Origin of the sequence: Sporosarcina sp. SAFN-015 (assembly GCF_051966875.1) — a bacterium.
Lineage (GTDB): Bacteria > Bacillota > Bacilli > Bacillales_A > Planococcaceae > Sporosarcina.
This window is the reverse complement of sequence record NZ_JBQCKP010000009.1, coordinates 115,344-173,014: the sequence shown is the minus strand read 5'-3', so window position 1 is coordinate 173,014 and position 57,671 is coordinate 115,344. Positions and strand designations below refer to the sequence as shown.

Annotated in this window: 55 protein-coding genes and 1 other annotated feature (2 of these 56 cut by a window edge); of the genes, 37 read left to right on the top strand and 18 right to left on the bottom strand. The window is 43.2% G+C overall.

What is annotated here, in order from left to right; genetic code table 11:
• The 3 genes from ACTHPA_RS15625 to ACTHPA_RS15615 all read left to right on the top strand — a co-directional run.
• Nucleotides 1–383, top strand: the 3' portion of a protein-coding gene (locus tag ACTHPA_RS15625; RefSeq protein WP_440501495.1) for a MarR family winged helix-turn-helix transcriptional regulator. 19 nt of this gene lie to the left of the window's left edge; the window shows 383 of its 402 coding nt (coding positions 20–402); its start codon lies beyond the left edge, outside the window; it ends in the stop codon at nucleotides 381–383.
• An 18-nt stretch (nucleotides 384–401) separates the two neighbouring features.
• The gene (locus ACTHPA_RS15620) at nucleotides 402–1,565 is read left to right on the top strand and encodes an MFS transporter (RefSeq protein ID WP_440501494.1); all 1,164 of its coding nucleotides are present in this window, start codon (nucleotides 402–404) and stop codon (nucleotides 1,563–1,565) included.
• A gap of 84 nt (nucleotides 1,566–1,649) precedes the next feature.
• Nucleotides 1,650–3,215 (top strand): BCCT family transporter, encoded by a 1,566-nt coding sequence (locus ACTHPA_RS15615; protein WP_440501493.1) that lies wholly within the window; start codon nucleotides 1,650–1,652, stop codon nucleotides 3,213–3,215.
• A 40-nt stretch (nucleotides 3,216–3,255) separates the two neighbouring features.
• Here the strand turns inward: ACTHPA_RS15615 and ACTHPA_RS15610 are convergent, their stop codons facing one another.
• Nucleotides 3,256–3,678: a protein-tyrosine phosphatase family protein gene (locus tag ACTHPA_RS15610; RefSeq protein ID WP_440501491.1), complete on the bottom strand. Its 423-nt coding sequence runs from the start codon at nucleotides 3,676–3,678 to the stop codon at nucleotides 3,256–3,258.
• On the bottom strand, nucleotides 3,659–4,420 hold the full coding sequence (locus ACTHPA_RS15605; RefSeq protein WP_440501489.1) for a metallophosphoesterase family protein: 762 nt from the start codon (nucleotides 4,418–4,420) through the stop codon (nucleotides 3,659–3,661). The genes ACTHPA_RS15610 and ACTHPA_RS15605 overlap by 20 nt, the downstream gene beginning before the upstream one ends.
• 93 nt (nucleotides 4,421–4,513) lie before the next feature.
• Here ACTHPA_RS15605 and ACTHPA_RS15600 point away from each other — a divergent pair, with 93 nt between their 5' ends.
• The 6 genes from ACTHPA_RS15600 to brnQ all read left to right on the top strand — a co-directional run bounded on the left by ACTHPA_RS15600 (nucleotide 4,514) and on the right by brnQ (nucleotide 12,397).
• On the top strand, nucleotides 4,514–5,188 hold the full coding sequence (locus tag ACTHPA_RS15600; protein ID WP_440501487.1) for an SOS response-associated peptidase: 675 nt from the start codon (nucleotides 4,514–4,516) through the stop codon (nucleotides 5,186–5,188).
• Between the two features lie 67 nt (nucleotides 5,189–5,255).
• Nucleotides 5,256–5,831, top strand: a complete 576-nt coding sequence (locus tag ACTHPA_RS15595; protein WP_440501485.1) for a hypothetical protein — start codon at nucleotides 5,256–5,258, stop codon at nucleotides 5,829–5,831.
• Nucleotides 5,832–6,039: 208 nt separating this feature from the next.
• Nucleotides 6,040–6,414, top strand: coding sequence for a nucleotide excision repair endonuclease (locus ACTHPA_RS15590; RefSeq protein ID WP_440501483.1), 375 nt, complete (start codon nucleotides 6,040–6,042; stop codon nucleotides 6,412–6,414).
• Between the two features lie 194 nt (nucleotides 6,415–6,608).
• The gene (locus tag ACTHPA_RS15585) at nucleotides 6,609–7,760 is read left to right on the top strand and encodes an exonuclease SbcCD subunit D (RefSeq protein WP_440501482.1); all 1,152 of its coding nucleotides are present in this window, start codon (nucleotides 6,609–6,611) and stop codon (nucleotides 7,758–7,760) included.
• A complete protein-coding gene (locus ACTHPA_RS15580) occupies nucleotides 7,757–10,834 on the top strand; it encodes an AAA family ATPase (RefSeq protein WP_440501481.1) in 3,078 nt (1,025 codons plus the stop codon). Before ACTHPA_RS15585 ends, ACTHPA_RS15580 begins: the two co-directional genes overlap by 4 nt.
• Before the next feature lie 195 nt (nucleotides 10,835–11,029).
• The gene (brnQ, locus tag ACTHPA_RS15575) at nucleotides 11,030–12,397 is read left to right on the top strand and encodes a branched-chain amino acid transport system II carrier protein (protein WP_440501479.1); all 1,368 of its coding nucleotides are present in this window, start codon (nucleotides 11,030–11,032) and stop codon (nucleotides 12,395–12,397) included.
• A gap of 30 nt (nucleotides 12,398–12,427) precedes the next feature.
• On the opposite strand, the gene ACTHPA_RS15570 is transcribed toward brnQ, so the two are convergent.
• Nucleotides 12,428–13,090: a GntR family transcriptional regulator gene (locus tag ACTHPA_RS15570; protein ID WP_440501478.1), complete on the bottom strand. Its 663-nt coding sequence runs from the start codon at nucleotides 13,088–13,090 to the stop codon at nucleotides 12,428–12,430.
• A gap of 114 nt (nucleotides 13,091–13,204) precedes the next feature.
• Nucleotides 13,205–13,720, bottom strand: coding sequence for a GNAT family N-acetyltransferase (locus ACTHPA_RS15565; protein ID WP_440501476.1), 516 nt, complete (start codon nucleotides 13,718–13,720; stop codon nucleotides 13,205–13,207).
• Nucleotides 13,721–13,846: 126 nt separating this feature from the next.
• Between ACTHPA_RS15565 and ACTHPA_RS15560 the strand changes: the two genes are divergently transcribed.
• The 3 genes from ACTHPA_RS15560 to ACTHPA_RS15550 all read left to right on the top strand — a co-directional run bounded on the left by ACTHPA_RS15560 (nucleotide 13,847) and on the right by ACTHPA_RS15550 (nucleotide 15,432).
• Nucleotides 13,847–14,431, top strand: a complete 585-nt coding sequence (locus ACTHPA_RS15560; RefSeq protein ID WP_440501474.1) for a 3D domain-containing protein — start codon at nucleotides 13,847–13,849, stop codon at nucleotides 14,429–14,431.
• A 102-nt stretch (nucleotides 14,432–14,533) separates the two neighbouring features.
• Nucleotides 14,534–14,710 (top strand): hypothetical protein, encoded by a 177-nt coding sequence (locus ACTHPA_RS15555; protein ID WP_440501472.1) that lies wholly within the window; start codon nucleotides 14,534–14,536, stop codon nucleotides 14,708–14,710.
• On the top strand, nucleotides 14,707–15,432 hold the full coding sequence (locus ACTHPA_RS15550; protein WP_440501470.1) for an SDR family NAD(P)-dependent oxidoreductase: 726 nt from the start codon (nucleotides 14,707–14,709) through the stop codon (nucleotides 15,430–15,432). Before ACTHPA_RS15555 ends, ACTHPA_RS15550 begins: the two co-directional genes overlap by 4 nt.
• A 38-nt stretch (nucleotides 15,433–15,470) precedes the next feature.
• On the opposite strand, the gene ACTHPA_RS15545 is transcribed toward ACTHPA_RS15550, so the two are convergent.
• Nucleotides 15,471–16,070 carry a class I SAM-dependent methyltransferase gene (locus ACTHPA_RS15545; RefSeq protein WP_440501469.1) on the bottom strand — a complete coding sequence of 200 codons (600 nt, stop codon included), beginning with the start codon at nucleotides 16,068–16,070 and terminating at the stop codon, nucleotides 15,471–15,473.
• Complete coding sequence (locus ACTHPA_RS15540; RefSeq protein ID WP_440501468.1) at nucleotides 16,067–17,026, bottom strand: TIGR01212 family radical SAM protein; 960 nt, start codon at nucleotides 17,024–17,026, stop codon at nucleotides 16,067–16,069. Before ACTHPA_RS15540 ends, ACTHPA_RS15545 begins: the two co-directional genes overlap by 4 nt.
• A gap of 155 nt (nucleotides 17,027–17,181) precedes the next feature.
• On the opposite strand from ACTHPA_RS15540, the gene ACTHPA_RS15535 reads away from it, so the two are divergent.
• The 4 genes from ACTHPA_RS15535 (at nucleotide 17,182) to leuS (ending at nucleotide 22,718) form a co-directional block, all read left to right on the top strand.
• The gene (locus tag ACTHPA_RS15535; protein ID WP_440501467.1) at nucleotides 17,182–18,363 is read left to right on the top strand and encodes an MDR family MFS transporter; all 1,182 of its coding nucleotides are present in this window, start codon (nucleotides 17,182–17,184) and stop codon (nucleotides 18,361–18,363) included.
• 109 nt (nucleotides 18,364–18,472) lie between these two features.
• A complete protein-coding gene (locus ACTHPA_RS15530) occupies nucleotides 18,473–19,159 on the top strand; it encodes a CoA transferase subunit A (protein ID WP_440501465.1) in 687 nt (228 codons plus the stop codon).
• Between the two features lie 9 nt (nucleotides 19,160–19,168).
• Nucleotides 19,169–19,813: a 3-oxoacid CoA-transferase subunit B gene (locus tag ACTHPA_RS15525; RefSeq protein WP_440501463.1), complete on the top strand. Its 645-nt coding sequence runs from the start codon at nucleotides 19,169–19,171 to the stop codon at nucleotides 19,811–19,813.
• A 201-nt stretch (nucleotides 19,814–20,014) separates the two neighbouring features.
• Nucleotides 20,015–20,230, top strand: a binding site (T-box leader).
• A gap of 73 nt (nucleotides 20,231–20,303) precedes the next feature.
• The gene (gene leuS / locus ACTHPA_RS15520; protein ID WP_440501461.1) at nucleotides 20,304–22,718 is read left to right on the top strand and encodes a leucine--tRNA ligase; all 2,415 of its coding nucleotides are present in this window, start codon (nucleotides 20,304–20,306) and stop codon (nucleotides 22,716–22,718) included.
• Between the two features lie 2 nt (nucleotides 22,719–22,720).
• Here leuS and ACTHPA_RS15515 read toward each other — a convergent pair whose 3' ends face one another.
• The 4 genes from ACTHPA_RS15515 to ACTHPA_RS15500 all read right to left on the bottom strand — a co-directional run bounded on the left by ACTHPA_RS15515 (nucleotide 22,721) and on the right by ACTHPA_RS15500 (nucleotide 24,677).
• The gene (locus ACTHPA_RS15515) at nucleotides 22,721–22,849 is read right to left on the bottom strand and encodes a hypothetical protein (protein WP_440501459.1); all 129 of its coding nucleotides are present in this window, start codon (nucleotides 22,847–22,849) and stop codon (nucleotides 22,721–22,723) included.
• 48 nt (nucleotides 22,850–22,897) lie between these two features.
• Complete coding sequence (locus ACTHPA_RS15510; RefSeq protein ID WP_440501458.1) at nucleotides 22,898–23,038, bottom strand: hypothetical protein; 141 nt, start codon at nucleotides 23,036–23,038, stop codon at nucleotides 22,898–22,900.
• Between the two features lie 111 nt (nucleotides 23,039–23,149).
• Nucleotides 23,150–23,311 (bottom strand): hypothetical protein, encoded by a 162-nt coding sequence (locus tag ACTHPA_RS15505; RefSeq protein WP_440501457.1) that lies wholly within the window; start codon nucleotides 23,309–23,311, stop codon nucleotides 23,150–23,152.
• Nucleotides 23,312–23,408: 97 nt separating this feature from the next.
• Entirely contained in the window at nucleotides 23,409–24,677 is a 1,269-nt protein-coding gene (locus tag ACTHPA_RS15500; protein WP_440501456.1) for an NAD(P)/FAD-dependent oxidoreductase, read from the bottom strand.
• Between the two features lie 131 nt (nucleotides 24,678–24,808).
• Between ACTHPA_RS15500 and ACTHPA_RS15495 the strand changes: the two genes are divergently transcribed.
• Together ACTHPA_RS15495 and ACTHPA_RS15490 are read left to right on the top strand one after the other, a co-directional pair.
• Nucleotides 24,809–26,425 (top strand): putative polysaccharide biosynthesis protein, encoded by a 1,617-nt coding sequence (locus ACTHPA_RS15495; protein ID WP_440501455.1) that lies wholly within the window; start codon nucleotides 24,809–24,811, stop codon nucleotides 26,423–26,425.
• Between the two features lie 3 nt (nucleotides 26,426–26,428).
• Nucleotides 26,429–27,145, top strand: coding sequence for a pseudouridine synthase (locus tag ACTHPA_RS15490; protein WP_440501453.1), 717 nt, complete (start codon nucleotides 26,429–26,431; stop codon nucleotides 27,143–27,145).
• Nucleotides 27,146–27,318: 173 nt separating this feature from the next.
• Here the strand turns inward: ACTHPA_RS15490 and ACTHPA_RS15485 are convergent, their stop codons facing one another.
• Nucleotides 27,319–27,540: a DeoR family transcriptional regulator gene (locus tag ACTHPA_RS15485; RefSeq protein ID WP_239431539.1), complete on the bottom strand. Its 222-nt coding sequence runs from the start codon at nucleotides 27,538–27,540 to the stop codon at nucleotides 27,319–27,321.
• Nucleotides 27,541–27,809: 269 nt separating this feature from the next.
• On the opposite strand from ACTHPA_RS15485, the gene pepV reads away from it, so the two are divergent.
• The 5 genes from pepV to ACTHPA_RS15460 are packed head-to-tail and all read left to right on the top strand — an operon-like array spanning nucleotide 27,810 to nucleotide 32,626.
• Complete coding sequence (gene pepV, locus ACTHPA_RS15480) at nucleotides 27,810–29,222, top strand: dipeptidase PepV (protein ID WP_440501521.1); 1,413 nt, start codon at nucleotides 27,810–27,812, stop codon at nucleotides 29,220–29,222.
• Entirely contained in the window at nucleotides 29,219–30,073 is an 855-nt protein-coding gene (gene dat / locus ACTHPA_RS15475; protein WP_440501451.1) for a D-amino-acid transaminase, read from the top strand. Before pepV ends, dat begins: the two co-directional genes overlap by 4 nt.
• A 32-nt stretch (nucleotides 30,074–30,105) precedes the next feature.
• The gene (locus ACTHPA_RS15470; protein WP_440501449.1) at nucleotides 30,106–31,092 is read left to right on the top strand and encodes a nuclease-related domain-containing protein; all 987 of its coding nucleotides are present in this window, start codon (nucleotides 30,106–30,108) and stop codon (nucleotides 31,090–31,092) included.
• Nucleotides 31,093–31,110: 18 nt separating this feature from the next.
• Nucleotides 31,111–31,755, top strand: a complete 645-nt coding sequence (gene trmB, locus ACTHPA_RS15465) for a tRNA (guanosine(46)-N7)-methyltransferase TrmB (RefSeq protein WP_440501447.1) — start codon at nucleotides 31,111–31,113, stop codon at nucleotides 31,753–31,755.
• Between the two features lie 25 nt (nucleotides 31,756–31,780).
• On the top strand, nucleotides 31,781–32,626 hold the full coding sequence (locus tag ACTHPA_RS15460; protein ID WP_440501446.1) for a YtnP family quorum-quenching lactonase: 846 nt from the start codon (nucleotides 31,781–31,783) through the stop codon (nucleotides 32,624–32,626).
• 67 nt (nucleotides 32,627–32,693) lie between these two features.
• On the opposite strand, the gene ACTHPA_RS15455 is transcribed toward ACTHPA_RS15460, so the two are convergent.
• Nucleotides 32,694–33,008: a hypothetical protein gene (locus ACTHPA_RS15455; protein WP_440501445.1), complete on the bottom strand. Its 315-nt coding sequence runs from the start codon at nucleotides 33,006–33,008 to the stop codon at nucleotides 32,694–32,696.
• 162 nt (nucleotides 33,009–33,170) lie between these two features.
• Here ACTHPA_RS15455 and ACTHPA_RS15450 point away from each other — a divergent pair, with 162 nt between their 5' ends.
• The 9 genes from ACTHPA_RS15450 (at nucleotide 33,171) to ACTHPA_RS15410 (ending at nucleotide 42,555) form a co-directional block, all read left to right on the top strand.
• Nucleotides 33,171–34,244, top strand: a complete 1,074-nt coding sequence (locus ACTHPA_RS15450) for a M42 family metallopeptidase (protein ID WP_440501444.1) — start codon at nucleotides 33,171–33,173, stop codon at nucleotides 34,242–34,244.
• Nucleotides 34,245–34,252: 8 nt separating this feature from the next.
• Nucleotides 34,253–34,846 (top strand): DUF84 family protein, encoded by a 594-nt coding sequence (locus ACTHPA_RS15445; RefSeq protein WP_440501442.1) that lies wholly within the window; start codon nucleotides 34,253–34,255, stop codon nucleotides 34,844–34,846.
• Nucleotides 34,847–34,929: 83 nt separating this feature from the next.
• Entirely contained in the window at nucleotides 34,930–35,445 is a 516-nt protein-coding gene (locus tag ACTHPA_RS15440) for a hypothetical protein (RefSeq protein ID WP_440501441.1), read from the top strand.
• Nucleotides 35,446–35,508: 63 nt separating this feature from the next.
• A complete protein-coding gene (locus ACTHPA_RS15435; protein ID WP_440501439.1) occupies nucleotides 35,509–36,336 on the top strand; it encodes a DUF1444 domain-containing protein in 828 nt (275 codons plus the stop codon).
• Nucleotides 36,333–36,938, top strand: coding sequence for a YtpR family tRNA-binding protein (gene ytpR / locus ACTHPA_RS15430; RefSeq protein WP_440501438.1), 606 nt, complete (start codon nucleotides 36,333–36,335; stop codon nucleotides 36,936–36,938). Before ACTHPA_RS15435 ends, ytpR begins: the two co-directional genes overlap by 4 nt.
• A 157-nt stretch (nucleotides 36,939–37,095) precedes the next feature.
• The gene (locus tag ACTHPA_RS15425) at nucleotides 37,096–39,750 is read left to right on the top strand and encodes a DNA translocase FtsK (RefSeq protein ID WP_440501436.1); all 2,655 of its coding nucleotides are present in this window, start codon (nucleotides 37,096–37,098) and stop codon (nucleotides 39,748–39,750) included.
• A gap of 146 nt (nucleotides 39,751–39,896) precedes the next feature.
• Nucleotides 39,897–41,210 (top strand): UDP-N-acetylmuramate--L-alanine ligase, encoded by a 1,314-nt coding sequence (murC, locus tag ACTHPA_RS15420; protein ID WP_440501434.1) that lies wholly within the window; start codon nucleotides 39,897–39,899, stop codon nucleotides 41,208–41,210.
• Between the two features lie 189 nt (nucleotides 41,211–41,399).
• On the top strand, nucleotides 41,400–41,885 hold the full coding sequence (locus tag ACTHPA_RS15415; RefSeq protein ID WP_440501433.1) for a DUF948 domain-containing protein: 486 nt from the start codon (nucleotides 41,400–41,402) through the stop codon (nucleotides 41,883–41,885).
• A 31-nt stretch (nucleotides 41,886–41,916) separates the two neighbouring features.
• A complete protein-coding gene (locus ACTHPA_RS15410) occupies nucleotides 41,917–42,555 on the top strand; it encodes a YtxH domain-containing protein (protein ID WP_440501432.1) in 639 nt (212 codons plus the stop codon).
• Nucleotides 42,556–42,618: 63 nt separating this feature from the next.
• Here the strand turns inward: ACTHPA_RS15410 and ACTHPA_RS15405 are convergent, their stop codons facing one another.
• Entirely contained in the window at nucleotides 42,619–44,766 is a 2,148-nt protein-coding gene (locus ACTHPA_RS15405) for a cell division protein FtsA (protein ID WP_440501430.1), read from the bottom strand.
• Nucleotides 44,767–44,907: 141 nt separating this feature from the next.
• Here ACTHPA_RS15405 and ACTHPA_RS15400 point away from each other — a divergent pair, with 141 nt between their 5' ends.
• Nucleotides 44,908–45,990: a bifunctional 3-deoxy-7-phosphoheptulonate synthase/chorismate mutase gene (locus ACTHPA_RS15400; protein WP_440501519.1), complete on the top strand. Its 1,083-nt coding sequence runs from the start codon at nucleotides 44,908–44,910 to the stop codon at nucleotides 45,988–45,990.
• 112 nt (nucleotides 45,991–46,102) lie between these two features.
• Nucleotides 46,103–47,101, top strand: a complete 999-nt coding sequence (ccpA, locus tag ACTHPA_RS15395; RefSeq protein ID WP_440501429.1) for a catabolite control protein A — start codon at nucleotides 46,103–46,105, stop codon at nucleotides 47,099–47,101.
• 56 nt (nucleotides 47,102–47,157) lie between these two features.
• Here ccpA and ACTHPA_RS15390 read toward each other — a convergent pair whose 3' ends face one another.
• Genes ACTHPA_RS15390 through ACTHPA_RS15380 form a run of 3 tightly spaced genes read right to left on the bottom strand, consistent with a single transcriptional unit; the run spans nucleotide 47,158 to nucleotide 49,607 of the window.
• The gene (locus tag ACTHPA_RS15390) at nucleotides 47,158–48,312 is read right to left on the bottom strand and encodes an acetoin utilization protein AcuC (protein ID WP_440501427.1); all 1,155 of its coding nucleotides are present in this window, start codon (nucleotides 48,310–48,312) and stop codon (nucleotides 47,158–47,160) included.
• Nucleotides 48,312–48,959 carry an acetoin utilization AcuB family protein gene (locus ACTHPA_RS15385; protein WP_440501425.1) on the bottom strand — a complete coding sequence of 216 codons (648 nt, stop codon included), beginning with the start codon at nucleotides 48,957–48,959 and terminating at the stop codon, nucleotides 48,312–48,314. Before ACTHPA_RS15385 ends, ACTHPA_RS15390 begins: the two co-directional genes overlap by 1 nt.
• A gap of 15 nt (nucleotides 48,960–48,974) precedes the next feature.
• The gene (locus ACTHPA_RS15380; RefSeq protein ID WP_440501423.1) at nucleotides 48,975–49,607 is read right to left on the bottom strand and encodes a GNAT family N-acetyltransferase; all 633 of its coding nucleotides are present in this window, start codon (nucleotides 49,605–49,607) and stop codon (nucleotides 48,975–48,977) included.
• A gap of 178 nt (nucleotides 49,608–49,785) precedes the next feature.
• On the opposite strand from ACTHPA_RS15380, the gene acsA reads away from it, so the two are divergent.
• Nucleotides 49,786–51,504 carry an acetate--CoA ligase gene (gene acsA / locus ACTHPA_RS15375; protein WP_440501421.1) on the top strand — a complete coding sequence of 573 codons (1,719 nt, stop codon included), beginning with the start codon at nucleotides 49,786–49,788 and terminating at the stop codon, nucleotides 51,502–51,504.
• A 46-nt stretch (nucleotides 51,505–51,550) separates the two neighbouring features.
• Here acsA and ACTHPA_RS15370 read toward each other — a convergent pair whose 3' ends face one another.
• Nucleotides 51,551–54,544, bottom strand: coding sequence for a transglycosylase domain-containing protein (locus ACTHPA_RS15370; RefSeq protein WP_440501420.1), 2,994 nt, complete (start codon nucleotides 54,542–54,544; stop codon nucleotides 51,551–51,553).
• A 363-nt stretch (nucleotides 54,545–54,907) separates the two neighbouring features.
• Between ACTHPA_RS15370 and tyrS the strand changes: the two genes are divergently transcribed.
• Complete coding sequence (tyrS, locus tag ACTHPA_RS15365; protein WP_440501418.1) at nucleotides 54,908–56,173, top strand: tyrosine--tRNA ligase; 1,266 nt, start codon at nucleotides 54,908–54,910, stop codon at nucleotides 56,171–56,173.
• Between the two features lie 212 nt (nucleotides 56,174–56,385).
• Here tyrS and ku read toward each other — a convergent pair whose 3' ends face one another.
• Nucleotides 56,386–57,213 (bottom strand): non-homologous end joining protein Ku, encoded by an 828-nt coding sequence (gene ku, locus ACTHPA_RS15360; protein ID WP_440501417.1) that lies wholly within the window; start codon nucleotides 57,211–57,213, stop codon nucleotides 56,386–56,388.
• Nucleotides 57,214–57,322: 109 nt separating this feature from the next.
• Between ku and ACTHPA_RS15355 the strand changes: the two genes are divergently transcribed.
• Nucleotides 57,323–57,671, top strand: partial view of a DNA ligase D gene (locus tag ACTHPA_RS15355; protein WP_440501415.1) — the 5' end (the start) only. Its footprint extends 1,493 nt past the window's final position; 349 of the gene's 1,842 nt are visible here — the first part of the coding sequence; its start codon is at nucleotides 57,323–57,325; the stop codon falls past the right edge of the window.

Here is a 57,671-nt window from a genome sequence, read left to right as displayed (position 1 = left end):
TAATTCATGAGCTGTTTCAGCGATCACGATTATTGAGCAAGGAGCTGAACATAGCACTGAAAGAACATGGCCTGTTTGCCGCGCAATGGTCGGTTATTTACTCGGTTTATCAACATGGTGAGATGACATTGACGCAAATATGGAAATACTTAAATGTAGAGGCACCAACGATTACTCGGACTGTCAATCGATTAGAGGAAATGGGCTGGCTAGTGACGCGTGAAGGGAAGGACAGGCGTGAAAAATATGTCAGCTTAACAGAAAATGCGATTCTGCAGCTCTCCGATATTAAAAAGACAATCATTCGGTTTGAAGAACAAAGTTTGAGAGGTCTTTCAGGGGAAGAGGAAAAGCTTCTCATGGAATTATTGAAAAAAATATAAGTTAAGGAGTATGATTCATTGAATAATAAAGAACCTATTTGGACGAAGCCGTTTATTAGTTTGTTCTTGACAAATTTATCTGTTTTTATTGTGTTTTATGGCTTAGTCTCGACTTTACCACTTTACGCAAAAGATGCACTGAGCAGGACAGACGAAGAAGCTGGCCTGTTAATGACAATCTTCTTAATATCCGCTATTATTGTACGTCCATTTACTGGAAAACTGCTTGATATTGTCGGGAAACGAAAAATGCTGCTAGTCAGCTTATTCTTCTACCTCATTTGCACGATTCTCTATTATTTCATTACACCATTCGGAGGCTTGCTTGCCTTGCGATTCTTCCAAGGTGTTTGGTTCAGCATCGTGACAACGGCAGCAGGTTCACTCGCCGCGGATATCGTCCCGCCAACGAGAAGAGGGGCAGGGCTTGGCTACTTTGTTATGTCGACGAATTTGGCGGTCGTTATTGGACCATTCATTGCCCTTTTTGTTATCCAAACATATTCCTACGATGCATTGTTCATTTTAATGAGTGTCCTTATGATTATCGGTGCGGTTGTGGCTCTTCTAATTCCGAAAATGGATATGGTGCCTGTTGCAACGAAGTCAAAAGGTTTTACATGGAATGACTTGTTTGAGAAAAAAGCGTTGCCGATTGCATTTTTGGCGAGCTTAATTGCATTTTCTTATGCCAGTGTCCTTTCCTATTTGTCGATTTATGCGCAAGAGAAAGGCTTATTGCCGCTAGCGAGTTTCTTTTTTGTCGTCTTTGCAGCGGTTATGCTTATAACTCGACCATTCACCGGGAGAATTTTTGATGAAAAAGGACCGGCATTTATTTTGATACCTGGATTCCTATGCTTCTTCTTCGGTTTGTTCATCCTATCCTTCATGGATTCCTCGGGATTATTTTTAATTGCAGGAGCGTTTGTCGGGCTTGGCTATGGAGCACTTGTACCGAGCATGCAGACGCTTGCAATCCAATCGACGTCACATCAAAGAAGCGGGTATGCGACAGCAACATTCTTTACGCTATTCGACTCGGGGCTTGCTGTCGGATCGTATGTGTTAGGAATTATAGCAGTTCAAATGGGATACCGGAATGTATATTTGTTATCCGCCCTTATTGTCCTTGCAGTATTAGCTTTATATGGTTTAATCATCCGAAAACGGCGAAGTTGAAAAACATCGCCGTTTTTTCATGTTATCTTTTGTTAATTTAGGGTACACACTAGGTAACTATGTTTATTGGGAGTCGATTTTGTTTTGGACAGAAAGTTTTGGAAGAATCCGGTGTTTACGATATCAGCAGTCGCTATATTAGTGCTTGTCATCCTAGGAACGGTAGTGCCAGGTCCGTTTGGGGAAGTTGCAGGACAATTATACGGTTTTACGACTGCGAAGTTCGGTTGGTTTTATTTATTAACAGTTTTCATTATCGTTGTTTTTTTAGCTGGCTTAGCAATTAGTAAATTCGGTGCGATACGTTTAGGAGGGGACGAGGAAAGGCCTGACTATCCATTTTTCACTTGGATCGGCATGCTGTTCTCGGCAGGATTTGGAGTCGGACTCGTTTTCTGGGGAGTCGCGGAACCGATGAGCCATTATTTCACTTCTCCTCTTAAAGGTATCGAACCGCAATCTGAGGAGGCGGCACGCATTGCAATGGGCTATTCGTTCTTCCATTGGGGAATCTCGCAATGGGGTATCTTTGGGATTGTCGGGCTCGTTATCGGGTTTCTCCAGTTCCGAAAAAGGAAGGATGGTTTAATTTCAACAGCGCTGGAGCCGTTGGTCGGTTCGAATCGCCATTTAAAGACAGGCATCGATTCATTCGCAGTTATTGCTACCGTCATGGGAATCGCGACATCACTCGGCATGGGAGTGTTGCAGATGAGTGGCGGTTTGGAGTATGTATTTCATACGAAAAACACATTTTGGATACAGCTAATTATTATATTCATTGTTTTCGTCGCTTATATGATTTCAGCTTCAAGCGGTTTGAGTAAGGGGATTGCTTATTTAGGCAACTTTAATTTAGCGATGGCTATTGCATTGCTTATCTTTTTCTTTTTTGTCGGTCCTAAGGTTTTTATTCTCGAAAGCTTCACATTGGCAATAGGGGATTACATTAATAATTTCATTCGATACAGTTTACGGCTGCAGCCGTATCAAGGCGGGACGTGGGTAAGGGAATGGACGATCTTTTACTGGGCTTGGACAATAGCATGGTCTCCTTTCGTCGGCGCTTTCGTCGCCCGCGTTTCTAAAGGGCGCACAATCCGAGAGTTTATTGCCGGAGTTATGATTATTCCTCCGGTCTTCGCTTGTATGTGGATTGCAACATTAGGCGGGACGGCATTATATAGCGATTTGAACAATGGGACGAAGATCGCCGAGGCAGTAGATGCGGACGTCACTTCCGCCATATTTGAAACGCTCAACCATTTACCGTTTACAGGCGTTGTTTCATTTTTATCCATTGTACTCATTTTTACATTCTTAATAACATCTGCAGATTCTGCGACTTATATATTAGCAAGTATGACGACCAAGGGGAGCTTGCTTCCTCCTCTTATCGTCAAAATGATTTGGGGCTTCCTCATGTCGGCGATTGCGGCAGTATTGCTTTATGCGGGCGGGCTGGAGGCTTTGCAATCTGCATCTCTCGTTTCTGCGTTGCCATTTACTCTATTTCTCATTTTACTCATCTTTTCTTTAGGTAAGTTGTTGAGGAAAGAGCCGATTACGGTAAGGCCAACTGATATCAGACGTTTTGAGAAGATTGAGCGGGAAGTGAAAAAGAAAGCGAAGCGCAAGGAGAGGAAATGAAAAAAGTGGAGGTGGGGGTATCCCTGCCTCCGCTTTTTCATTATCCGTATAGACGATTCAGTGCCTCTTTAAAGGCCGGTTTGATGTTTGTTTCGGGACGGATCGCTTGTGTCATTAGCTCCGCTTCCTCCACATTTTCCGCTTTGCCTAATTCAATAAGCGTGGCTGCCGCAAGGGTGCCCCCGCGTCCTCTACCAGTATTACAATGGAAATATACATTTTTGCCTTCTTTGTAAGCTTCCATCACTTTGTTCACCGCTTCACGGATAGAGTTGTCCTGTTCATCAGCACCGTCCAACAACGGTTGATGGATGCTTACGTTGCTCGGCAATGAACCTTCCACTTCTGCACGCAAATCAAAAATAACGTCAATCTTTTCATTAGCCATCAATTCTTCAATTGCATCGACACCGCCGAAGAAGATACGATCGGTCACTAATGCTTTATACGGTTTGTTTGTCATGTACCTCACCTTTTTTCAAATTCTTTTTTTCTTTTGCTGTAACGGAGTAAACAATTTTTTCGGGAAGCTGGAGGCAGTTCAACTGTCCGCCGTATACGGCAGCACCATCGATGCCGATTATTCGATTTTCACCAAAGAACACCGAACAGCCTTGCTTGTCCTTATGTAAGTTCTTTGTCGGGGTATGTCCGAAGATAACCGTCTTCTCTCCATTATATCCGTTGTGGAAGACATCTCGAATCCAAATGAGCTCATAAGGATCTGTTTCTTCTACCGGTTTTTCTGGATGGACGCCTGCGTGGACGAAGATAGTGTCATCCCATTCCAAATAATAATCGAGGGTTTGTATAAACTGAATATGTTCCTCCAATTCAACGGAATGGATTTCTGGTTTGACGAAAGGTTCTTCTTCCCCAACTTTAAATTCTTCTTCGGAAAAACCATAACTTTTCAATGTTGCATCTCCGCCATTGCGGTTAGTCCAGTTCTTCCAAGCCCGTTCCTCATTGGTTCTGAATGCCTTTACCAACATTTCATCGTGATTTCCTTTCAGAACAATAGCTCCTTCGCTTTTCAACTCCATCACCTTGTCAAGCACCTCTTTTGAATGAGGCCCTCTGTCGATATAGTCACCTAGAAGTACGAGCTGATCTTGGGTGGAATCATACCCAGTTCTTTGCAAAAGCTCCTCGAACAGCTCCAGCTCTCCGTGAATATCGCTGATGACAAGTGTTCTCTTCATTGAAATCACCCCTTCTGCCATTTTTCATGAAACTACCCAATAGCAATGGTATCATTAACTAAATAATCGTGAAAGTAAGAGGAGGATTCCTATATGTGTGGCCGCTTCACTTTATTTGCACCGTATTATGAAATTATCGATCGATTTGATATTGAATCGGCATTTGCAGAAAGCGACTATATACCGAGCTACAACATCGCACCGTCGCAACAAGTGGTTGCGATTATTAATGATGGACAGAAAAACCGTTTAGGACATCTTAGATGGGGATTGATTCCACCGTGGGCGAAGGACGAAAAAATCGGTTATAAGATGATCAATGCCCGGGCTGAAACAGTAGCCGAGAAGCCTAGCTATCGGAAAGCTTTTCAAAAGCAGCGCTGCATTCTTCCTGCGGATTCATTTTATGAATGGCAAAGGAGAGACGGAGAGAAGATTCCGATGCGAATCAGGCTTAAAAATGATGAACTATTCGCTATTGCAGGATTGTGGGAATCATGGAAGTCTCCTGAAGGAAAGATCATTCATACTTGTACCGCTATCACGACTGAACCAAATGATTTAATGAAGCCGATTCATGATAGAATGCCGGTTATTTTGAAAAGAGAAGATGAGGCTGCATGGCTTGATCCTCGGAATGCTGATATTGATTTCCTGGGGAATATGTTGATGCCATTCGATGAGGAGCAAATGGAGGCATATAGTGTTTCATCTGCAGTAAACTCACCGAAGAATAATGAAGAGTCGCTGATTGTGCCTATTTGTTAATTGAAATTTGAAACGAATCTCTTGCTCCTTCGTCTACTAGTTAACAAGGGAGAGGGGTTGGAATAGCTTGAGATGTTGTAAGCGTATTATTCCTATTAGCGTATTGTTATTAGTTTTATTATGGTGGAAACCATTAGACGCTTCCGCATGCTCGTGCGTCATGCCACCGCCACCGGAAGATGCACTAGATCAGGCGGACGCTGTATTCAGTGGTGAAGTGGTAAAGGTGATCGAGAATAAGGGGATTAAGCGTGGGTATGGAAATGTCGTTCATTTCAAAGTTGATAAAGCATGGAAGGGAACTGATGAATCTGAAATGGTCATCACTACCGGATATGGCGGCGGTGATTGCGGCATTTCTTTTGAAGAGGGACAGCAATATCTCGTATATGCATCAGCGAGCAATATGTATGAGGCGGGAACTTTATCTACCACGATTTGCCACAGGACAACTGAAATTTCCGGTGCAACAGAAGATTTGAACGCATTGGGTGAAGGCCGGGAAGTAGGCAGTACACATGAAGGTCGAGATGAAAAGGAATCCTCCTTCCCGTGGTGGGCGTTTGCTATATTTATTGTCGGATTGATCTTCATATTCATCGGTTTCCAATACAAAAAAATAAAGAAAAATGCAAGAAGCTAAAGCCGTCATGAAGAACGACTATTGTGAGTAAAAGCGCAGCGCTTTGAGCACATACTGCACGTATTTTTTCTCTGGTATATGAGAAGAGGAATGGCAGATGCCCTTTTTTGATATAAAACTCGGTTAAAGGCGAATGGCATAACATTTCACAATCCGTTCCGAATTATGGTAGGATTTAGATTCACAAAAGAAGAGGACGTGAAAATGAATGATTTCAATTACAATTCCGAATCCGGATGTAACGATTCAGCAACGCAAGCAAGAAATGAGCGCAGACGAAGCGCCAATCAAACCCATCAATGGTTTTATCGATCTTCATGAAATTCCACGCGACAAAGGAGGACTCATTCTTTTTTACAATAAAAGTGATGAATTGTTGTTTGCCGGGAAAGCAAGAAAGCTACGTCAACGTGTGAAAAAGCATCTTGAAGATACTACCTCACCAATTAAAAATCATCGACATGAAATCAATAAGATTTCCGTCATCATAGTCGATGATCCGATGGAACGGGAAATTTATGAAACTTATATCATCAATACATTACGTGCAAAATATAATGTAGATAAAGTGTTTTTCGAATAATTGACGACGGACCGACTATTGCGCAATCCTACGGGGCACCCATTTAAAGGGTGTTCCGTTTTTTCATTGTCTGATGTAAATCACGTTGCACTTACTGTAAAATGAATGGTAGATTGTATTATTTCTGAGGAGTACGGAGAAGTTTATACGTCATTTAGAGAATGAAAATATAAATTAAGTAGGGGGTAATGGTAATGAAGTTTTTCCACACTGCCGATTGGCATCTTGGCAAATTAGTGCAAGGCGTTTATATGACAGATGGGCAGCGGTACGTCCTTCGTCAGTTCGTAGATGCTGTTCGTGAAGAGAAGCCCGATGCTGTCATCATTGCGGGTGATTTGTATGATCGGGCGGTACCACCACCGGAAGCGGTTGCCTTATTGGATGATATACTTTGGGAAATTGTTATGGAGCTGAAAACACCGGTCATTGCGGTCGCGGGCAATCATGATAGCCCAGGACGCCTGCAATTCGGAAGCAGACTGATGCAATCGAACGGCTTCCATATTGTCGGTCAAATGTCTGCGCAACTTGAACCAGTTGTTCTGGCGGATCAATTTGGAGAAGTTCATTTCCACTTGGTGCCATTTTGTGACCCGTCGATTGTAAAGCATTTATATGAAGAACATAATGTTGTAGACCATCATACAGCGATGGAAAAAGTGGTCGGAAGAATTCTAGAATCGATGGATAACACTGCTCGTCATGTATTCGTCGGACATGCCTTTGTCACGCCTTTAGGTGAGGAAGAAGAAAATACGAGCGATTCGGAGCGTCCGCTTGCAATTGGCGGAGCGGAATACGTGGCGGCCCACTTGTTTACACCGTTTCACTATACAGCGCTCGGTCATTTACATCAGGCACATCATGTCCTCGAAGAAAAAATTCGCTATGCAGGTTCTCCGATGAAATATTCCATTTCAGAAGAAAGGCATGCAAAAGGGTTTTTTATTGTAGAAATGGATGGCGAAGGCAATGTGGAGGTGGAAAAGAGAGGACTCAATCCTTTACATGACATGCGTAGAGTGGAAGGCACGATAGACGAAATTCTAGATCATCCGACTAGTTTGGATTATGTATTTGTTACGCTGCAAGATGAGACACCTGTTTTATTTCCAATGGAAAAAGTCAAGTCCGTTTATCCGAATGCGATGCATATTGAAAGAAAACTAGTAAGGACTTCAGCCGCACTCGAGCATGAATCGGTTGTTATGAAGGAACAGCCAGATGATCTGACCCTTTTCCGGTTCTTTTATGCCGAGATGAACGATATTGAACCTGACGCTGAAACAGAGAAGATATTTGCGGAAGTGCTGCACGAAGTTAAAGGGGGCAGCGAAAAATGAAGCCGATTCAACTGACGATGACCGCTTTCGGACCTTATAAAGGAACAGAGACAATCGATTTTCGGAAACTCGAAGAGCATAGGTTATTCGTAGTTTCCGGTGCAACTGGCGCAGGGAAGACGACGATCTTTGACGGAATCTGCTTCGCTTTATATGGACAGGCAAGCGGGGAAGACAGAACAGAATATAGATCGATGAGAAGTGATTTTGCGGATGATGCCGTTCAGACAGCTGTTGAGTTGATTTTTGAAATAAACGGCCGCACTTTTCGTATCATGAGGCAAATACCTTATACGAAAAGCGGAAATAAAACAGAGACAAATGCGAGATGCGAGTTTTTTGAGATGATCGATGATGGAGAAGTTCCTTTTGTCGATCGTCAAATCGTTTCAGAGATCAATCGGAAAGTTGAGGAGCTTGTCGGTTTTACACAAGCTCAATTCAGTCAAATTGTTATGCTTCCGCAAGGCGAGTTCCGTAAATTCCTAACTTCGGATACTGAAAATAAAGAAACGATCATGCGAAAGATTTTTAAAACAGAAGAGTATCGGGAAATCGTCAATCGTTTAAAGATGAAAAGAGACGAAGCGAATCAACAATTAATGGTAGAGAAAAGGAAAGTGGATGGGTATATCCACCAAATTAAGAATCTCGTCCCGCCTCGGGAGTCACCCATTTTTGATGTTTTATCTCAAGAATATATGAACATATCACAAGTGATAGCTGGCCTTGAACAGGAAATCGAGTATTACACCGAGAAATGCGCTAAAGATGAAGTGAATTATACATCTGCCTATCAAAAGCATGCTGACGTTTTGGAAACATACCATGTGGCCAAAAATTGCAATGAGCAATTTGAACAGCTGGAGCAACGTAAAGCCGTCTTTGAAAAGTTAAAGGAAGAAATCCCATCTGTTGATCAAAAGCAAAAGCGAATAGAGAACGCCGAACGGGCATCTTTCATATATGAAATTGAAGGTCAGTTTCTCATATTAGATGAGGAATCAAAATTGAAGAGAATCGAATTGCAAAATGCGATTACAGCTGTACAAAAGGCGACGAAATGGGTGGAAGAGAAAGAGCTGGCGTATAAGGTGGAAGAAGGAAGAGAGCAGGAAAGAGGGGCGGCGACAGAAAGAATCATCCGCCTGAGGGATCACCTTCCTGCCGTCACTGACTTGGCAGAAAAAGAAGCAAATGTACGGAATTTAAAAGTGAAGATTGGAAAGCTCGAAAGCGAGTTATCTACAACATCCGAAAAGGTTGAGGCAGTAAAAAAACAAGTAGCCGACCTGAATGTACAGATTGAGAAATCTGAACATGCGATTATTCCTTATGACAAGCTGTTCGAACAATTAAATACGATCAGATTGCATTACAAAGTCGTTCGGGATTATGAAAACTTGAAAAAAGACTATGCTGTTTCGATGCAAATGAAAGAGGCATCATTCACCAAATTCAAGCAGTCAAAAACTGAGTTTGAGAATATGCAAAATGCGTGGTTGAATGATCAAGCTTCATTTTTGGCACAAACGTTAAAGGAAGGGGAACCTTGTCCGGTATGCGGAAGTGATCACCATCCGTCAAAAAAACATAAAAATGATACCGAGGCAGTCTCCCGTGAGAAACTCGATTTGAAGAGGTCGAATTTGACAGATGTTGAAAGTGAATTTAGGTCTGCTGAGGCGAAAGCGGAAAGTGTCCTCGCACAAGTTACCGCTAAAGAAAAAGAAATGGAAGAACTTCACATTCAGGATAGTTTGGAAGCATTGTTTAACAGAGGACAGGAAACTGCTGAGAAAGTTGAACAATTAAAACGTATTCGCGAAGAACTCGTTTCGTTAAAAGAACGGCAAAAAGTAAAAGATCGGGAACAGACTGAATGGATTACACGAAAGTCGGGACATGAGCAAGCATTGTTTGAACAAAAAACGCTTTTTGCGCAGCAATCTGCTTTATTAGAAAGAGAGCTTTCATCCATTCCGGAAGGGCTTAGGGATTTAGCGCGCCTTCAAGTAGAAATAAAAGAAACGGAGTTACGGAAGCATCAACTGGATGAAGCGTGGCAATCGGTGCGAAAAAATCTGGAAGAGGCAAGAGAAAGACTTGCGACGAGCGTAAACTCAGAACAACATTTGAAGAAATCATTTGATGAAAGTATTGATAAAAGAGAGAAAGCGGAACTCCGTTTCAGAAATGCTTTACAAGCTTCCGAATTTAAGACAGAAGCAGAATATCGGCAAGCAAAAATGTCAGATGAAGAGAAGCTTCATTTGAAGGAATATATAACGGATTTCAATCAGCGTCTTCATACTACGAAAGAAGCGATAAAAGATCTTGAAACGAGCTTAATGGGCAAAGAGAAAACCGATTTGGAAGGACTTATAAGTACAATTCAATCATTGAAGTCTGCTTATGAAAAAGCGTTCGCGGATTGGAATCATTCAATCGAATATGAAAAATCTTTACTTTGTTTGAAAGCCGATATAGAAAAGACATCACAAGGCGTAGATGATTTGGAACGGAAAGTCGGAAAGCTAACCGGCTTATACGATGTCATACGCGGTCAAAACGATTATAAGCTATCATTTGAACGTTTTATTCAAATTGATTATTTAGAGAGGATTATTCAATCTGCGAATGAAAGGCTGAGAAATCTATCGAACGGTCAGTATGAATTGATGCGCAGCGACCGTCAGGAAGTGCGCGGAAAACAAAGCGGATTAGGCTTGGATGTGTATGATGCATATACAGGACAAAACAGAGATGTGAAGACGTTATCGGGCGGAGAGAAATTCAATGCATCACTTAGTTTGGCTTTGGGCATGGCGGATGTCATCCAAAGTTATCAAGGTGCAGTGTCTATCGAAACGATGTTCATCGATGAAGGATTCGGTACATTGGATGAGGAAGCTTTACAAAAAGCGGTTGATACACTCGTTGATTTGCAAAAGTCCGGCAGAATGATCGGCGTCATATCGCATGTGGAAGAGTTGAAAGCCGCATTCCCGGCAATACTAGAAGTTCAGAAATCAAGGGAAGGACATAGTGTCACTCGATTTGTTTTAAAATGATAGTAAGGGCAGGCGGTGTTATCCAACCGCTTGCTCTTTTTGTTATTATGCATATAAATGAGTTGACTGATAAAATATTATATTCAAAGAATATTTTACTATTGCATTTTACAGTATGAGAGCTTATTATTAGACAACAGCGATATATTGCATACGTTATAAATTAAATCTACAACATGAAGGGACTCATATACCATGCAAAATAAACTGTCTTTTTCCTCATATTTATTTATTGGCATCATGCTGTTTGCCTTATTCTTCGGTGCTGGAAACCTTATTTTCCCTGCTCAATTGGGACAAAATGCAGGAACCAATCTTTGGCCAGCGGTCATCGGCTTTCTGATTACTGGAGTAGGATTGCCTTTCCTCGGCATACTTGCAATGGGCTTTTCAGGCAGTCGGAACTTGCAAGATTTGGCGAGTCGGGTTCACCCAGTCTATGCGGTACTTTTTACATCTTTATTATATTTGACGATTGGACCGTTCTTTGCAGCTCCACGGACCGGGGCAGTCGCCTATGATATCGGCATCTCAACATTCATTCCTGAAGATTTTGCGCGCATCGGTTTGTTTGTTTTTACACTTATCTTTTTTGGATTAACATTGTGGTTATCGCTTAATCCGGCAAAGATTGTTGATCGTGTCGGTAAGATCATGTCACCGGCTATCATTGTGTTATTGCTTGTATTGCTATCTATGGCATTCCTTAATCCAATCGGTGCGATTCAAAACCCTGTGGATGCTTATACAGGCGGGGCGTTCATGAAAGGCTTTATGGAAGGTTATAATACAATGGATGCATTGGCATCACTCGTATTTGGAATTATCGTTATTAATGTCATCCGTTCTTTAGGAATTACGAATAAAGTGCAAATTTTTACGACTACAGCTAAAACAGGCGTCGTAGCAGCGGGATTCCTTGCACTTCTCTATGTTGGAATTGCTTATCTAGGGGCAACGACTACAGAGAAGTTCGGCCTCTTTGAAACAGGTGGTCCTGTTTTAAGCGGCGCATCCGCTTATTATTTCGGTACTTTCGGCTCCGTCATGCTTGCAGTCATCATCATATTGGCTTGCTTGACGACAAGCATCGGATTAGTTACTGCTTGTGGAGAATATTTCCACACGATAATACCTAAAGTGAGCTATAAGGCGTTTGTTGTCATTTTCACAACATTTTGCTTCATCGTATCGAACTTCGGACTATCCAATATTATTACGTATTCGATTCCGGTATTGATGTTTTTATATCCGCTAGCGGTCGTTCTAATGTTGTTGACGTTTACTTCGCCATTGTTTAATCATGCACGGTTCGTCTATGTGAGTGCGACGGCTGTAGCGTTTTTAATTAGCACAATTGACGGCATCAAAACACTTTACGGCACGCTTGGATTTGCTGAAGAGCAGTGGCCGAATTGGCTTTCTTCCATCGTTGCATTTTACAATCAAGTTTTACCATATTACAGCGAAGGCCTTGGCTGGCTTCTCCCGGTAGTAATCGTAATGCTGTTTACTGGCATCCTCGCCAAGTTGTTTCAGCCTAGCCCATCTGTAAATAAGTAAGAAAAAAGTACTCCTTATTGGAGTACTTTTTTAGTCTTCTTTCATGGAATTGAATTCGTCGATGGCACGGAGCCAGTTTTCACGCATGACGGCTGCCGCTTTTTCTGCATTTCCTTCTTTTAGGAAGCGGATGATCTCATTATGCTCCTCAATCGACTCTTCTGTCAAAATGATGGAGTTATGGAAGAAAAGCCGGCGCACATGGGTTTGCAAGGAAGCGACGATGGAATGTATATATTGGTTTGCCGTTTGGTCGACGATAATTTGATGAAAGTCTTCATCGATTTTCAAGGCGGCAAAGAAATCCTCTTCGTGGACTGCTTGGGCGAAACGATTATTTGTTTCTTCCAATTCACTTATGACACTTTCATCCAAATGAGGAATTGATAGTTCCGCAGATAACGCTTGCAAAGCGGCTAACGGTGGTAACAGATCGTTAATGGACTCTTTATCCACCTCAGTCACTTGTGTCGCTTTTCCAGGATACATTTTCACAAATCCTTGTACCTCGAGCAATTGAAGTGACTCACGGATGGGCGTCCTGCTTACACCGAGTGCTTCTGCCAATTCAATATCGTTCAACTTTTCACCTGGCTGCAATGTTCCATCGATGATCCATTGCTGTAATTGGGTAAACGCACTTTCTTTTGCTGTTTTACGTGTGGGCTTTTGATGCTCCGAAGGTATTGGCATTACTAGTCACCATCCTGCATGCAATTTGACTATCCTGTCTTACTTTGTTTCTAGTACTATTAGTATACATGATACGAATGAAGGAAGAAAGGGATGATATGCAATATATCAGATTTAGATTTCCCGAGCATACACGAGTGAAATATCTCCATCTTCTTCTATCGCTCCATAAGAAACTTCTTCTCTTTCAAACGAAAAGCCTTTCGCTTCATAAAAAGGGATTCCATACATATTACCTTTGGCAACCGATACCCATTGCCGAGTCGCTCCGTATGTATGCTTTTGAATCTTCGTATAAAAATCGAGCAGTCTTGATCCTATTCCAGTTCCCCTCATTTCAGGAGCTACATAAAAGACGTAAATCTCCCCATCGACTTCATCTCTCATCCCGCCGCCGATCACTCCAAGGATGTTTCCCTGCCTTTCAGCAACAATATAGCCATGCCAGTTTTTGTCGATTAAAGTGACTTCCTGTTTGATGCGTTCGACATTGTAATATTTCTCGATTAATCGTTCAATATAGGCCTCTGAAAACAGTTCTCCATAAGTGAACCACTGGCATCTAGAAAGCAAGTCAGCCAAGGTTTTTGACTCGTCTATCCTTGCTTTTCTCACTAAAATTTCTGACATATTCCTCGCGCCTCCAATTGTAATAATCACTTTTCTTTTGTAATGATAATGGCTGCAAATTGTAACATCTATGTAATACTTCACTGATAATCTATGGATAGACTAAAAAGGCGGGGAGTAGAAAACTTGAAAAAACATATTGTGACTATCATTTTTACAGTAGTGTTATTGATTGGTAGTACGAACGAAAGTTTTGCAGCCTCTTCAACGTATAAGGTCAAAAAAGGTGACACGCTTTATAGCATAGCGGAAATGCATAAGATCACCGTTAAAGAATTGAAAGCTTGGAATGGCATGAAGTCGAATACCATTCATCCGAATCAAAAATTAAAGGTCGTGAAGACCGATACTAACGTTGAGAAGCAATCGAAGACTAAAAAGGTAGCAAAAACACCATCGCGATCTGATGACGACGATGTAGTAAAAGAAATAACAGTTTCTGCTAGTGCTTATACAGCGAATTGTAATGGCTGTTCCGGCATCACATCAACCGGCATTAACTTAAAGCGAAATCCTGACGCTAAAGTAATTGCTGTTGATCCTTCTATTATACCATTAGGTACGAAAGTGTACGTGGAAGGGTACGGGTATGCAATCGCGGGAGATACTGGAGGCTCGATAAAAGGAAATAAAATCGATGTTTTCTTCCCAAGCAAAAGTGAAGCGTACAAATGGGGCAGAAAACAAGTGAAAATAAAAATATTGAAATGACGATAATAAGCTGATCCCCTCATTGCCGAGGGGGTTGGCTATTTTATTGCTCCCAACACCTATTCATCGTGGTAAACTTATGTAAACAAAGGGGAATGGGGAGTGAAGATGGAGAAAAGAAGGTTGTTCCTCGGGATAGTCGCTATTCTTGCAATTGCATTATACATTTGGATAGCTTATTTCGAGATTCCAGCGAAGGTGAAAATCGGGGAGGATAAACTACAAGAAGAGTCATCGAATGTAGGGATTGACGCATCTTTGAAAGGGGAAGTCATATGAATATTTTTATAGTTACCGGTTCTTCTAAGGGAATCGGTTATGAATTGGTAAAACAGTTAAAGGGGAGAGGGGACAAGGTAATCGGCATTGCGAGGACGAATGAAAACGACGCCGCTCATATGGTGACTGCAGATCTTTCGCAGACTGATCGATTGACTGGCATCATTGCGAATGTACTGGAAGAGAATCTTTCATCCGCCACATCGTTCACATTGATCAACAACGCTGGAACGGTGGAGCCGATCGGTTTAGTCGGTACGATTGACGAAACGAAAATGGCGCAAGCACTCGCTGTAAATTTAACCGCGCCAATGATTTTATCGAATGCTTTCATGTCTGTTCTTGAAAAGTTTGAGGGGCGCAAAAGGATCGTAAATATATCTTCAGGGGCAGGACGGAATCCATATGAAGGATGGGGCGTTTATTGTACAACAAAGGCGGGGCTCGACCATTTTTCACGAGTCGTATCTTTAGAACAGGAGACAGCGGAATTCCCTGTCGAGATCATTTCGATTGCCCCTGGAATTATCGACACCGGCATGCAGGAAACAATCCGGGCGAGCAATGCGGATGATTTTCCATTGCACGACCGTTTCGTTGACTACAAACAGCAAGGACATTTAAGCAGTGCGGAAGAAACAGCGAGTAAACTGATAGCCATTTTGGATCGCGAAGACTTCAGCAAGCTAGGACCGATTGCGGATATTCGGCAGATCGGTTAATGAAAAACCGCTTGGATCCTAAAGGTCCAAGCGGTTTTTTATTCGACAACTTGAATAACTGTATCAAAATCCCTCACTTTTTCAATTGCGATCAAAAATGGGGGATTTTTTCGTTGGTTTAACAATTCGTAGCGGGCAACGTGAACATCGGCTTGGTGGAGAGATTTCACATATGCGAGCAATGCATCTCGCTCTTCCTTACCGCCTTCATGTCCATCATAGACGGATATCGTAATGATTCCACCTTTTTTCAACATGCCGAGCAGCTTATCGATCGCTTCGATTGTGGAATCGGGTTTTGTAATGATGGATAAATCTTCACTGTATGGAAGATAGCCTAAATTGAACATTGCACCACCAATTGGCTTCGTAACATATTGATCCACATTGGCATGGCTGTCCAAAATCAATGTGACGCGCTCGTTCAGCGTATCTAATCTGTTAGCGGTAGCTTCGAGTGCTGCTTGCTGGATATCGAAAGCGTACACTCGTCCTTCTATACCAACGAGGTCCGCTAAGAATAATGTGTCGTTTCCATTTCCAGCAGTCGCGTCTACTACCGATTCACCTGGCAACACAGTTTCACTGATCAACCGCTTTGAAAATGGTAAAACCCGATGCAATAAAATTTGATTCATATTCGTTCAACCGCCTTTCCGAAAAACTTTCCTTGGTAGCTGTCGCGGCGTTTCAATTCTTTGTCGATGCCGTTTAGAACATCCCACTTTGACGCACTCCACATCGGACCAATCATTAAATCGAGCGGTCCGTCACCTGTAATTCGGTGGACAATCATTTCGGGGGGAAGAATCTCAAGCTGATCGACGACAAGGTTAATATATTCATCCATTGTAAGGAACTCAAGCATGCCTTTTTCGTATTGTTTCACCATGGGCGTTCCTTTTAATAAATGCAGTAAATGAATCTTGATGCCTTGGACATCCAGCTTTGCCACTTCTCTTGCCGTTTCCATCATCATCTCTCTGTCTTCTAGCGGGAGCCCATTAATGATATGGCTGCACACTCGGATGCCGTGCCTTCGCAATTTTCCCACGCCTTCCACGTACGTTGCGTAATCATGCGCTCTGTTCACGAGCTTAGCCGTTTTTTCATGAACGGTCTGCAAGCCTAATTCGACCCATAAATATGTCCTTTCATTCAGCTCGGCTAAATAATCGACAACATCATCGGGAAGGCAATCGGGACGTGTGCCGATTGAAAGTCCGACAACACCGGGTTGAGCAAGTGCTGCTTCAAACTTCTCTTTCAAAACAGGAAGCGGGGCGTGTGTATTCGTGTATGCTTGAAAATAGGCGATATACTTGCCTTCCCTCCATTTTTGGTGCATTTTATCACGGATTTCCGCGAACTGGACATCTATCGATTTTGCCCGGTCTCCTGCAAAATCTCCAGAGCCTGCAACACTGCAAAACGTACAGCCGCCGAAAGCGACCGTACCATCGCGATTCGGACAGTCAAAGCCTGCATCTAGCGCGACTTTAAATACTTTGAATCCGAATTCATCCTTTAAATGTCTTGACCATGTATGATACCGTTTCCCTTCTGTCGGGAACGGGTAACTGAAGTCTGCCATCTGTTTCAACTCCTCTAATCGTACATTGTATCATGTCGGATTCAATCAGTGTCATCTGAATTGCGGAACATATTCCGTTTTTGTTGTCCGAAACCAGAAAAAGGAATACACTCAAAATAGCTTTTGGCAGGAGATAAAGATCGGAGGCGAAATAAATGCCTAATAAAGTTTGGCTTCTCATTATAGGGATGTTTGTCAATGTCATAGGGAACTCGTTCTTATGGCCTTTGAATACAATTTACATGCATGATTACCTCGGCAAATCGTTGGCGGTCGCGGGGCTGGTCTTAATGGCGAACGCTGGAGCGGGTGTCGTCGGGAATTTGCTTGGTGGATTTTTATTCGATAAGATCGGTGGATTCAAATCAATCATGGCGGGCATTGTCATTTCGATTTTGGCACTTGCTTACCTTGTGTACGACCATAGTTGGTATCCGTATATCATTTTGCTAACCATATTGGGATTCAGCGGAGGCGTTATTTTTCCGAGTATGTATGCGATGGTGGGGACTGTATGGCCTGAAGGCGGCAGGAAGGCGTTCAACTCAATTTATTTGGCGCAGAACGTCGGTGTCGCTATCGGTCCAGCGCTTGCTGGTCTTGTAGCTTCCGTCCATATTGATTATATCTTTTTGGCGAACTTAATCTTTTACGTTATTTTTCTTTTTATCGCTTACTTCGGATATAAAAAGCTTGAAATCGCACCTGATCGGCATACAGACGTCATTCGGGAAACAGCGCGAATTAAAAATAAAGCACCTTTTTACGCATTGCTTATTTTAGTAAGCGGCTATTTGATCACGTGGCTCGTCTATTCACAATGGTCGACGACGATTTCCACACATGCTCTATCAATCGGCGTAACATTAAGAGAGTACAGCTTTATATGGACGATCAATGGACTGCTGATCGTTGTCGGACAGCCGCTTATCAAACCGCTTATCAAACGGCTTGAAAAGCAGCTGAAAGCACAAATGGTCATTGGAACAGTTATTTTCATTATCTCGTTCATTGTTGTCAGTTTTGCTGGCTCATTCCAAATGTTCATCGCTTCGATGGTCATCCTCACATTCGGTGAAATGATTGTCTGGCCAGCCATTCCGACGTTGGCGAGTCAGCTTGCACCAAAAGGGAGAGATGGATTCTACCAAGGAATTGTCAACTCCGCTGCAACAATCGGTCGTATGATCGGCCCATTGGCAGGGGGGATCCTAGTCGAGGTTCACGGCATGAAAATGATGCTTTTGCTATTAACGAGCCTCATGGCTATTACAATTGTTACGACTCTACTATATGATCGACCATTGAAATCATTAGAAAAACCGGAAATCCAATAAAGGGTTTCCGGTTTTTTTAGTTTCGAAGATTGCTTCACGATAAATAGTTTGATTAAATGAATATAGGATATTTGCAATTTTTCTGAAGTATGTAAAGGGGGAATACTGGATGAAACCAATTTATTCAACAGCTATGGAAGCAATTTCACAAATTGAAGACGGATCCACATTAATGGTGGGGGGCTTCGGACTTGTAGGAATACCTGAACAGCTCATTTTGGCACTTGTTGAAAAAGGTGTTAAAGATTTGACAATCATTTCGAATAACTGCGGCGTGGACGAATGGGGACTCGGCCTTTTATTAAAAGAAAAGCAGATTAAAAAAATGATCGGCTCCTATGTAGGCGAAAACAAGGAGTTTGAACGCCAAGTATTATCAGGAGAAATTGAAGTTGAATTGACTCCACAAGGGACGCTCGCTGAAAAGATCCGCGCTGGAGGTGCTGGTATTCCCGCATTTTACACCCCTGCGGGAGTTGGAACAACGGTAGCGGACGGCAAAGAGACAAGAATGTTTGATGGCAAAGAATATGTCCTGGAGGAAGCCCTTGTCGCCGATTTTGCATTGATTCGCGCAGCGAAGGCGGATAAAATCGGAAATTTGATTTATAACAAGACAGCTCAAAATTTCAATCCAATGATGGCTGCGGCAGGCAAGTTTACAATTGCGGAAGTGGAAGAGATTGTGGAAACAGGACAGCTCGATCCTGCAACGATCCATACACCGAGCATCTATGTGCAAGGTCTATTCCAAGCGAAACAGGAAAAACGGATAGAACGATTAACGATTCGATAAGGGAAGGGGATGTTCACGATGAATTTCAGAGAGAGAATTGCAAGACGTGCGGAAAAGGAAATTAACGACGGTGACTACGTAAACCTTGGCATCGGTATGCCTACATTGGTTGCCAACTATATTTCAGATGATAAAACGGTTGTGCTTCAGTCGGAAAATGGACTTCTTGGAATCGGACCATATCCAACGGAAGACGAAGTTGATCCGGATTTGATCAATGCTGGTAAGGAAACGGTAACGACAATCCCCGGATCTGCATTTTTCAACAGCGCAGAATCGTTCGCAATGATTCGTGGAGGGCATGTCGACGTAGCAATCCTCGGAGGAATGGAAGTGTCCGAAAAAGGAGATCTTGCCAACTGGATGATTCCTGGGAAGATGATCAAAGGAATGGGCGGCGCGATGGATCTCGTGCATGGTGCGAAAAAAATCATCGTCATTATGGACCATGTCGCGAAAGACGGCTCAGCGAAAATAAAGAAGGAATGCTCATTGCCACTGACAGGAAAAGGAGTCGTCCATAAAATCATTACGGAACGCGCCTTGATCGACGTAACGCCTAACGGACTGGAGTTAAAAGAAGTGTTCGAAGGATTCACCATCGAAGATGTCATCAATTCGACAGAAGCGGAATTGAAAGTCAATATTGGTTGAGCACGAAATGCCAAGTCCTAGATAATGGACTTGGTATTTTTTATTTATCGAATAAGTGGAGTTATCTATTGAATCAGGAAAGGTATCACCAAAAAGGGACCTTTGGCTCATTTGTTTCCTAGTGACTTCCATTAAATTATAAGATATTTAGTTGTAATTTGTAACACATTCGGGTACACTACAATAAACTGAATTCAAATAGCGTTGGCGTTGAAAAGGAATTAGTAATCGGTCCGGTCGATTGAAGAGAGCAGGCGGTTGGTGCAAGCCTGTACGACTACGATGAACTCGCCTTTGAGCCTGCATCGGTGAACCAATAGTAGCCAGTGCCGTTTTCCGCGTTAAGGAATCAAGTTGGGCGGCATTGCCGTCAATTTGGGTGGCACCGCGGGAGTACATATACCTCTCGTCCCTTAATGTTTTAAGGGACGGGAGTTTTTTTATTTCCGCAATAACGCGATTTGAATGTAATGGGAAGGAATGAACAGAGATGAGTTACAAGCATGTGGAAATTGAAAAGAAATGGCAGCAATATTGGAAAGACAATAAAACGTATAAAATGGTGAACGACGAATCGAAGCCGAAGTTTTATGCGCTTGATATGTTCCCATATCCATCTGGGGCAGGACTTCATGTCGGCCATCCGCTTGGCTATATCGCAACGGATATTTTAAGTTCATTCAAACGAAAGCAAGGCTATAATGTCCTTCACCCGATGGGATGGGACGCGTTCGGATTGCCAGCTGAACAATATGCGATTGACACGGGTAATGATCCAGCTGAATTCACTGCGAAAAATATTGCAACATTCAAGCGCCAAATGAATGATCTTGGGTTTACTTATGACTGGGACCGTGAAGTGAATACGACAGATCCGAAATATTACAAATGGACGCAATGGATTTTCATCCAATTGTATAAAAAAGGCCTTGCGTACATTGATGAAGTACCGGTCAACTGGTGTCCTGCACTTGGTACGGTCCTTGCGAACGAGGAAGTGATCGACGGTAAATCAGAACGTGGCGGTCATCCGGTTGAACGTCGTCCGATGCGCCAATGGGTATTGCGCATTACGGAATATGCGGATCGCTTGCTTGAGGATTTGGATGAGCTTGATTGGCCAGACAGTTTGAAAGATATGCAACGCAACTGGATTGGACGTTCTGAAGGTGCTCAATTGACGTTCGACATTGAAGGAACTGATCTTTCATTCGAAGCATTCACGACACGTCCTGATACAATTTTCGGTGCAACATATGCTGTTCTTGCCCCTGAACATAAGCTTGTCGATAAAATTACGACTGCTGAACAAAGAGAAGCAGTGAATGCTTATTTAGATAAAGTAAAAACGAAAAGCGATTTGGAACGGACTGACCTTGCGAAAGAGAAAACAGGCGTATTCACTGGTGCTTATGCCATCAACCCTGCGAGCGGCGAAAAGATGCCGATCTGGATTGCGGATTATGTACTTGCTTCGTATGGAACTGGAGCTATCATGGCGGTTCCTGCACATGATGAAAGAGACTATGAGTTTGCGGTAGAATTCAAATTGCCGATTGTAGAAGTCGTTGCAGGCGGCGACATTTCGAAGGAAGCATATGTTGGTGATGGCGAGCATATCAACTCCGATTTCTTGAACGGTCTAGGTAAAGACGAGGCAATCGAAAAAGCAATTGCTTGGTTTGTTGAAAACGGCAAAGGCGAGAAGAAAATTACGTATCGTCTGCGCGATTGGTTATTCTCCAGACAACGTTATTGGGGTGAACCGATTCCGATCATCCATTGGGAAGACGGCTCGATGACTCCTGTCGATGAATCCGAATTGCCATTGATGTTGCCGAAAACGGATAATATCAAACCGAGCGGAACAGGCGAGTCTCCACTTGCGAATATTGAAGAGTGGGTCAATGTCGTCGATCCGGACACAGGCATGAAAGGTCGTCGTGAAACGAATACGATGCCGCAATGGGCAGGCAGCTGCTGGTACTACTTGCGCTATATCGATCCAGATAATGACGAAATGCTAATTGATCCAAAACTAGCGGAACGCTGGTTGCCGGTCGACATTTACGTCGGCGGTGCGGAGCATGCGGTTCTTCACCTTCTATATGCACGTTTCTGGCATAAAGTGCTTTACGATATCGGTGTCGTGCCAACGAAAGAGCCTTTCCAAAAACTATTCAACCAAGGAATGATCCTTGGGGAAGGGCATGTGAAGATGTCCAAGTCGCTTGGCAACGTCATCAATCCAGACGACATCGTTCATTCACACGGTGCAGATACACTTCGTCTATACGAAATGTTCATGGGACCGCTTGATGCATCGAAGGAATGGTCGACAAATGGACTAGACGGGTCTCGTCGTTTCTTGGACCGTATTTGGCGCCTATTCGTCAATGAAGACGGAACTCTAAGTTCAAAAATTGGTGGCGAGCCAGGCGGTACGCTTGAAAAGGTGTACCACCAAACTGTGAAGAAAGTGACGGAAGACTTGGAAGGCATGCGCAACAACACTGCCATTTCACAAATGATGGTATTCATCAATGAAGGATATAAAGCAGATTCGATTCCAAAAGAATATGTCGAAGGCTTTATTACATTGATTTCACCGATCACTCCGCATCTTGCTGAAGAGCTATGGGAAATGTTAGGCCATGAAGAATCCATCGCATACGTTGCATGGCCAACGTACGATGAATCGAAACTTTTCGATGATACAGTGGAAGTTGCTGTTCAAATCAATGGAAAAGTCCGTGCGAAAATTGATGTCGCTAAAGACATTACAAAAGAGGAACTTGAAAAAGTTGCTCTTGCAGACGAACAGGTGAAGCAATGGATCGATGGGAAAGAATTGAAAAAGGTCATTGCAATTCCTGGAAGATTGGTTAATATCGTGGCAGTTTGATTTCAATAAAATAAAAATCCGAAGAAATGGATGCGTCCATTTCTTCGGATTTTTTTGATTGCGTCCAAAGCGGGCCTTCGTGCGTCCAAAGTAAGCTGCTCCGCGTCCAAAGCGGGCCGTTGCGCGTCCAAAGTAATCTACTCCGCGTCCAAAGTGGGCCGTTGCGCGTCCAAAGTAATCTACTCCGCGTCCAAAGCAGGCCGTTGCGCGTCCAAAGTAATCTGCTCCGCGTCCAAAGCGAGCCTTCGTGCGTCCAAAGTAATCTGCTCCGCGTCCAAAGCGAGCCTTCGAGCGTCCAAAGTAATCTGCTCCGCGTCCAAAGCGAGCCTCCGTGCGTCCAAAGTAATCTACTGTGCGTCCAAAGCGGGCCGTTGCGCGTCCAAAGTAAGCTGCTCCGCGTCCAAAGCGGGCCATCGTGCGTCCAAAGTAATCTACTCCGCGTCCAAAGCAGGCCATTGCGCGTCCAAAGTAAGCTGCTCCGCGTCCAAAGCGGGCCGTTGCGCGTCCAAAGTAAGCTGCTCCGCGTCCAAAGCAGGCCGTTGCGCGTCCAAAGTAAGCTGCTCCGCGTCCAAAGCGAGCCTTCGTGCGTCCAAAGTAAGCTGCTATACGTCTAAAGCAAGTATCACGTCCAAAGCAATCCTCTTCCAAATCAAAAAACACCAGAATCCTTGAATCTGGTGTTTTAACATATTAGCCTTCATCCTTCGCAAATGCCCCTGCATTCATCCCTGCAATCCGCCCAGTAACGAGCGCAGAAGTAATATTATATCCGCCGGTATAACCATGGATATCTAAAATCTCACCACAGAAGAAAAGCCCGTCCTTTTTCCGGGAAGCCATCGTTTTAGGTTCGATTTCCTTTGTCGAAACGCCTCCACCTGTAACGAATGCCTTTTCAATCGGCTGCGTGCCGTTTACAGTCATCGGGAATCCTTTCAGCAACCCTGCAAGCTTGCGGATCTTTTCATTTGAAAGTCCTGCGCCAATATCGGCTTCATCGATGCCTGCACGGTTAAATATAAACAGCAGCCATCGCTCTGGAGCGATTCCTTTCAAACTGTTTTTTACCGCTTTTTTGGGATCTTCCTTCAACATCGCTTGGATCATTTGAAAAGCCTTTTCTTCATTCATCGAAGGAAGGGAGTCAATCCGCATTTCGACGGGTTGTTTTCCATTTTTCATCTGCTCCTTCACGACGAATTGGCTGCAACGCAATATTGCTGGGCCGCTCAATCCGAAGTGGGTGAAAAGCATGTCCATCTGATGGGTAATAAGCGTCTTTCCTTTTGCATTCAAAACGGAAACAGCAACATCGCGCAGTGCGAGCCCTTGCAGTTCTTTGGATTGGATAAACGGTTCATCGGATAATAGCGGAACTTCTGTTGGATATAGCTCCGTCACTGTATGTCCTGCTTTTTCGGCCCATGGATAGCCATCTCCTGTACTTCCGGTTTGCGGGACCGCCTTGCCGCCTACTGCAACAACGACTGCATGAGAACGGATTTCTTCACCGTCTTCCAGACGTACGCCCAAAATCCGATCATCATCCATCAATAATTTCTTCACGCGAGTCGATAATCTCACTTCCACTTGCAATCGGTCCATCTCGGAAAGCAACGCATTGACGACGTCCTTCGCCTTATTCGAAACAGGGAACATCCGACCGTGATCCTCTTCTTTCAGCGGTACGCCAAGCCCTTCAAAAAATGCGATGATATCTTCGTTATTAAAGACGGAAAAGGGACCATACAAAAATCTTCCGTTTCCGGGAATGTTTTTCACGATTTCCTCTAAGGGCAGACGGTTTGTTACATTGCATCTTCCACCACCCGAAATCGATAATTTATTCCCGAGCTTTTTCCCTTTATCAAGAAGGAGAACCTTGCCTCCGTTTTCTGCTGCAGCGATCGAGGCCATCAGTCCTGAGGGACCCCCGCCGATGATTATGACGTCATACATATATGGAACCACACTTTCAGTTTTTCTCTATTATACATGGATGCACTCAATAATCATTGTGAAAAGTGCCGTCGGGGGGTAAACTGATAAGTAGCTTTGTGGAGTAGTTCTTATGATTGGAAGGATCAAATATGTCATCAAATCTTGTTAAAGGCACGGCCATTTTAACGATCGGCCTCTTCTTATCGAAGGCGCTTGGTCTTTTATACGTCATACCGTTTTACGCGATTGTCGGGGTTGAGAATATCGGTTTGTATCAATATGCATACATTCCATACAATTTAGCTTTGGCAGTTGCGATTTCTGGTGCACCACTTGCCATTTCAAAATTCGTATCGAAATATAATGCGATGGGCGACTATGCCACTGGACGGAAATTAATGAAATCCGGCATGCTTGTCATGTTAGTTACAGGCATCTTGTCGTTCTTGATATTATTTTTTCTGGCTGAACCTATTGCGCATCTTGTCGTGGTCGATGATGACCAAAGATATACGATGGCGGAAGTTACATCCGTGATTCGGTGGGTGAGTTATGCGCTACTTGTTGTCCCATTGATGAGTATTGTACGTGGGTATCTTCAAGGTAACCAGAAGTTTGAACCGACTTCTGTTTCTCAACTTGTTGAGCAGATTGTCCGAATTCTTTTCGTGTTGCTTGGAGCGTTCATTGTAGTGAATGTCATGGATCTTTCTCCGAGGACAGCAGTGAAATTTGCGGTATTTGCAGCATTCATCGGCGCGGTTGCTGGCCTTGCTGTATTATATAAATATTGGATGAAGTATAAACCTGAATTCAATCAACTGTATGCGAGCAGTCCGCCAGCAAGCGATATTACTTTTCTTGATATGTATAAAGAAGTAATAGGGTATACAATCCCATTTGTTCTTGTCGGAGTCATTAATCCCCTTTACCAATTTGTAGATATGATTACATTTAATAATGCGATGAAATCGATCGGCCTATCGGACGTAATGGATGACTACTTTACAATGCTCAACTTTTTGACACATAAAGTCGTCATGATTCCCGTTATGGTGGCTACCGGTTTTTCGATGGCTTTGATTCCGGTCATTACAAGCTTTTATACGAAGAAAGATCAGAAAGGAATTACCCGATCACTCGACCAAACATTTCAAATCATGCTGTTTTTGACCGTTCCGATGGTTCTTGGCTTGATTGTCCTATCGAATGAAACCTATACTTTCCTATATAGCAAAAGTACGGCTGGCGCGGAGGTTCTCGCCTCTTATGCACCCGTCGCCATCCTGTTCGGTCTCTTTACAGTAACAGCCGCTATCCTGCAAGGGATCGACAAGCACAAATGGATCGTCTTCACTTCGCTAACGGGACTTTTATTTAAAATGATTTTGAATATCCCGCTCATCAAACTTTTTGAAGTGAACGGTGCGATTGCTGCTACGGCGATTGGATATGCCATTGCAGTCGGGATCAATATATATGTCATATCGAGAGTTCTACATTATCGTTCGAAAATGGTATTCAGACGCCTCATCCTTATTGGGATTTTCAACATCATTATGCTTATTGCTGTTCACTTTACATTAAAAGGTTTGCTTGCAATTAATCCTGTAGAAGGCAAAATGCAGGCATTGTTATATGTTTTAATTTGTGCGGTTGTAGGAGTAGTTGTTTACGGAGCCCTTTCTTTGAAATCGGGACTTGCGCAAAAGCTGTTCGGCGATCGATTGACGAAGATTACAAAGAAGCTTGGCTTTGGAGGGTGAGAAATGCGACTCGATAAATTATTGGCGAATATGGGCTATGGTTCTCGTAAGGAAGTTAAGCAGCTATTGAAAAATGGTTCTGTTCAGGTGAATGATGCGCCGGTGAAGGATGCGGCGCTCCATGTTAATCCGGAAAAGGATGAAGTGACAATCCTCGGTGAACGGGTCGTCTATAAGGAATTCATTTACTTGATGTTGAATAAACCACAAGGTGTCATTTCTGCAACTGAGGATAACCGGGATAGAACTGTCATCGATTTGCTGGATGAGGAGCATCGTCATTTTGAACCTTTCCCTGTAGGAAGGCTTGATAAGGATACAGAAGGATTCTTATTGATTACAAATGATGGCAAGCTGGCGCATGAATTACTGTCTCCGAAGAAGCATGTTCCAAAAACGTATTACGCCCGTATCGATGGGAACGTCGATGAAACTGATATTGAAAAGTTTGCAGAAGGGGTCACGTTGGACGATGGTTACTTCACGAAACCGGGACAACTCAGTATATTGCAATCAGGCGAGACGTCAGAAATTGAGCTGACGATTACTGAAGGGAAGTTTCATCAAGTGAAGCGGATGTTCGAAGCGGTCGGGAAGCGGGTCGTCTATTTGAAACGCCTATCGATGGGACCCCTGGAATTGGATAGTTCCTTATACTTAGGGGAATACAGGGAGCTGACCGATGAGGAAGTCGCAATGCTCCGCAATGAAAAAAGCTGAACCGAATTACTCGGTTCAGCTTTTTCATATTTTGTTACGTCTAGACTCAGGGCGCAAGAGTCTCGGGGTCATAAGTCAAAGTTGCTCTGTGGCAAAGAATGCCACGCCGCATCTTCGCCTTATGCCTGTCGCCTCTGGTCAGGCGCCCTTCGCTTTTGTTTATGGAAGTGTCATCATGAAGGCAATTTAACTTTTTTCTTTGTTGTCGTCCATTTTCCGCGGGCCGGGCTTGTAATGAGCTCGTTGTATTCGAGGACATTCAAGTCTCTTTGCGCTGTGCGGTTTGTGATGCCGAATTCTTCAACAACATTTTCCGTTGTGACAATACCCCTGTCAAGGATATATAAATATACGTCCTTGATGCGGGTAAGCATACGATCAGTAGCTGGATTCAACTGTGGAACCACTCCTTCATCTTCATTTTCCAAAAACGATGGGCATGAGACTATTGAATGTACCGTATGTTAGTTGAACTGCCCCCCGACAATGCACTCCTTTCATCAGAACTTTGCGTCAGATGCAATGTTCTGACAATATAAGTATAACTCATTTTTGCTAATAGTACATGAATTTTTTGTAAAAATTCTGTTGAGATTGTTTAGCTCTTTATTTTCTGGACCGAACATGTGAAAATAGGGTATTAAGAAAGAAGGTGCTTGGATTGGTGAATTGGCATGATAAAGTGTTGGAAAAAGAAGAACTTGTAATTGATGACTTGAAACAATTGATTTCCATTCCGTCGGTGCTTGATGAAAGCTTGTCAACTGATGATGCACCGTTTGGTCCGGAGCCGAAGCGTGCGCTCGATTGGATGCTGGAGGAAGGTAGGAAAGCTGGATTTACTGTGAAGAACGTCGACAATATGGCTGGCCATATTGAAATGGGAGAAGGGGATGAACTGCTTGGCATCCTCTGTCACGTCGATGTTGTACCTGCCGGTGGCAATTGGACATTCGGCCCATTTGATGGAACCGTGAAGGACGGAAAACTGTTTGGCCGTGGGGCGATTGACGATAAGGGGCCGACAATCGCTGCTTGGCACGCCATGAAATTAGTGAATGAAGCTGGCATACCTTTGAACAAAAGAGTCCGGCTCATTATTGGGGCGGATGAAGAAAGCGGTTTCCGATGTGTTCGACGTTATTTTGAAAAAGAAGAGATGCCGACAATCGGGTTTGCTCCAGATGCAGATTTTCCAATCATCAACGCAGAAAAAGGAATCTCCACATTAGTGTTTACTCAAAAGACGAAAAAAGCTGATGGGCAGCTTCTTCATTTCAAATCGGGCGACCGGACAAATATGGTGCCCGATTATGCGGAAGCACATATTAAAGGATTCGATTTCAAGGATATTCAAAGTAAGTTTGAAAGCTACACGAATATACACGGTATTGTGGCTTCAATTGTCGAGGAAGACGGTGAGGCGGTTTTACGTTTTCACGGCAAGTCTGCACATGCGATGGAGCCGGATAACGGTGTAAATGCTGCTGTACTACTAGCCGCGTTCCTGAATAAGATCTTCGAAGAAGGCGAATCGAAGGATTTTACCCAATTTATTCTCGACGCATTCGGGACGGAGAGTCGAGGCCGCTTTCTCGGGTTAGCTTATAATGATGAAATTTCTGGCGATACAACATTGAATGCCGGCATCGTTTCTTTCACTCCTGAACAAGGCGGTCAAGTTCTAGTGAGCATGCGGTATTCTGTCACGTATCCCTTTGAAGAGAAAATCGGAACTTGCAATGACAGACTAAAGGATTCATCATTCGATTTGACTGTGAAATCGAACTCGAAACCACATCATGTCGATGCGAATGATCCATTCATTAAAACGTTGCAGGAAATTTACACGTCCTATACGGGTGAAGAGGCAGAGCTATTGGCGATTGGCGGAGGCACGTATGCCCGAGTGCTTGATAAGGGAGTCGCTTTCGGTATGCTCTTCCCTGGAAGGGACGATGTCGCTCACCAAGCGGATGAATATGTATATATTGAGGACTTATTAAAGGCGACAGCTATATACACGGAAGCAATTAGCCGTCTTGCATCCGATAAAGGGGAAGGGGAAAACGAATGACGATTTATTTTATTGATGGGAAGTTCACGAGCAAGGATAGTTTGAACATTTCTGTAGACGATAGGGGATACTATTTCGGCGATGGAGTGTATGAAGTCGTTAAAGTGTATGATGGGGAATTGTACACAGCAGAGGAGCATTTTGCGCGCCTTTGTCAGAGTGCTAAGAAAATTAAAATGGCAATTCCTTATTCGGAACAACAGCTCATTGACATTGCGAAAGAATTAGTGAAAGTGAACGAAGTGAATACCGGCCATATTTATTTGCAAGTGACACGAGGGGCGTCTCCGCGCATCCATCAGTTCCCTGAACTATCTGTTGCTCCTGTTGTGACCGCCTATGCAATCCATAATCCAAGGCCGTTGAGCAATATTGAAGGCGGTGTCTCCGTGAAGTCGGTTGAAGATGTCCGCTGGCTGCGCTGCGATATTAAAAGCTTGAACTTGCTTGCCAATGTCCTTGCGAAACAAGAGGCTTATGAAGCGGGCTGTGCAGAGGCGATATTTATCCGTGACGGACTCGTCATGGAAGGATCATCTTCCAATGCATTTGGTGTGAAAGACGGGGTCGTCATTACACATCCTGCTACAAATCTTATCTTGAACGGAATTACGCGCCAAGTTGTATTGAAGCTTTGCGCTGAAATGGGTATTCCTGTCGAAGAAAGGGCATTCACTCCTGAAGAAATGGCTGCGATGGATGAATTTTTCATAACTTCGACTACTGCAGAAATCACTCCTGTCGTCTTGATCGATGAGAAACCGGTTGGATCCGGAGCGCCTGGGGTAATAACAAGACAATTGCAAGAGGCCTTCGCACGGCAGATTCCATTGACCGTGGCGGGGGAATAATGTACTTTGCCTACTGATCGGAGTGGATGAAATTGGCGCAACTCGTCAAACTGCTTGATTATGTATCACGCTATGAAAATGATTTATCACGTTATCCGACACAATATATCCGCTTGAAAAACTCCCAATGGAAACGGATGAAAACACAATGGGAGCATGGCGTTGACTTGTCGGAATGGCAGCATATTCCTGATGAGGCGGAAGAGCCGGCTGAGGAGGGGAAATGGTACTCCCCTCTCTTCCGTCTCTTTGGCAATCGGAAAGGTCGTTCTGAAGAAGCGGAGCCGATCGAAACAGCGAACGATGAACAGGATGATGTAGGTGTATTGGATTTTAATCCGAACATCATCTATAACCCAAAAACCGAACAGCAGCTTCGAAAGCTTTACTTGGACCAGCTTTTCCATTTCCAATTGAAATGGGCAAGCTCAACGATGATGGAAAAGTCGAATTTGGATGCAAGCTTTATGAGGGATACATTGTTAAGAAGCTTTACCCAGCAGCTGCCTGACAGCTATCTTCTGTTCTATTATCCAATTCTCAAAGTGAAAAAAGCACCTGTTGAACTTGACATTGTACTCGTTACACCTATAGAATGCCTATGCATCACCGTGTTGGAAGGGGAGGACGCTGCGGCGTTCATTGGAAATGGCGATCGTTTTTGGACGAAAAAATTCGGAGATAAAGAATCCAGGGTATTGAATCCTTTTATCGGACTGAGTCGGATGGAGAAAATACTATTAGGAATTTTTGCTGCGAATGACATAGATTTCCCTATTAAGAAATTGGTTATTTCGAGAAATGGTTATATCGATTATCCGGGATTGCCGTTTGACACGGATATCGTTGATCGAAAAACATACGGGGCTTGGTTCGACTCACTACGGAAATCGACTGTTCCGATGAAGTTCAACCAATTCAAAGCGGCCCAATCGATTTTGGATTTGGGACAAACTACTGCAGTGAGCAGACTTTTTGAAGAGCAGATGGAGCAGGGAGAACCTGATAATAACGAATAGAAAAGAGTGTAATGAATTATGCGGCTACGCAATAAACCGTGGGCAAAAGACTTCATGGCAGAACATCCTGATGTACTGATCCATGAAGAAGAAGGAACAACAATTGACTGGAAATCGGTTTTCGGCAATGAAAATCCGATCCATGTTGAAGTCGGGACAGGAAAAGGGCAATTTATCATCGGAATGGCTTTAGCCAATCCTGACGTCAACTATATAGGAATCGAGCATTTTGATAATGTCATCGTCTCCGCCTTAGAAAAGGTCATAGAGGCAGAAAAGCCTTCCAATCTACGCCTTTTAAGAGGAAATGGCGCGAATTTAGAGGGTTTATTTCAAGCTGGAGAATTAGACCGAATTTACTTGAACTTTTCCGATCCATGGCCGAAATCCCGCCATGCAAAACGCCGATTGACCCACGAATCGTTTTTGGCACGCTATGAGAAAGCGTTGAAGAATAGAGGGGAAATCCACTTTAAGACTGACAATCGAAAGCTATTTGAATACTCGCTTGTTTCGATGTCTGCTTATGGAATGATCCTTCAAGATGTGTCGCTTGATCTGCATGCAGAAATGCCCGAAGACAATATTATGACCGAATATGAAGAGAAATTTTCAGCAAAAGGGCAGCCGATATATCGTTTGGAAGCAATGTTCAATAATTAATGACGAGTGAAAGGGGAGGTTTTGTTTGGATACATACAATTTTCACGATATGAAGCTTGCTTGGCTTGATGGGGGAGTCAATTTTCTTGATGGCGGGACGATGTTTGGGGTCGTTCCGAAAGCGTTATGGTCGCGCAAATATGATGTCGACGAAAATAACTTGATAGAGCTGCGGACTGATCCTATTTATATTGCCTATGAAGGAAAGCATATCATCATAGATTCAGGGATCGGGAAGGGAAAACTTACGGACAAGCAGAAACGCAATCTCGGTGTCCGTGCTGAGACGAAGGTGGAGGAAAGCTTGGAGGAGCTCGGATTGACGCCTGCTGATATCGATATTGTCCTCATGACTCATTTACATAATGATCATGCTGCAGGGTTGACCGGCTGGAAGGATGACACGCTAGTCTCTGTTTTCCCGAACGCTGAAATTCATGTTTCTCAAGTTGAATGGGATGAGATGAGGAATCCTAATATTCGTTCAAGGAATACGTATTGGAAAGAAAATTGGGAGCCGATCCAGCACCAAGTGAAAACTTTCGAAGGCCAAGTGGAAGTATTGCCGGGCATTGAGATGATCCATACTGGAGGCCACAGCGACGGACATAGCGTTGTTAAGCTGACCCGAAACGGTGAAACGCTCATTCATATGGGGGACATTATGCCGACGCATGCTCATAGCAATCCGCTATGGGTGCTCGCTTTTGATGATTATCCGATGACTTCGATCTTTGCAAAGGAAAAGCTAATGAAAGAAGCATTGCCGAACGGATATCGATTCATTTTTTATCATGATGCGGTTTATCGTCTCGTCCAGTGGGATGAAAGCGGCAAGGAAATCATCGAATCAATCGAACGCACAAAATAAGAAATAGAAAAGCAACAGATGAAGACAAGCTTTGCTTTGCTCTTTCAACTGTTGCTTTTATTATGAATCATTTTTGTATCAATTCAACGACAGTACCTGTTTGCGAATTCGCCGCAAACTCAAATTGTTCTAGTTCACCATTCCGAATTCTCGTGATGCCGCCTCGGTATACTTCCATCGACAAGACATTGTTAGTAAACGGCTCAGGTTTCATGACGATCCACGAGCCATCGATCGGGCCTTCTTTTTTGAAGGACTCCTTCACTGCGTTCAGGACATGTTCTGCCGGAGTGTTCGGGTTCATCTTCCCGATTGCTTGATTGACAACCAGTCCAGCAGCTACACCTGTCAAAACCCCTGCAACGAAATCTTTCACTTTCATGGCTAAGAAACCCCCTCCATCAATCTTCCCCAAGTGTACCATATTTCAAAAAAATGTTTAACTGCTGAAATAGTAGTTCGGAAACCTAAATATTATGATGGAAAGTTTCAAATACGTACACTATACTAGAAGAAGTACATATCGAATTGGGGGAAACTTTTCATGAACAACGAAACGTTGACAATGTTCAAAACATTGACCGAGCTGCCTGGCGCGCCAGGAAATGAGCATATGGTACGCAAGTATATGCGTGAGGAGCTAGCGAAGTATTCCGATGAAATCATTCAAGACAACCTTGGTGGTGTGTTTGGCGTACGAAAAGGCTCCGAGGACAGTCCGCGCATCATGGTAGCCGGCCATATGGATGAAGTCGGTTTCATGGTAACTGCTATAACAGATAACGGCATGCTTCGCTTCCAACCGCTTGGAGGATGGTGGAACCAAGTGCTATTGGCGCAACGTGTCCAAATCATGACAGATGAAGGGCCGGTTGTCGGTGTTATCGGTTCCATTCCGCCACATCTACTCAGTGACGAAGTTCGAAATAAGCCGATGGATATTAAAAATATGCTTATCGATATTGGAGCGGACGATAAAGAAGATGCGAAAAAAATCGGCATCCGTCCTGGCCAGCAAATTGTGCCGATCTGCCCATTCACGCCGATGGCAAACGAAAAGAAGATTTTGGCGAAAGCTTGGGATAACCGTTATGGATGTGGCTTGGCAATCGAACTATTGAAAGAAGTCCATGGGGAAACTTTGCCGAATACCCTTTATTCAGGAGCAAACGTCATGGAGGAAGTCGGGTTGCGTGGAGCGCAGGCTGCTGCACGTATGATCAACCCGGATTTGTTCTTCGCCTTGGATGCAAGCCCGGCAAATGATGCCTCTGGGAATAAAAAAGAATTTGGCCAGCTAGGAAAAGGGACGCTGCTGCGTATATTTGACCGTTCAATGGTCACTCATCGGGGAATGCGTGAATTCATCCTTGATATGGCAGAAACGCATAAAATCCCTTATCAATATTTCATCTCAATGGGGGGGACGGATGCAGGACAAGTGCATATTTCTAACGAAGGTGTACCAAGCGCCGTAATTGGAATCTGCTCTCGCTACATCCACACGTCTGCTTCCATCATCCATACAGATGATTACGCAGCAGCGAAGGAGCTTCTCATAAAACTGGTGAAAGCTTGCGATAAAACGACAGTTGATACAATCAAAAGTAATATGTGATTGAATCAATGCCGATTAAAAATAGAGCCATCCTTTCAGTTGCAATGGGGATGGCTTTTTTCGACGGAAAGGAGAACAGCATGAAATTCATCATAGGGTCTACCAATCAGGCGAAAGTGAAAGCGGCAAGAGCGGTGATTGAAAGCCATTTTCCAGGAAGTGAACTGTCCACAGTGAAAGTTCCTTCCGGAGTAAAAGAACAGCCTTTTGGAGATGAGGAAACAAGGACAGGAGCTTTGAACCGCGCAACGAATGCCGCTAATGAATTAGTAGGGGCAATCGGTATCGGATTGGAAGGCGGAGTACGCATGCTTGGTGACGAGATGTTCGTTTGCAACTGGGGAGCGCTCGTGCTGCCGTCCGGTAAGTCGTTTACAGCTGCAGGAGCTCAGATTCCGCTGCCTGACGAAATCGCTTCTGAATTACAGAAAGGCAGTGAACTAGGGGTTGTTGTCGATGAATATTTCAAAGAAAGCGGCATCCGGTATAGCGAAGGAGCTATCGGGATGTTTACAGCCCATACAATCACCCGTGATTTACTGTTCGAACATGTCATGCAATTATTGATAGGCCAATTAAAATACTATAAGAAGGCTAACTAAATCGCGAAATTTGCATATAAGCAGTATTATCTTTAAAATAGGTATCGGTATTTGATTAAAAATGTACGATTGGAGGAAGCTGAATGTTCCGCCTGTGGAAATTCTTATTCCTGGCATTCCTATCCATTAGTGTATTAACCGCATGCGGTAAAACTTTCGATGAACAAGCCGCTGAGGCAATTCTCTCGGCAAAAGAAGCCTTTCAATTACATGATCAACATGTGAATGATGAAGTCCATGGAGTTTCTTTATATAAACCAGCTGGATTTACGATTGAAGAGAAGTCCGATGCTCAAAACATTGTTATGAAAAAAGGCGATGAGACATTTCTCCTTTTCATCAATCCGAATGAAGATAAGAATAGCAGACTCTTTTATGATCTGTTAACTAGAACAGAGGATGACAAGCGGGTTGAGGAAGTATTTACCGATGATGGATATTTCGGTTTCGCATCGATTGTAAAAAAGGGCGAAGACCAGGTTGAGCTTGTTGCAAGTGTCGGTGGAATTAAGATGACAACAATTACAAAAAACAAAAATATAGAAGTGAATATGGGCAAAATGATGGAAATTGTACGATCCATCGAACAAGGCTCGTAATCCATAGACTAGGCGGTCACCCGGCGCAATTGCGGCGAGCGGCCGTTTATTTTTGAAGAAAGGATGAAAGGTATGAATTCACAACAACTAGTGGAATTATTAAAAGAACATTTGCCGTCCGAAAATCTGCAATGGCGTTTCGATCGGAAAACTGATAAAGTCCGATTAGAGCATACTGTTCTGAAAAAAGGGATGGATATTTCCTTGCCGGAAATCCTTGCGAAGTATGAAACAAAGCAAGAAGCAGCAATCAATGAAGTTGTCTATACGATAAGGGAAACTTTCAAGGCGATGGAAAAAGAACAGAAAGACGGATTTGTGACAGAGAATGCAATTTATCCGGTTATCCGCTCTACTTCATTCCCTCAAACATCGAAAGCAGGAGATCGTTTTATCGTAAAAGACCACACTGCTGAAACGAGAATTTTCTATGCTTTGGACTTGGGAACGACGTATCGTCTGATAGACGAATCAATGCTAGATTCCATTGGCATGACGGAGTCGGAGATAATAGAGTCCGCACTTTTTAAAGTAAGAGCATTACCAACAAATATGAAAAAGGATGAAGTGGCTGGCAATATGTTTTATTTCGTCAATAATAATGACGGATACGATGCGAGCCGTATTTTGAATCAATCTTTTCTAAAGGAAATGGAAGAGAAAATTGAAGGACATATGACCGTTTCGGTTCCCCACCAAGACGTTCTCATTATTGGCGACATTCGAAACGACACAGGATATGATGTCCTTGCACAAATGACGATGCAATTTTTCACAGTTGGAGCAGTGCCTGTCACGTCCTTGTCATTTATTTATGAAGATGGTAAATTGGAACCGATTTTCATTATGGCAAAAAATCGGGTTGCTCGAAAGGAAGGGAAGAGGAAATGAATATTTTTTACAATCAAAACGGAGTGGGCGACGTGCTTTTCGTCCAACTAACGACAGAACGCCCAAATAATAAAGAAGTCGAAAAAAATCAGGACATAGCAATCATTAAAGACGAGGAAACGAATAACGTTGTAGCTTTCAACGTCTTCAACGCTTCTAATTATGTGAAGGTAGAAGCCGATGGTCAAGTTGAAACGACGGAAGAAATTGTCGGTCAGCTAAAGGAAGCACTAAAGGCTAATGGTGTGGAGCTTGAATTGGATGTAGATTTCAGCCCTAAGTTTGTTGTTGGACACGTCGTTGATAAAGAAAAGCACCCAAATGCAGATAAATTAAGTGTCTGCAAGGTCGACGTTGGGAATGAAACGCTTCAAATTGTCTGTGGTGCACCAAATGTCGATGCTGGTCAAAAAGTTGTCGTAGCAAAAGTAGGAGCGGTAATGCCATCCGGAATGGTCATAAGAGATGCAGAACTTAGAGGAATTGCATCATCGGGCATGATCTGTTCAGCAAAAGAGCTTGGCATCCCGAATGCCCCAGCTGAAAAAGGCATTATGGTCCTTTCAGAAGATGCAGTACCCGGAGAAACATTTGTAATATAATTTGTAATATATTTACTTAATCCAGCAATTACGCCAAGTCGTAATTGATTGAACGTACTGTTTACAGCAGTACGTTTTTCTTATTTTGGCCATCTGATTGATTTAGTTGATGAAAACCTGCTAAAATAGAATGATCGACTTGAAAAGAGTGATAGATTTGACTTGGATTAAAAAAATGATGAATCGCATATTTGATACTGAAAAAAATGAAGAATTCGAAGAAAGTTTTAATGATATTGAGCTGGAGGAAAGTAAAGAAGAAGTACGTCTCGAAAAGCCTGCATTTCGTTTTCCGATCATAACCGATGCTGAAATTTATGGCTGGGAACCCGATCCGGAAAACGAACGAAAAAAAGCAGATAATTTAATTACGGATTTGGATAACGATGGCTTTGAACCTGTACCGTTATATAAAAATGAAAGATGGCCGGGTGGAAACGAAAAACCAAAAATTCACAGGGCGACTGCACCGTTGAAGTATCAAAATAAATACGAACCAGAACGGGAAATCATTCCGAAGCAAGCTCCGAAAAAAGAGACTGCCGTTGCAGAAGATAAAGAGGAAAGTAATTCGGCAATCATTCGGAAAAAGAGCAACCGTCCATTCACGCCAACTGAGGTGCCATCTCCGGTTTATGGCTATTCAAGACCGAAAGTAAATAAAGTAGAATCACAGTCCGCATTGACAAAGGTGCCGGCTGTTTCCGGTAAGGATCTTATTAAAAATGAGGCTGAATTCACTAGTGAACAAACCATTGTAGAAGAAATTCATCGCATTGATTTGGAAGAACATGCACATACTGTAGATAAAGAAAAGTTGGCTTGCGAAGTTGAAGAAACGACACTTGCCGAATCGGCAGAAAAAGAGTTTGAGCCTATACCTCTGCCCACTGCCGAGGAAGAGTTAGAACTTGATTTACCTTCGAATGAAGTAATCGAAGAAAAGCTTGAGCCTGACTATACAACGGCAACTTCAGCTGAGGAAAAGTTCGAACCAATGGAGTCAATAGCGTCATTAGCAGAAGAAGAGATCGAACCGATTGAAGCAATGGAATTACCGGTAGGAGAAAATCTTGAACCGGCGGAATTAATGGAGTTACCGATAGAAGAAGATTTCGAGCCGACAGAAGAAACGGAATTGCAGCTAGAAAGTGAAACTGTGCCTGAGCACCGAGAGCAGAAAAAAGAAAAAATAGTGCCATTCAATGTCCTTATGCTGAAAAATGATAAACTGAAATATGAGGAACGGGAAAAAAGAATAACCAATTACTCCAGCATTGATTCCACAACTAATAATATCGAAAGAACAGATGCTATTAAAACGGAATCAAGACAAGTTTCAGCTGAAATTGATGATGCTCCTGAAGAGATGGAAGAACAACCTTATTATGCATTCCCTTCAAAGGGCTTTCTTATTCAGCCTGAAGAGCATATAGAAGATACTGATTGGCTGCAGTCCCAGTCTGAAAAGCTGGAAGAAGCGCTTTCCTATTTTGCAGTACAGGCGAATGTTATTGAAGCGGTGCAAGGCCCAACCGTCACAAGATTCGAATTGACGGTTGGTCATGGAACAAAAGTGAGTAAAGTCCGTAATCTGACTGATGATCTTAAATTAGCCCTAGCAGCGGAGGATATCCGTATTCAAGCACCGATTCCAGGGACCAGCTCCATTGGCATTGAAATCCCGAATCGAAAGCCAAGAGCGGTCCGAATATCGGAAGTAATTGAAACGAAACGCTTTCAAGATTCCGAATCTCCATTAGAAGCGGTCTTAGGACTTAGCTTGACGGGTGAGCCAGTAACATTGGATTTACGCAAGATGCCACATGGGATGATTGCTGGAGCGACCGGATCTGGTAAATCGGTGTGCATCAATTCAATCTTGATTAGCTTATTGTATAAAGCGTCACCTGCAGATTTGAAGATGCTGCTCATCGACCCCAAAATGGTGGAACTTGCTCCATTCAATGGCATCCCGCATTTGTTGAGCCCTGTCATAACCGACGTGAAGGCTGCGACTGCCGCGCTTAAATGGGCGGTCGGTGAAATGGAGCGCCGATATGAATTATTTGCCCATGTCGGAGCAAGAAATATTGAACGATATAATGAAATGGCAGAGAAGGACCGCAAGTTTTCTTTGAAACTGCCTTATTTACTTATCGTTATTGACGAACTTGCGGATTTAATGATGATGGCTCCTGCAGATGTAGAAGTTTCTATTAGCCGAATTACTCAAAAAGCAAGAGCATGCGGAATCCATCTGATCATTGCGACTCAACGGCCATCTGTCGACGTCATTACTGGAACAATCAAGGCGAATGTCCCGACTCGGATTGCATTTTCTGTTTCCTCTCAGATTGATTCTCGCACAATCATTGATACACCAGGAGCTGAACGGCTACTTGGGAAAGGTGATATGCTTTATCTAGGAAACGGTCAGTCCTCCGCTGTGCGGTTGCAAGGTACATTTGTCACGGATGCTGAAATTGAACGTATAATAGAACACGTTCAAAACGAAGCAGAACCGGATTATTTATTCGGTCAGGAGGATTTACTGGCGAATACGATGGAAGAAGAGGAGTCTGATCCTTTATTTGCTAATGCTTGCATGTTCATAATCGAGCAAGGCAGTGCTTCCACATCCTTATTGCAGCGCAACTTTAGCATTGGCTACAATCGTGCAGCGAAATTGATGGATCGTATGGAAAAACTAGGTTTCATTTCCGAGCAAAGAGGAAGCAAAGCACGGGAAGTTTATTTGACGGAAAGTGAACTCAACCATTTTCTTAATGGTAATGAGAAAACTGTTTAAATGTGAAGAAATATAAAAGATGCTTCATTAGAAATAGAATTGGGAATAGAGAATACTAAAAAAGAATGGGGGATTAGCCGTTAAGCAATAGTTTTCGGCTGGTGTTCCAGAATGTGGGAACAGTTTTGATCCCGGGAGGTTGCATTATGACATTGTACCATTTTACAGGAATCAAAGGATCAGGGATGAGTTCCCTTGCACAGATCCTGCATGATTCATCTTATGCAGTACAAGGCTCTGATGTGGAGAAATATTTCTTTACGGAAGATCCGTTACATGATAGAAAAATAACCATTTTACCTTTTGATGAAAATAATATTAAGCCTGGGATGACTGTAATTGCCGGGAATGCATTCCCTGACAGTCATCCTGAAATTGTAAAAGCCCATGAATTGGGAGTAGAAGTAATACGCTATCATGAGTTTTTGGGTAACTATATGGAAAAATTCATTTCGGTCGGTATTACGGGATCCCACGGAAAAACATCGACGACGGGACTGTTGGCACATGTTTTATCCGGGAATGCACCGACATCCTATCTGATCGGAGACGGTACGGGCAAAGGTGTCGAGGATAGCGAGTACTTTGTTTTTGAAGCGTGTGAATATAAACGTCATTTCCTTGCCTATGAGCCTGACTACGCCATCATGACGAATATAGATTTTGATCATCCGGATTATTTTAAAGATCTGGATGATGTGATGGAAGCATTTGGCCAAATGGCCTTACGCGTTAAAAAAGCAATTATTGCTTGTGGAGATGACATTCATTTGCAACAAATTAAAGCGAATGTTCCTGTTGTCTACTATGGCTTTGATGAAGTGAATGACTTCTCTGCAAAGAACATAGTGAAATCGGAGAAAGGTGCGTCATTTGATGTGTATGTGCGGAATGAATTTTTCCATACATTTACAATCGCATTGGCGGGTGACCATGGAATATTGAATTCTTTAGGTGTTATTGCATTATGCCACTATGAAGGAATTCCGGTTGAAGGCATTGAAGCGAGATTGGCGACGTTTAATGGTGTGAAAAGACGATTTACTGTAACAGAGTCTTACGGTAGAACGATCGTTGACGACTATGCCCATCATCCGACGGAAATTAAAGCGACATTGCAATCTGCAAGGCAGAAGTATCCTAATAAAGAAATCATTGCGATTTTCCAACCGCATACGTTTACACGGACAGCAGCGTTGCTCGAACAATTTGCAGATAGTCTTTCAGGGGCCGACCACGTCTATTTATGTGATATTTTTGGCTCCGCTAGGGAGAAATCAGGCAATTTGTCGATTGACGATCTTGTCGGCAAAATTCCTGGAGCGAAGCATCTTGAATTGGATAATATCGATGTACTCGATGCCCACGGAAACGCAGTTTATCTATTCATGGGCGCAGGCGATATCCAAAAGTATTTAAACGTCTTCGCTGAACATACAAAAAAAGAAGAAACAGCTTGATCCCCACGGGTCAGCTGTTTTTTACATTTTTATATATGAGTCTTTATCATAATATCCAGAAATAATTTATTTCGGAAAAAATGCAGGAGATTAGAAAAGAATGTCGAAAAAGGTTAGAGTAGGCGGCGTTTATTTACCTCATATAAAGGGTAAAATTATTTATGGATGTTTATCGGGAGGAGGATTGCCATGGAAGTTTTACTGTATATTGCTGCCATAGTGGCTGCAATCGCATTTTTGATTTTATGCATTAGCCTTGCAATGACATTAGGTTCATTGAAAACAACATTACGAAGCGTTTCCGAAACATTGGATGGCTTGACGAACCAGTTGGAAGGGGTAACGTCGGAAACGACTGAACTTCTTCATAAGACAAATGCCCTTGCCGAGGATATTCAACAGAAATCCGAAAAATTGAACACTGTTGTTGATGCAGTGAAAGGGGTAGGGGACTCTGTTAGCAACTTAAATAGTTCAGTTCGCCGAGTCACCAATTCTATCACTGTCGAAGCCGAGAAGAACAGTGATAAAATAGCCCAAGTTGTTCAATGGAGCAACGTCGCATTCGGCATCATCGGTAAAGTAAAAGATATGAAAACAGAAAAATCATCAGGATGGACTGTTTATAAAGCAGACACGAGTCAAAAAAGGCTGCCGAGTCCGGATGGCCGTTAAAAACTGAAAAAATTATAACGGAGGGATTCACATGACTGAAAAACTAAAACCGAACTATAACGATACTCATTTTGATCGCCAATATTACGGTAACCAAGAATATAAAAATACTTTTGGTGAACCATCCCAATTGCCTGTCAGCTATCCATACCGTTCGAATACGGACGATTTTTATGACGATGACAATTCCGGTGCAGGGAGCTTCTTATTAGGTGCTCTCGTAGGAGGAGTTATCGGAGCGGCTGCTGCATTGTTCCTTGCGCCTAAAACAGGCAGAGAAATGCGTGACGATTTTTCAGAGCAAGCTGTACAAATTAAAAATAAAGGAATTGAATTGAGTGCTGTTGCGAAGGATAAAGCGACGGAAATCACTTCAGTAGCGAAGGAAAAGACGGACGGCCTGACAAAAACGATCCAAGAGCAATCTGGACAACTCGTCGATAAAGTGAAATCGATGACAAATAAGACTTCGGTTCCTATGGATGATGGAACAGCCTCTTCTGAAGGTGAAGAAGCAATGGATTTTGTATCGACTTCCACGGGTAATGATAAAAAAGCTGTTGAGGATCAATCGACCAAAAACAGCAATGTTTCCTATGACAACAGTGAAAATATCGGACAAGAAAAAAATGTGAATCAAAATCATATTTCAGTTGAAAAAGAAAAGTAAAAAGAAAGAAAAATAAAAAGCCAGGCAGCCATTTTTGGATGCCTGGCTTTTAGTATGATTTTTTTAGGAATCGAATTTAATCTCTAACGCATCTCCGCTGAAAATCGGATCATTGAAGCCAATTGGTTCCCCATTGCGCAGCAATTGGTAGGAAGTGGATGATGTCTTCGGCATGGTATAGTTAATGAAAAGGAAAATGTCACTGAATAAAAACGATCTGCTAGAAGCTTCTGCTATTGTTAGACGATCTCCAGGACGAACAATCTCAAAAGCATCCACTTGCTTGCCGTTCAATAATATAGGAGACCCGCTGTTTGTCAACGTTACAGGCTCCCCGTTGAATGTAACCGCTGTTGTTTGAGCCGAATGGTTCATAGAAGAAACGACTTCGTCGACGGTTGGTGGATCTAGAATCCCTAATCTGATAACATCTCCATCTTTTAGATGTTGATCCGGTGAGGCTGGCATATCGCCGATGAAAAACTGGGTAGTCCATTTTTCCAGTAGCGTTCTTTTGTTATTCACGTATATTTCGAATGGCTCAATAGTTTCAATACCGAGTACTGAAAGGACATCATTCAGTTTCGTTATGGAGGAATAACTTATTTGATCCCTATCATTCACGATTGTATCAAGATCAACAGGAATGCCGTTGCATTCAATACGTGGTACGATTGTATGCTTACGTTCATTGAATGTCACCTCGATAGGAGAAATCTCACCAATCAAATCCCGGATGGTTGCTGACGCATCATTTCCGTTCCTTCCAGGCTCGAGTTTAATTTCATCCCCATTTGAAATGAAATCTTTCGTACTTGCAATATTTCCATTTAACAATATCTTGGATGAACTGCCATGTTCACCAGGGATTGTCATAAGGCTTCCGTTCAATGTAACTGACATTCCCATGCCAGGCTTGCCGTATAGTTGTCTCGCTTTTATATTTGCTGCAAGCAATGCGTCACCGACCGTCATTTCTTTTAACTCAAATAAGCGTATCGTTTTTTCATTCACAGTAACAGACATATAATGGATAGGTGCTCTTCTCGCTGCAATCGCGATGCCGATTGGCGTGACGAGGGCAGGGGTTGAAATGATTCCATCCGATAGAGTGACTTCAGACAATGCATCCAGCCCACGGATACCTACCCGGTTTTCTGGTAAATCTAGTCGGCTGCTCAGTTCTTTTGTTAAGTGTGGTGTGAGGCTGCCTCCGCCGACAACCATGACAGCTTGAGGTGATTTCCTGTTATTTAGTTTTTTGATTTCTTCTGCGATGCTCGTCGCCAGCTTTTCGATGGCAGGTTTAATGGCGGCAAGTACTTCCGAAGATGGTACTTGCTGTTCAAATCCTAGAATATCAGTAATTGTAATCGTTTCGGCAGTTGCAAGAGTACGCTTTGCTAGTTCGGCTACCGGAAAATCGAGAAGGTAGTTGTTGCTGAGCGCTTCTGTAATTTCATCCCCAGCAATCGGAACCATGCCGTACGAGACGACTGTATTATTATTTGTAATCGCAATATCCGATGTTCCTGCGCCGATATCGACGAGCGCCACATTCAACCTGCGCATGGATGGCGGAATGAGAACATTAATGGCGGCAATCGGTTCGAGCGTCAACGCTTCCATCTCAAGCTCGGCCCGTTTCAATGCGGATAAAAGCGATTCGACGACGACGCGAGGGAGGAAGGTTGCAATGACTTCGGCTGTTGCTGTCCTTCCGGCTTGATCAATTAGACTGCCAATTTCATCTCCATCCAGCTTGTAATGAAGAACTGAATAACCGACACAATAATAATAGTCATCAGCGGTGGATACAGAAGATAGTAATTTCTGTTGTGCTTGTTGTACAGCGGCTAATTCAAGCCGGTTAATATCTTCTGAAGTGAAGAGCGGTTTCCCGGCAATATCGATCGTCATGGAGCCTTCCATCGTTTTCAGTGCTCGTCCTGCAGCCGCGACACTTACTTTTTTTAGCATCCCATGGCGTTCTTCTAGAATGGATTTGATTTCAGATATGACATTGGCGACACTTACAATATTATGTATTTGTCCATCAATCATCGAGCGTTCCTTATGTTCAATTGTGACGAGATCGTCAACGTGATAAATGCCGTCCTGTTCGGTTAGAATGATGCCTACGACAGAACGAGTTCCGATATCAAGTGCAAATAGTTTGTTCGACAGAATAATACACCTCTTTTTCGTCAAATACTAACGAAATTAAACAATTTATAAAAATGACGTGACTTTTCAAATACTTTTCATTATACTAAGGACTATTATATAAAAATGTAACATAGATTTCCCGCTTCGAAAAGGGAATGATGTGTACGGGGAGGAGACATAATGATGAGACAAAATGATTTAGATCAGCTTAGAGGTCAAGTAGATGAGTTAAATACTAAAATCCTGGACTTGATCAATGAACGCACAGCGGTTGTCCAAGAAATTGGTAGAGTGAAGGAAAAGCAAGGTGTCAACAGATATGATCCGATCCGTGAAAGAGAAATGCTTAACGCATTAGTCCAATCGAATAATGGCCCGATTCCAAACGGGGTTCTAGAACAAATTTTTAAAGGGATTTTCATGTCAGCGTTGGAAATTCAAGAAGATGAGCAACGCAATGCATTGCTTGTATCCCGTGAACGCAAGCCTGAAGATACGATTGTAGATGTCAATGGGCAAAAAATCGGGAATGGGGAACCGACATTTGTTTTTGGCCCTTGTGCCGTTGAATCATATGAACAAGTTCTTGCAGTTGCGCAATCCATTAAGGCAAAAGGTTTGACGATGATGAGAGGCGGCGCTTACAAACCGCGTACTTCCCCTTATGATTTCCAAGGACTTGGCCTGGAAGGATTGAAAATTTTGAAACGGGTCGCTGATGAAACTGGCTTATCGATCGTGACGGAAATCATTACCCCTTCCCATTTGGAAGAGGCTCTAGATTATATCGACGTTATCCAAATTGGGGCACGCAATATGCAGAATTTTGAATTGTTGAAGGAAGCAGGCATGGTGAATAAACCAGTACTTCTGAAACGTGGATTGGCGGCGACAATTGATGAATTCATCAATGCGGCTGAATATATCATTTCTAAAGGCAATAGCCAAATTATGCTTTGTGAGCGCGGAATCCGTACATATGAACGGGCAACACGTAACACATTGGACATTTCTGCAGTACCGATTTTAAAACAGGAGACACATTTACCAGTTTTCGTTGACGTCACTCACTCAACAGGCAGAAAAGATTTGTTGCTGCCGACTGCAAAAGCGGCAATTGCAGTAGGTGCGGACGGAGTAATGGCAGAAGTGCATCCTGATCCAGCTGTTGCACTATCCGATTCTGCACAGCAAATGGATATTAAACAATTCGATGAGTTCTACGCAGAAATTCAAAGATTCATGAACACCCATCAAACTGTCTAAGCAAGGGTTGTTATTTTAATTATTCTATAAACAACGCCGGACCTTTAAAGGATCCGGTGTTTTGTTTATAATGAAAGTAAGCGAATACATACGATGGGAAGGAGATTCGTCAATGGCAGTAACTATATATGATGTAGCACGAGAAGCAAATGTTTCCATGGCTACAGTTTCACGTGTTGTGAACGGAAATCAGAACGTAAAACCGGCAACACGTAAAAAGGTGCTTGAATGCATCGAGCGTCTCGGTTATCGTCCGAACGCTGTTGCGAGAGGGCTTGCAAGTAAAAAGACGACGACGGTCGGTGTTATTGTTCCGGACATTTCAAAAAGCTATTATGCCGAACTTTCTCGGGGGATTGCGGATATTGCGACGATGTACGAATACAATATTATCTTGTCCAACTCAGATAAGCGGGCGACGAGGGAAGTGGAGCTGTTAGAAGACCATCTCGGCAAACAGGTAGATGGCCTTATTTTCATGAGCGATTCGCTTTCGGAGGAAATTCGGTCAGAAATGGCAACAGCGAATGTACCGATTGTCTTGGCTGGTACTTTGGGCACTGAGACGGATTTGCCGACGGTGAACATAGATCATGAAGAAGCAGCATATGAAGCAGTGAGAAAATTGATTGAAAATGGCCATAAACGCATCGCGCATGTGAGCGGTCCGATGTCCAGAGACATCAATCGATTGTGTAAGAAGGTCGGTTATGAGAGGGCATTGAAGGAAGCTGGCCTTCCGATCATTGAAGAATATTTCATTGAAACGGATAATACGTACGATGACGCATATGAAAAATGGTCCATTATACGAAACCTCGAAGAGCAACCAACTGCCATTTTTGCTGGGAATGATGAAATTGCAGTAGGTGTTTTGAATGGAATTAGAGATGACGGTTTTTCAGTGCCGGATGACTTCGAATTGATCTGTTTCCAGCATACGTTGCTGTCACGTGCAGTAAGGCCGCAATTGACGGCCATTATCGTTCCGCTATATGACTTAGGAGCGGTTTCGATGCGTCTGTTGACGAAGCTTATGAATGGTGAGGAAGTTGAAGATATAAATGTGATCTTGCCGTATCATAAGGAAGTACGTCAATCGACGAAATAATTAAAGCTAAAAGCTGTTCCGCGAGATTATCCGGAACAGCTTTATTAATGTAAAACTTATTGCTGACTTCGCACGATATGTAACGCGCGTTCAAGCATTTGGGCATTCTTCTCCGTAATCTCCGCTTTTCTTGGAATAGGCTCGTACAGCGGATTTGGATCCTCCCATGTTTCAATGAAAGGTACGGGAGAATCATCTTGCCAAGCGGTAAGCCATTGTTCAGGCAGTTTTCCTACAGGTGCTGGAAACTGCTTCATGGCGAGCCAAATATGTGCCCACGCCCTTGGAACGACCCGCCAAATATCATAACCTCCGCCGCCAACAGCAATCCAGCGACCCTCACAATAACGCTCGGCAATATCACGTGCCATCCGTGGTATTTGTTCATAAATCTTCATCGTTCCGTACAAGTGGGTAAGGGGATCAAAAAAGTGTGCATCGGCCCCATTTTGTGTCAATATTACATCCGGCTTGAAATAAGCGGCGACTTCTTCAATGGCAGTTTTATAAATTTCAAGAAATGACTCATCTTCCGTAAAAGCATCTATCGGGAAATTGAAAGAAGTCCCATAGCCATCTCCGTTTCCTCGTTCGTTTATTGCTCCCGTCCCAGGGAACAGGTATCTACCCGTTTCATGAATAGAAAGTGTGCAAACGTTTGGATCGTCGTAAAAAGTCCATTGGACACCGTCGCCGTGATGTGCGTCGGTATCGATATAAAGTACACGGGCATCGTATTTCTTTTGAATATATTTTATGGCGACAGAGCTGTCATTGTAGACGCAGAAACCGGATGCTTTTCCTTGGAATCCATGATGGAGCCCGCCTCCCAAATTCAAAGCGTATTTCGCCCTTCCTTCCATTACTTCATCGACAGCAGTCAAAGTCCCTCCGACAAGCATTGCACTCGCTTCGTGCATATTCGGGAAAATCGGAGTGTCTTCTGTTCCTATGCCATAAACGGAGCCTACCTCTTCACTAATCAGACCCTTGCCAGCCTTTTTGACGATGTCGATGAACTTCGGGTCATGCGCTAATATTAATTCCTCATCAGTCGCGGATCGCGGCATAACAATATCTTCATCCGATATAGCACCGCTTTTTTTCAATAGATCCAGCGTCAAAACAATTCTCTTTTGATTGAATGGGTGGGTATCCGAAAATGAATAGCCAAGTTGTTCCTCGGAATAAATAAATACAGCATCTTTCATCATAGATCAATGCCAGGTACATTCGGCCAGAGGACTTCAAATCCATTATTTCGCAAGCCATCTATGACATTGAGCGGATTCATCGTCTTCACACGAATGACAAGAATTTTATTATTTTCATTTTCCTTGTCAGGATAAACAAGAACACTTAGCACATTCAATTTAAAGTCATGGAACACTTTGGACACTTCAAAAAGAATACCGGGTATATTAGGAACGCGTACTTCAATCTGGGAACCAGGCTGATGAACCCCGGTCAATTCGATATACTTATATAGTAAATCCGTCTCTGTAATGATCCCTACGAGTTTGCCTCCTGTGACGATGGGGAGACAGCCGATGCGGTTATCGTAAAAAATAACAGCCGCCTCCTCTACAAAATCCATCGGATGGCCGCTAATAGGGTTTTTTGTCATGACTTTAGAAAGTGGCGTTTTGTAAACGGTTACATCACATGAATCAGTATAAAGGGAAGGAACGACGTCTTTCAAATCACGGTCTGTTATGACGCCGACAAGTCCTTTATCTTCGGTAATGATTGGTAAATGCCTAATCTTTTTCTCTTGCATGATCAACAAGGCATCGTTTACTGTATGGTCAGGTGAAAGGGAGATGACGTCCCTTTTCATAATCTCTTCAATTAGCACTTGAATATCCTCCCATCAATACATGAATCGGTTCATGAAACGAAGACTGTCGAATTGTTGAATCGATTCCTGATCTACTCGTTTTCCTATCCTCGCCATGAGGCAATTTGCTGGGTGTGAGCTTATTTCAGGATCATCGGTAGCGTAATATTCCAACCCGCCAGCGTTCATCATCTTTTCCATCACTTTTCGGTATTCCCATACATTCAATTTTGTTCCTTTTAAATCCCAATGCCAATAATACTCGGTCGTAATGATAATATAATCTTCCATTGCATCGTCCATCATAGAAACTTCAAGCAAAGCCTTTCCGACTCCGCCGCCCCTAAATTTAGGAATTACTTCGATTGCTCCTAGCTCAATGAGATTTTCCATCTTACCTTTCGACCATCTTTCTAAAGGGTCTGGATACAAGTACGTAACATACCCGACAATTTTATTCATGTCGCGTACGATAAGTATCCGTCCTTCCGGGAGATCGGCGATTTCAATCAGTGCCTTATGCTGCTGTTCAGGCGGTCTGAAAGCAATTAAATCGTTATGGAACTCAAGGTTTGCCAACTCTATTCCGGGAATTGGGCCTTCAATTACGAGGTCGCCATTCTTATGTTTAACTTCCATCGCATTATACGTTTTCTTATGCTCCAAACTTATCACCGTCCTACAAATAAATAGACCATATATATAGTATACAACAATTATATACGAGGTAGAGAACTTATAAATAACAATTAAACGACAATACTAAAAATATCAATTTATTAGCAAATAAAGAAATGATAATGTAGAATAAGAGAGGTAAATGTTTCATGAAAGGGTGATAGGAATGGAGATTAACATTTTACCTGTAATGCAGGGGGATTATCAATTACAGGATTATGACCAAACAGCGAAGGATTTCAAATGGTCTGACGTAGAGAAGGAGTTCAGCTGGCATGAGACCGGGCATATTAATATTGCGCACGAAGCTGTAGATCGTCATGCGAATTCCTATCGAAAAAACAAAGTTGCGCTATTCTACAAAGATGCGGCACGCAAGGAAGCGTATACGTACAATGAAATGAAAAGAATGTCCAATAAAGCTGCAAATGTATTGACGAACCATTCGACATTGGAAAAAGGAGACCGCCTATTTGTTTTCATGCCACGTTCTCCTGAATTGTATTTCGCAATTCTCGGCGCATTGAAAATGGGCACAATTGTCGGGCCGTTATTCGAAGCGTTCATGGAAGGTGCTGTCTATGATAGGCTTGCGGATAGTGAAGCAAAAGCGATTGTGACGACACCGGAATTGTTGAATAGGATTCCTGAAGACAAATTGCCTCACTTGAAAACAATCTTTTTAGTCGGTGAAAATATTAAAGAAGATAATAAGTATATAGATTTCCTTAAGCATTTTAAAAATGCGTCACCTTACTTCCAAGTGGAATGGATGGAACGTGAATCTCCAACATTGCTTCATTATACTTCCGGATCCACTGGAAAACCGAAAGGCGTTCTGCATGTGCAGGAGGCGATGGTGCAACAATTACAAACGGCGCGTTGGGTAATGGACTTAAAAGATGAAGATGTTTTTTGGTGTACGGCGGATCCTGGTTGGGTTACAGGAACAGCATATGGTATTTTTGGACCGATGCTTGCGGGTGCAACATCACTGATTGTTGGTGGAAGATTTTCTACCGATAGTTGGTATGGAGCTATCCAAGAGTATGGAGTAACGGTTTGGTACAGTGCGCCGACAGCATTCCGGATGTTGATGGGAGCTGGTGCGGGACCATTGGAGAAATACGATTTATCTTCATTGCGCCATATTCTATCAGTCGGTGAACCGTTGAACCCTGAAGTTATCCGTTGGGGAATGGAAGTGTTTAAGCTGCGCATCCACGATACTTGGTGGATGACTGAAACTGGTGCGCAAACGATTTGTAACTTCGGATCTTTGCCAATCAAAATGGGATCCATGGGCAAAGCGGTGCCTGGGATTGAAGCCGCCATCGTAGATGATCGAGGGCAAGTGTTGCCGCCGAATCGAATGGGCAATTTAGCCATCAAAAAAGGCTGGCCAGCTATGATGAGGCAAATTTGGAATAACCCCGAGAAATATGATTCGTATTTCTTAAATAATGAATGGTATGTTTCTGGGGATTCTGCCTATATGGACGAGGATGGCTATTTCTTCTTCCAAGGACGGGTTGATGACGTCATCATGACAAGCGGCGAACGTGTAGGGCCGTTTGAAGTGGAAAGCAAGCTGTTGGAGCATCCTGCGATTGTCGAGGCGGGGGTTATTGGAAAGCCTGATCCGGTCCGCGGTGAAATCATTAAGGCATTTGTCGCACTTCATGAAGGATATGAACCGACAGATGAACTCGAAGAAGAAATTAAGCAATTCGTCAAAAAGGAACTTGCTGCACATGCAGCTCCAAGGGAAATTGAATTCAAGGATAAGCTTCCGAAGACGAGAAGCGGAAAAATCATGCGACGTGTATTAAAAGCGTGGGAACTGAACTTGCCGACAGGCGACTTATCGACGATGGAAGATTAAATGAATATATCAAAAGGGAGTCCCGGTTGCGGGACTCCCTTTCTACTTAATCATCGTCTTCATCATCGTCTGCAGGAGGTTTATTACCTCCACCGTTGTTACCATTGCCGTTATTTCCATTACCGTTATTACCGTTATTACCGTTGTTGCCGTTAGTTCCACCGTTGTTCTCGTTTCCATTAGTGCCGTCACCATCTTCATCGCCATCGCCTTCATTTCCTGGCGGTGGCGGCGGTGAATTCTCATCATCTGGCGTTTCTGTTTGTGGCGGTTCCGGGTTGTCGACAATTACGATATTGGAGCCTCCGGATAACAGTCCAGTAATATCTACTGCTCTGACGAAATAATCTCCAGGTCCGACAGGAATTGAATTGGCAGCACCATCAACAATCGTTGCTATCCTTTCATTGTTCCGGTACACATAATAACCGATGACATCATTGGAAGGGGAGTCCGACCATACTAATGTTGATCCGTTTAGAGATGCGCTGACGCCGGCTGGTGCTGCATCGTCAGCTGGGAAAGTTGCTCCCGATACGACGCTAGAAGCGAATACTGACATAGATGGGAACAGCTTCGAAGCATCTCCCCCCCAAGGTCCGAGCATCCGGTCGATGAACGCCTGATTAACTCCTGTTCCTCCTGAAACGATAAATTCAGCAGGTGTTGAAGGAAGCGCCATGTAACGGCTGCCTTTCACGGATACATAGGAAGCGTTGATAATGCTGTCATCCGGTTCTGTAGGCAACATCACTTTGGAATTGAACAGATCAGATCTGACCAATCCGGCTGACGTACAGGCGGCTGATGGGGCCAATCCTGAAATTCCACAAAAAGCTTTCGAAACGACTCCTTCTGGTTGTTTGAAGGTGCTGCCTGCTCCGACGATATCGGGTTTTATTTCATTCGCTTTATTCATCAATCTGCCGAATAGCATTGTCGTCCGGGTTGTCGGATGCATTGCTCCGGATTTTCGAGTGTACAATTTACGTTTTTGATCTTTATAGCCAAACCAAAGGCCCATCGAGACATTCGGATTGTACCCGACAAGCCAAGCGTCACCGTATCCGTTCGTCGTCCCGGTTTTTGCAGCTAAATCGGTTTTGAAGTTCATGAAACCAGGCAATTGCTGTCCTGTTCCACCAGGTTTTATTACATCTCTGAGCATATCTGTTACGATGTACGATGTTTCAGGGCTGAACACGTCCACAGGTTCAATCTCGTGTTCATACACGACATTTCCAGACATGTCTTCGATTCGTTCAATGATGTAAGACTGAATGAATTTGCCGCCATTCGCGAAAGTGGCGAATGCGTTTGTATTCTCTTCAACGCTGACTCCTACATCCATTCCACCATATGAAACGGATAGATGGACGTAATCTCCCTCCGTGAGTTTGGTGAAGTTCATCTTTTCAAGAAACTCTGCAGGTCGGCGATCCACAATTTCCTTGTAAAGCCTTGCTGTCGGTAAGTTGAGGGATTCAGCTAACGCCTGCCTAGCTGGGATAATTCCGTTTTCTACGTTAGCATTATAGTTCGTTGGTGCCCAAATTTTTCCGTTGTCTGGCACTTCGAATTTCACGTCGACGACAGGGCTTCCTGCGCCAATCACCCCATATTCAATTGCCGGAGCATAGACGAGAAGCGGTTTCATGGAAGAGCCGTTTTGCCTGAAAGCCATTGTCGCATGATTAGTGTTTTCAAGATTATGGTCACGTCCTCCGACAAAGGAGAGGATTCGGCCAGTCTTGTTTTCAATCATAATGGCTCCGACTTGTACAGGGTCATCTTTCATAATGACTTCGCCTGTGCTTATATCCTTTTCCTCACGTGTGTAAGTGAATCCATAGTTCTCATATTCTTCTGCCACTTTATTCATTCCGTCGTACAGATCTTTATCTACTGTCGAATATATACGATACCCTCCCGTGCGCATGTCGCGCTCCGCTAAGATACGGTATTTCTCTGCGAGTTTTTTCTCTTCTCCTAGACGATCTGCATCAATACCATCTTTCTCAGCGAGAATCCCGGCTAAAATGTCCTTTGTGCGTTCCTGGATTTCTTGGGTCAAGTATGGATATCTCTCGGTTGCGCGTTCCGTCTTTTCTCGAAAGTCTTTAGTAATATCGTAAGCGATCGCTTCTTCATATTGCTTTTCGGTAATATAGCCGGTTTCCTTCATACGGAAAAGGACCGTTTTCATCCTGTCGATTCCGGGTTTAATATTTTCTTCCTTCTTCAAACCGCCGCCATAATAGTTGCTCAAGAAAGGGGTATATGCAAACGGTGCTTGCGGAATTCCAGCGATATAAGCCGCTTGGGGAAGGTTAAGTTCTTTTGCCTTCACGCCAAAAATACCTTCTGCTGCGGTTTCAATTCCTGCAATATTTTGCCCCATGGCATTTCTTCCATATGGAATGATATTTAAATAGGCTTCTAGAATCTCATCTTTATCCATGAAGTGTTCAAGTCGCATGGCGAGAAGGATTTCTTTCGCTTTCCGCTCATATGAAACTTCATTCGTGAGAATCTGATTTTTGATCAGCTGTTGGGTGAGGGTCGAGCCACCCGTCTGGCTGGATGAATTCGTTACGTCTTGAAATAGACCGCGGAAAATCGCTTTCGGGACAATTCCATTATGAGTTTTAAAATACTCGTCTTCCGTCGCGAGGACGGCATCAATGACGAAAGGAGAAACATCTTTCAATGTCGTTTCTTTCCGTTCGATATCTGCACTAACTTTTCCTAAATATATGTCGTTGGCAAAGTAGATTTCTGAAGTCTCTTCGTAATTGAAGATATCTCCTCGCATTTCAGTTTTCGAACGGAGCGGTTCTTTCGCGACTAATGATGCGAAATATCCTGCACCGACGGAGGCTGCAAAAACACCTATCGTCAGACCGAAGACGAGGAAGAGAAGAAAGAGATTCCATATGACTCCAGATGTGATACGGACTCCCTTTGCCCATCTCTTTTTCTTCAATGATTCAAACTTTTCTTCTATAAGATCTATCCTGTTTTTACGTTTTTCGCTCAAGTTTTCATCCCCCCTAAAATCCTTCCTATTATAGCACATTTCGTGGAAATCAATAGAAAATGTTTGACAAAACGATATTTTAGACTACAATAAGGTTTAAATCATTTTTCACATGGTGAGAAAGCCGGAGTAGGAACGGTCGATCCGTATAGAGAGGCAGCGGTTGGTGGAAGCTGTCCGGTAGCACGTTCACGAATTACAGCTTTGGAGTGTGACGCGTACGCGGCGATAATGCGTCTTAAAGCGGAGAATTTATATGTTCTCAAGCCGGGTGGTACCGCGTTATTTGACTATGTGTCTAACGTCCCTGCATGATTCGATTGAATCGTGTAGGGGCTTTTTCAATTTATAGGAGGGATTTTGATGAAAAGCGCATTGCTGGAAGACTTGAGATGGAGAGGCCTGCTGTATCAGCAAACTGATGAGGAAGGCCTTGAAAAGGTATTAAATGAGGAAAAGATTTCATTATATTGCGGCGTCGACCCGACGGCGGACAGCTTGCATATCGGTCATATTGTTCCTTTTCTAACGCTTCGCCGTTTTCAGCAACACGGCCACCGTCCAATCGTTCTGGTGGGTGGAGCAACCGGCATGATTGGGGATCCTTCCTTCAAGGCGGATGAGCGGCAGCTTCTGTCAGATGAGCAAATTACAAAAAACGTGGCGGGCATCCGCGGGCAATTGAAACACATCTTTGATTTCGAAAGTGAAAACGGTGCTATCTTAGTTAACAATAAAGACTGGTTTGGGGAAATGTCTGCCATCAGCTTCCTTCGAGACTTCGGAAAGCTGTTAAGCGTCAACTATATGCTCGCAAAAGAGAATGTTGCATCCCGTCTGGAAACGGGCATCTCCTTCACGGAATTTACGTATATGCTCATCCAAGGTGCTGACTTCAATCATTTGTATGACAATTACGGCTGCCGTGTACAAATCGGAGGATCTGACCAATGGGGCAATATTACGACAGGTCTTGAAATTATCCGGAAAACGCATGAGGAAGAGACGAAAGCGTTCGGTATTACAATTCCTCTCGTCACCAAAGCGGATGGCACGAAATTCGGTAAAACAGCTGGTGGATCCGTTTGGCTGGATGCAGCAAAAACATCCCCTTATGAGTTCTACCAATTTTGGATCAACACAGCCGACGCTGATGTTATCAAGTACTTGAAAATTTTTACGTTCATGGACCGTGAAGCGATAGAGGCGCTAGAAGTTTCCGTACAGGAAGAACCACATTTACGCAAAGCGCAGCAAGCACTTGCTGAAGAAATGATGCGTCTCATCCACGGTGAGGAAGCACTCGACCAAGCAATCCGCATTTCGAAAGCGTTATTTAGCGGAGACTTGAAAGCATTGACTGTTGAGGAAATGAAAGACGCATTTAAAGATGTGCCGACGGCCGAATTGGATAAGGCGAATAAGAATATCGTCGATTTCATCGTTGAAGCTGGCGTGTCTTCTTCTAAACGCCAAGCACGTGAAGATGTGACTAACGGTGCGATTTCGTTGAACGGAGAAAAGGTAACGGACCTCGCATATGAAGTTACTGCGGCGGATCGTCTAGATGACGCGTTCACAATCGTTCGTAGAGGGAAGAAAAATTATAAAATGGTGAGATTCATCTAATGCAAAAAGGCCATCCTTTACTTCAAAGGATGGCCTTTTTTTATAGGTGGAAAGTCAGAGTCGGTGGTAAACAATCTAAAGTCTGTCGCAAATTGCTGAGTCGGTGATAAACTTTCTAGAGTCGGTGATAAAATGCATCGAGTCGGTGATAACATCTCGAGAGTCGGTGATAAACCATTACGAATCGGTGATAACACGTCTCCCGGGAGTATTTATGCTTTCATCTTTGCTGGTGTCTTCTTCCGTGGTGCGGGCTTTTTCTTTTTCGTCTTATCGAGTGAAGCTTGCAATGCCGCCATTAAATCGGTCGTATTCGAAGGAGAAATCGCTTTTTTCTCTGTTTTAGCCACAGTCGTATTGCCTGCTTTTTTCTCTTCGATCAATTCCATAAGAGCTGTTCGATACTCGTCCGTATATTTATCGGGATCGAATGCAGTCGTCAGTTGATCGACTAGCAAAAGTGCGGTATCAAGCTCTTTTTTCACGACAGTATCTTCATCTGGAATGTTCGGCACATCTCCAACATTTCGCACTTCATCAGGGAAATGGATTGTTTCCATTAACAAAGCGTCTTTATAAACCCGGACGACCGCCAATTGCTCCTTCGAGCGGATGATAATTTTTGCCACACCGATTTTGCCGGATTCCTTCAAAGCTTTCCGCAATAGCGCATACGCCTTTCCGCCGTTCGCATCAGGAGCCATAAAATAACTCCTTTCAAAATAAATGGGGTCAATTTCTTCCAATTTCACGAAATCAATGATCTCTACAGCTTTATCTTCATTTTCCTTCTTCAGCTTTTCGAGATCTTCGTCATCGAGGACGACGAACTTGTTTTTCGTATACTCATACGCTTTCACGATCTCTTCGCTCTTCACTTCTTTATCACAAATCGGACATACTTTTTGATAGCTGATTGGAGAATGGCATTCCTTGTGAAGCTGGCGCAATTTTATATCGTTATTTTCAGTAGCCGCATGAAGCTTGATCGGAATATTGACAAGCCCGAAACTGATGCTGCCTTTCCAAATCGTATGCAATGAAATCACCTGCTTTTATTTTTAGTATGGAAAGCTGGCGCATTCCTATGTATACGAAATACGTTCCGTCAAACAATAGGGAAAATACATAAAAACTTGGAGCGATTAGATGAAACCGATGCTTATGATGGATGCAGATAAAGTGCCAGTAGGGAAAGATTGGCTTTACGAGGCGAAATATGATGGATTCAGAGCAATTCTTCAATGGGATAAAAAAGGAATACAGCTGTTCAGCAGAAACGAAAAATTACTGAACGATATGTTTCCAGAAATTATTGAGGAATGTCGCCGCATCGAACATTTGATAAAGCCATATCTCCCCATTGCATTTGACGGTGAATTGGTTTGCTTGCAAGACGATTTCAGAAGTGAATTTTCCATCGTGCAAACAAGAGGACGTATGCGAAAGAAAGATGTGATTGAACAGCACTCAACAACTTTCCCTTGCCAATATATCG

Coding starts and splice junctions, on each gene's coding strand:
- ACTHPA_RS15610 (WP_440501491.1), bottom strand. CDS start 3,678: ATGACAAACAAACCGTATAAAGCATTAGTGACCGATCGTATCTTCTTC.
- ACTHPA_RS15605 (WP_440501489.1), bottom strand. CDS start 4,420: ATGAAGAGAACACTTGTCATCAGCGATATTCACGGAGAGCTGGAGCTG.
- ACTHPA_RS15600 (WP_440501487.1), top strand. CDS start 4,514: ATGTGTGGCCGCTTCACTTTATTTGCACCGTATTATGAAATTATCGAT.
- ACTHPA_RS15590 (WP_440501483.1), top strand. CDS start 6,040: ATGATTTCAATTACAATTCCGAATCCGGATGTAACGATTCAGCAACGC.
- ACTHPA_RS15585 (WP_440501482.1), top strand. CDS start 6,609: ATGAAGTTTTTCCACACTGCCGATTGGCATCTTGGCAAATTAGTGCAA.
- ACTHPA_RS15580 (WP_440501481.1), top strand. CDS start 7,757: ATGAAGCCGATTCAACTGACGATGACCGCTTTCGGACCTTATAAAGGA.
- brnQ (WP_440501479.1), top strand. CDS start 11,030: ATGCAAAATAAACTGTCTTTTTCCTCATATTTATTTATTGGCATCATG.
- ACTHPA_RS15570 (WP_440501478.1), bottom strand. CDS start 13,090: ATGCCAATACCTTCGGAGCATCAAAAGCCCACACGTAAAACAGCAAAA.
- ACTHPA_RS15565 (WP_440501476.1), bottom strand. CDS start 13,720: ATGTCAGAAATTTTAGTGAGAAAAGCAAGGATAGACGAGTCAAAAACC.
- ACTHPA_RS15550 (WP_440501470.1), top strand. CDS start 14,707: ATGAATATTTTTATAGTTACCGGTTCTTCTAAGGGAATCGGTTATGAA.
- ACTHPA_RS15545 (WP_440501469.1), bottom strand. CDS start 16,070: ATGAATCAAATTTTATTGCATCGGGTTTTACCATTTTCAAAGCGGTTG.
- ACTHPA_RS15540 (WP_440501468.1), bottom strand. CDS start 17,026: ATGGCAGACTTCAGTTACCCGTTCCCGACAGAAGGGAAACGGTATCAT.
- ACTHPA_RS15535 (WP_440501467.1), top strand. CDS start 17,182: ATGCCTAATAAAGTTTGGCTTCTCATTATAGGGATGTTTGTCAATGTC.
- ACTHPA_RS15530 (WP_440501465.1), top strand. CDS start 18,473: ATGAAACCAATTTATTCAACAGCTATGGAAGCAATTTCACAAATTGAA.
- ACTHPA_RS15525 (WP_440501463.1), top strand. CDS start 19,169: ATGTTCACGATGAATTTCAGAGAGAGAATTGCAAGACGTGCGGAAAAG.
- leuS (WP_440501461.1), top strand. CDS start 20,304: ATGAGTTACAAGCATGTGGAAATTGAAAAGAAATGGCAGCAATATTGG.
- ACTHPA_RS15500 (WP_440501456.1), bottom strand. CDS start 24,677: ATGTATGACGTCATAATCATCGGCGGGGGTCCCTCAGGACTGATGGCC.
- ACTHPA_RS15495 (WP_440501455.1), top strand. CDS start 24,809: ATGTCATCAAATCTTGTTAAAGGCACGGCCATTTTAACGATCGGCCTC.
- ACTHPA_RS15490 (WP_440501453.1), top strand. CDS start 26,429: ATGCGACTCGATAAATTATTGGCGAATATGGGCTATGGTTCTCGTAAG.
- dat (WP_440501451.1), top strand. CDS start 29,219: ATGACGATTTATTTTATTGATGGGAAGTTCACGAGCAAGGATAGTTTG.
- trmB (WP_440501447.1), top strand. CDS start 31,111: ATGCGGCTACGCAATAAACCGTGGGCAAAAGACTTCATGGCAGAACAT.
- ACTHPA_RS15455 (WP_440501445.1), bottom strand. CDS start 33,008: ATGAAAGTGAAAGATTTCGTTGCAGGGGTTTTGACAGGTGTAGCTGCT.
- ACTHPA_RS15450 (WP_440501444.1), top strand. CDS start 33,171: ATGAACAACGAAACGTTGACAATGTTCAAAACATTGACCGAGCTGCCT.
- ACTHPA_RS15445 (WP_440501442.1), top strand. CDS start 34,253: ATGCCGATTAAAAATAGAGCCATCCTTTCAGTTGCAATGGGGATGGCT.
- ACTHPA_RS15440 (WP_440501441.1), top strand. CDS start 34,930: ATGTTCCGCCTGTGGAAATTCTTATTCCTGGCATTCCTATCCATTAGT.
- ACTHPA_RS15435 (WP_440501439.1), top strand. CDS start 35,509: ATGAAAGGTATGAATTCACAACAACTAGTGGAATTATTAAAAGAACAT.
- ytpR (WP_440501438.1), top strand. CDS start 36,333: ATGAATATTTTTTACAATCAAAACGGAGTGGGCGACGTGCTTTTCGTC.
- murC (WP_440501434.1), top strand. CDS start 39,897: ATGACATTGTACCATTTTACAGGAATCAAAGGATCAGGGATGAGTTCC.
- ACTHPA_RS15415 (WP_440501433.1), top strand. CDS start 41,400: ATGGAAGTTTTACTGTATATTGCTGCCATAGTGGCTGCAATCGCATTT.
- ACTHPA_RS15410 (WP_440501432.1), top strand. CDS start 41,917: ATGACTGAAAAACTAAAACCGAACTATAACGATACTCATTTTGATCGC.
- ACTHPA_RS15400 (WP_440501519.1), top strand. CDS start 44,908: ATGAGACAAAATGATTTAGATCAGCTTAGAGGTCAAGTAGATGAGTTA.
- ccpA (WP_440501429.1), top strand. CDS start 46,103: ATGGCAGTAACTATATATGATGTAGCACGAGAAGCAAATGTTTCCATG.
- ACTHPA_RS15390 (WP_440501427.1), bottom strand. CDS start 48,312: ATGAAAGATGCTGTATTTATTTATTCCGAGGAACAACTTGGCTATTCA.
- acsA (WP_440501421.1), top strand. CDS start 49,786: ATGGAGATTAACATTTTACCTGTAATGCAGGGGGATTATCAATTACAG.
- tyrS (WP_440501418.1), top strand. CDS start 54,908: ATGAAAAGCGCATTGCTGGAAGACTTGAGATGGAGAGGCCTGCTGTAT.